Raw genomic sequence first — 56801 nt, 5'->3', positions numbered from 1 at the left:
GGCGCCCCCGGCGGCGCCCCCCGTCGGGGCCGGGGCCGCGGTGGTGCGGCCCGGCCCCTCCGGCGTCTCGGACTGGTACCCCGGACGGCTTCCGCCGGGGGCACGCCGTGCTGTCTCGTGAGCCATGGCAACCGACGACAACGCGGCGAGGTGCGGTGCCAGGCCCCGCGAGCCCGGCATGATCCAAACGAGAGGCCCTAGGCCTGGACCGTTCTGCCGTCGTGCAGGGCGATGGCACGCTGCATCGCCTTGCGGGCGCGCGGGGTGTCGCGGGCGTCGTGGTAGGCGACGGCGAGCCGGAACCAGCAGCGCCAGTCGTCGGGGGACGCCTCGGTCTCGGCCTTGCGCTTGGCGAAGACCTCGTCGGCCGAGTCGCGGTCGACTCGGCCGCTCGCGGTGCGCTTCAGCTCGTCGACGGGCAGGCCGCCCTCCGCGTCGAGTTCGGCGGCGAGCTGGTTGGCCCTGCGGACGAACTGGGTGTTCTTCCAGAGGAACCACAGCCCGATGACCGGCAGAATCAGCACCGCCACGCCGAAGGTGACGGTGAGGACCGTGCCGGACTGGATGAGCATGACGCCGCGGCTGCCGGCCAGGACGAAGTAGAAGACCAGGACGGCGGCCGTGACGAGGTAGGTGATCTTCGCGCGCATGATGTCTTCGGGCTCAGCTCAGGTCCAGGAAGTGCTCCAGGCCGAAGGTCAGGCCCGGAGTGGTCACCACGCGGCGGGCGCCGAGCAGGATGCCCGGCATGAAGCTGCTGTGATGCAGGGAGTCATGGCGGATGGTCAGGGTCTCGCCCTCGCCGCCGAGCAGCACCTCCTGGTGGGCCAGGAGCCCGCGCAGCCGGACGGCGTGCACCGGAACCCCGTCGACACTGGCGCCCCGCGCGCCGTCAAGGGCCGTGACCGTGGCGTCCGGCGCCGGAGCGGTGCCGGCTGCCCGGCGGGCCTCGGCGATGAGCTGGGCCGTGCGGGTGGCGGTACCGCTCGGGGCGTCCACCTTGTTCGGGTGGTGCAGCTCGACGACCTCCACCGACTCGAAGTAGGGCCCGGCGAGCTGGGCGAACCTCATCGTGAGGACGGCGCCGATGGAGAAGTTCGGCGCGATGAGCACGCCGGTCTCCGGGGACTGGCCGAGCCAGCCGGTCAGCTGCGCGAGGCGCTCCTCGGTCCAGCCCGTCGTACCGACGACCGCGTGGATGCCGTGGCGCACGCAGAAGTCGAGGTTGCCCATGACGGAGGCCGGGGTGGTCAGTTCGACGGCGACCTGGGCGCCGGTCTCCGCCAGCGTCTCCAGCTTGTCGCCCCGGCCGAGGGCGGCGACCAGTTCCATGTCCTCGGCGGCCTCGACCGCCTTGACCGCCGCGGACCCGATCCGGCCCTTGGCGCCGAGGACCGCCACGCGCAGCTTGCTCATCTTTGCTTCCTTACCGACTTGGCGATTCAGACGACGGAGGGGTTCAGGCGGACGGGTTCAGGCGACGGACGGGTTCAGGCGACGGCGTCGTGCAGCCGCGCGGCCTGTTTGTCCTTCAGCGGGCCGATGACCGACAGCGACGGGCGCTGTCCCAGGATGTCCCGGGCGACCGAGCGGACCTCGTCCGGGGTGACCGCCGCTATCCGGGCCAGCATGTCGTCCACGGACATCTGCTCGCCCCAGCACAGCTCACTCTTGCCGATGCGGTTCATGAGCGCGCCGGTGTCCTCCAGGCCGAGGACGGTGGAGCCCTGGAGCTGGCCGATGGCGCGGCTTATCTCGTCGTCGGACAGACCGTTGACGGCGACGTGGTCGAGTTCGTCCCGGCAGATCCTCAGTACGTCGTGCACCTGGCTCGGGCGGCAGCCGGCGTACACGCCGAACAGGCCGCAGTCGGCGAAGCCGGAGGTGTACGAGTACACGCTGTAGGCGAGGCCGCGCTTCTCCCGGACCTCCTGGAAGAGACGGGAGGACATGCCACCGCCGAGGGCGGTGTTGAGCACGCCCATGGCCCAGCGGCGGTCGTCGGTGCGGGCGAGGCCCGGCATGCCGAGGACGACGTGCGCCTGCTCGGTCTTGCGGCCGAGCAGCTCGACCTGGCCGGCCGTGCGGATCGTACGGCGGCCGTCGCGCGGGGCGACGGGCCGCGCGTCCGGGTCGTTGCCGGCGCCCGCCTTCTCGAAGGCCGCGCGGACCTGTCGGACGACCTTGGTGTGGTCGATGTTGCCGGCGCAGGCGACCACGAGGTGGGTGGGGTCGTAGTGCTTCTTGTAGAACCGGCGGATGCGGTCGGCGGTGAGGGCGTTGACGGTGTCGACGGTGCCGAGGACCGGGCGGCCGAGGGCGTTGTCGCCGAACATGGTGTGCGCGAACAGGTCGTGCACGCAGTCGCCCGGGTCGTCCTCGGTCATGGCGATCTCTTCGAGGATCGCGCCGCGCTCGACGTCGACGTCCTCTTCGAGGATCAGCGAGCCGGTCAGCATGTCGCAGACGACGTCGATGGCGAGCGGCAGGTCGGTGTCGAGCACGCGCGCGTAGTAGCACGTGTACTCCTTCGCCGTGAACGCGTTCATCTCGCCGCCGACCGCGTCGAGGGCGGAGGAGATGTCCAGCGCGCTGCGCCGGGAGGTGCCCTTGAAGAGCAGGTGCTCCAGGTAGTGCGTGGCGCCGTTCAGGGCCGGGGTCTCGTCGCGGGAGCCGACGTGCGCCCAGATGCCGAAGGTCGCCGAGCGCACCGAGGGCAGGGTCTCGGTGACGATGCGCAGGCCGCCCGGGAGGGTGGTCTTGCGGACCGTGCCGATGCCGTTGGTCCCCTGGATGAGGGTTTGGGTACGGGCAACGGCCCGCGCCTCCGAAGAGGTGCGGGCCGTCGCCTTGGAGCTACGGGACGTCACTGGTCGGCGTCGTCCTTCGTCTCGTCGGAGGAACCTTCCTCGCCCTCGATCACGGGAACGAGGGAGAGCTTGCCGCGGGAGTCGATCTCGGCGATCTCGACCTGGACCTTCTGGCCCACGCCGAGGACGTCCTCGACGTTCTCCACGCGCTTGCCGCCGGCGAGCTTGCGGATCTGCGAGATGTGCAGCAGACCGTCCTTGCCGGGCAGCAGGGAGACGAACGCACCGAAGGTGGTCGTCTTGACGACCGTACCGAGGTAGCGCTCACCGACCTCGGGCATCGTCGGGTTGGCGATGCCGTTGATCGTGGCGCGGGCGGCCTCGGCGGACGGTCCGTCGACCGCGCCGATGTAGATCGTGCCGTCGTCCTCGATCGTGATGTCGGCGCCGGTGTCCTCCTGGATCTGGTTGATCATCTTGCCCTTGGGGCCGATGACCTCGCCGATCTTGTCGACCGGGATCTTCACGGTGATGATCCGCGGCGCGTTCGGGGACATCTCGTCCGGACGGTCGATGGCCTCCATCATCACGTCGAGGATGTGCAGGCGGGCGTCGCGGGCCTGCTTGAGGGCCGCGGCCAGGACGGAGGCGGGGATGCCGTCCAGCTTGGTGTCGAGCTGGAGGGCGGTCACGAACTCCTTGGTGCCGGCGACCTTGAAGTCCATGTCACCGAAGGCGTCCTCCGCACCGAGGATGTCGGTGAGGGTGACGTAGTGGGTCTCGCCCTCGACCTCCTGGGAGATCAGGCCCATGGCGATACCGGCGACCGGTGCCTTCAGGGGCACACCCGCGTTCAGCAGCGACATGGTGGAGGCGCAGACCGAGCCCATGGACGTCGAGCCGTTGGAGCTCAGCGCCTCGGAGACCTGGCGGATCGCGTAGGGGAACTCCTCGCGCGTCGGCAGGACCGGCACGAGGGCGCGCTCGGCGAGGGCGCCGTGGCCGATCTCGCGGCGCTTCGGGGAGCCGACGCGGCCGGTCTCGCCGGTGGAGTACGGCGGGAAGTTGTAGTTGTGCATGTAGCGCTTGCGGGTCACCGGGGAGAGGGTGTCCAGCTGCTGCTCCATGCGGAGCATGTTGAGGGTGGTGACGCCCAGGATCTGGGTCTCGCCACGCTCGAACACCGCGGAACCGTGCACGCGCGGGATGGCCTCGACCTCGGCGGCCAGGGTGCGGATGTCGGTGACACCGCGGCCGTCGATGCGCTTCTTCTCCTTGATCACGCGCTCGCGGACCAGCTGCTTGGTGAGCGAGCGGTACGCGGCGGAGATCTCCTTCTCGCGGCCCTCGAACTCCGGCAGGAGCTTCTCGGCGGCGAGCGCCTTGACGCGGTCCAGCTCGGCCTCGCGCTCCTGCTTGCCGGCGATGGTGAGCGCCTGGGCCAGCTCGGGGCGGACGGCGGCGCTGAGCGCCTCCAGGATGTCGTCCTGGTAGTCCAGGAAGACCGGGAACTCGGCGGTCGGCTTGGCGGCCTTCGCGGCGAGGTCGGCCTGGGCGCGGCAGAGGACCTTGATGAAAGGCTTCGCGGCGTCCAGACCGGCGGCGACGACCTCCTCGGTCGGCGCCTCGGCGCCGCCCTCGACCAGCTTGATGGTCTTGTCGGTGGCCTCGGCCTCGACCATCATGATCGCGACGTCGCCGTCCTCCAGGACGCGGCCGGCGACGACCATGTCGAAGACGGCGTCCTCGAGCTCGGTGTGCGTCGGGAAGGCGACCCACTGGCCGTTGATCAGCGCGACGCGGACGCCGCCGATCGGGCCGGAGAAGGGCAGACCGGCCAGCTGCGTGGACGCGGACGCGGCGTTGATCGCGACGACGTCGTACAGGTGGTCGGGGTTGAGCGCCATGATCGTGGCGACGACCTGGATCTCGTTGCGCAGGCCCTTCTTGAAGGACGGGCGCAGCGGGCGGTCGATCAGGCGGCAGGTGAGGATCGCGTCCTCGGAGGGGCGGCCCTCACGGCGGAAGAAGCTGCCGGGGATCTTGCCGGCGGCGTACATCCGCTCCTCGACGTCCACCGTGAGGGGGAAGAAGTCGAGCTGGTCCTTGGGGTTCTTGGAGGCGGTGGTGGCCGACAGCACCATGGTGTCGTCGTCCAGGTACGCCACGGCGGAACCGGCGGCCTGCTTGGCCAGGCGGCCCGTCTCGAAACGGATGGTGCGGGTGCCGAAGGCGCCATTGTCGATGACGGCCTCGGCGTAGTGGGTCTCGTTCTCCACTAGCGTTTTCTCCTCGTCTTCGTCCCTCGGCTGCCCGTGTGGCAGGGGGACGGTTGCGGAAAGCGCTCCGTCTGGTGCGGGCCGGTCTTCGATCGAAGCACCCGGGGCTCGCTTCCCCCCGGGGGCCACTACCGAGGACCGGCGGCGGCGAGGTGCGCTTCTCCTCGTTCTCAGTCGTACGTGTCGTTCAGGGTCGTACGTGTTCTGTGTCCTGCGTATTGCGTTGTGCTACCACACTACAAAGCCTGTGTGACACTCCGCACGTTTCCGCACGTACGGCAAAGGGAGCGGTCCCCGATCTTCCCGGGAACCGCTCCCTCCACGGCGTTCTACTTGGCGCCCGCCGCACCGCGGCGGATGCCCAGGCGGTCGACCAGCGTACGGAAGCGCTGGATGTCCTTCTTCGCCAGGTACTGCAGCAGGCGACGGCGCTGACCGACCAGGATCAGCAGACCACGGCGGGAGTGGTGGTCGTGCTTGTGGGTCTTGAGGTGCTCCGTCAGGTCGGAGATCCGACGGGAGAGCATGGCGACCTGGACCTCGGGGGAGCCGGTGTCGCCCTCCTTCTGGCCGAACTCGGAGATGATCTGCTTCTTCGTAGCGGCGTCGAGCGACACGCGTACTCCTCATGGTCTGTGAGTGGCCACCGAGTGCCCCCGGTCTGTGTCTCGGGGGAGCTTCCGTTACTCGGGAGGCGGGGATCCGCTGGGCGCGGCCTCCAGATCCTGGACGGTTCCGGGGGTGCGTACACAAACGGCCGTCGACCAGAGTACCAGCCAGTGACGGGTGCTCTCGCCGGCGTTCCGGAACCGCGTGGTCCCGGGGGAGGCGGCCACTAGGGTGACCCTGCTGATCGTACGCACGTCGGGAAGGGGTCGCTGCGGCATGGCGGAGACGGAAGAGGAACTCAAGGCGCGCAAGGAACGAGAGCGGGACGAGCTGTACGCGCTCGACATCTCCGGCGTCGAGTGGCAGTGCGCGCCGGGTACGGAGGAGCACGAGGAGCGGGTCGAGATCGCGTACCTGCCCGGTGGTGCCGTGGCGATGCGTTCCTCCCTCGACCCCGGGACCGTGCTGCGCTACACCGAGGCGGAGTGGCGGGCGTTCGTCCTGGGCGCGCGGGACGGGGAGTTCGACCTGCGGCCGATGCCGCACAACGGGGGGCTCGGCGCGCAGTGAGCGGCGCCGGACAGCGGTGACCGGGCCCCGGCTCATCGAGCCGGGGCTCCGTGCCGTCACTTGCTCGTCATCGCCCGCGCGGTCGCGTACACGTCGAAGACCGCCAGGGTGAGCGGGATCAGCGTCAGCAGGACGAAACCCTCGCAGATCTCCAGGAAGCGGCCCCAGAACGGGGTCAGCCCACCGCGCGGCAGGATCAGGCCCAGCGCCGTCACCAGGGCGGTGGCCACGGCGATGACCGCGATCAGCCAGATGGTGCGGATTTCCAGGTCGGTGCGGTCGCCGGCCAGCGCGGCGAGCATCACGTGCCGCGGCGGGTTGAGGGCGAGGCCGAGGCCCAGCAGGACCAGGGAGCCGAGACCGGCGGCCAGGACGGGCGCGACCTGGGCGGTGTAGCGGAAGAGCCCGGCGCGCATCAGCATCGCCACGCCGGTGGCCAGGGCGAGCAGCAGGGCCCAGATGTCGTCGGAGAAGCCCAGTACGGCACAGGCGCCGACGGCGAGGAGCGCGCAGCCGCCGACCAGGCCGACCAGGAGTTCGTGGCCGCGCCGGGCCTGTGCCTCGATGCGCTCGGTGTCCACCGGCTCCGGCGCGGCGGACTCGATGCCGTAGGCGGAGCGGGGGGCGCCGCTGCTGGGGTTCTCGAAGCCGATCGGCAGCCGGGCGAAACGCATCGACATGCCGGGCAGGAAGGCGAGGGCGCCCACGGCGACGGGCGCGCACAGGCCGGCCATCTCGGTCGGGGCCCAGTCGGTGAGGGTGGCGACGAAGACGACGACCAGGGCGATCGCCGAGGCGAGGACGAAGGCCACGAAGGGGCCGTCGCCGTGCGGCGAGCACAGGGTGAGGATCAGCGCGGCGACGAGGACGGCCGCGCACGCCAGCAGGAACTGCAGTCTGCCGATGCCCTCACCGCCGGTCAGGGGCAGCAGCCCGCTGCCACCGACGCCGATGTTGGGCAGCGCGCCGAGGCCGAGGGCGACGGCCGAGCCGCGGTCGTCGTAGACGCGGGCGCGGACCGCGGAGAGCACGACCAGGAGGACGCCGGTGACGGCGGCGAGGATGCCGGCCAGGCCGTGCATGTCGTGGCGCGGGTCGGCGGTCCAGGCGACGAACGCGAGCAGTGCCGGCAGCACTCCGCCGCCGACGAGGCCGGCGGCCCGGGTCAGGTCGCCGCTCCACAGCTTGTGCTGCCTGGTGACGGCGGAGGCGACGGCCTCGGCGACATCGTCGAAGACGGCCGGCGGCAGGGACTCGGCGAACGGCCGCAGGGTGAGGAGTTCGCCGTCGAGAATGCGCTGGGCGGCGAAGGACCGGGCGCTGTCCAGCACGGTCCCGTCGGTGCGGACGAGGTGGTAGCCGACCGGGGCGCCCGCCTCCGAACTCTGCTGGGACAGCCGGAGGATCTCCGGGTAGAGGTCGGCGACCGGGACGTCGTCGGGCAGTGCCACGTCGATACGGCTGTCCGGCGCGACGATGGTGACCCGGCAGAAGCCGAGTCCGGTGCCGGACCCGGAAGGGGCTCCGGTCCCGGTTCCGCCGGTGGCGGCGGCCGTCATGCTCACCTGCTGCTCCCCCTCAGTGGTGGTGGTGCGTCTATGTCGTGAAGGTCTCGTGCCGGTTCGCGCCGCGCACGGCGGCGCGGGTGCCGCAGGGCGGGATTCCCGGGCTCTCCCGCTCCGGCATCGGGCGGGTTGACCAGGTATGTCCAGCCTGCTCGGCATGTGCTCACGCGAACATCCGGCACCCTACCGCTCACCCGTGTCCCGTGAACTCAGTAGGATCACGCGGCGGCCTGCGCCCGCCGGACACGGGGCGGTGGGCGGAAAGCCTGGGTCGGGCAAGGGAATTGGTGAGCGGTGAGCCAGATTGTCGTCAAGCGCCCTGCTAGGGCGCTGCCGTCCGAAGTGCCCACGGAAGAGGTCGTTGTCCAGCCACCGCCCGAACTGCCGCGGGGGCCACAGGAGAGCGTGCTGATGCAGCTCCTGCCCACGTTGGGCATGGGCGGTTCGGTGGTCTTCTTCTTCACGAACGGTCAGCCGTTCATGAAGATCATGGGCATGATCATGATCGCCTCGACGGTGGCGATGTCCATCGCGATGGTGGTCCGCTTCCGCCGCGGCTCCCAGGGCCAGTTGGCCGACATGCGGCGCGACTACCTCAGCTATCTGTCGCAGACCCGCAAGTCCGCCGCGGAGACGGCGCGGACCCAACGGGACGCGCAGTACTACCTGCACCCCTCCCCCGAGCAGCTGTGGGCGCTGGTCGCCGAGGGCAGCCGGGTGTGGGAGCGGCGGCCGGGCGACGAGGACTTCGCGCATGTGCGCATCGGCCTGGGCCCACAGCCGCTGGCCACCCCGCTCGTCGCCCCGGAGACCGGGCCGGTCGAGCAGCTGGAGCCGCTGACCGCGGGCGCGATGCAGCGGTTCCTCGCCGCGCACAGCACCGTCGGCGACCTGCCGATGGCGGTGTCGCTGCGCGCCTTTTACCACGTCACGGTCAGCGGCGAACCGCAGTCCGTACGGGCCTCGGCGCGCGCCCTGGTCGGCGCGCTGGTCTCGCTGCACTCCCCCGAGGACCTGGTCATCGCGGTGGCCGCGGGCCGGGAGGCGCTGCCGCACTGGGACTGGGCCAAGTGGCTGCCGCACGTGCAGACGTCCGCCGAGGTGGACGGCGCGGGCTCCCGCCGCCTGATCAGCCCCGACCCGCGCGAGCTGGAGGACCTGCTCGCCACCCGGCTGACCGGCCGCCCCCGGTTCCACCCCGGCGGGGCGCCGCTGCTGGACGAGCCGCACATCGTGCTCGTCCTGGACAACCTGTCGCTGCTGCCGGACTCGGTGCTCGCCAACCCGGAGGGACTGCAGGGCGTCACGGTGGTCGAGGTGGTGGCGGGCGAACTCACCACGGGGGGCGGCGACCTGTCCGTCGTCGTACAGCCCGGCGCCCTGCGCCTGGACTCCGGGCACGGCATGGTCTACGAGGGCGTCCCGGACGCCCTGTCGTACGAGTCCGCCGAGGCGCTGGCCCGGCAACTGGCGCCGCTGCGCATGGCCTCCGGTGGCGACGACGACCAACCGCTGCTCGCCAACCTGGAGTTCACCGACCTCCTCGGCCTCGGCGACGCGCAGTCCGTCGACACCAAGCGGACCTGGCGGCCGCGCGCGCTCGCGGAACGGCTGCGGGTGCCGATCGGTCTCGGCGAGGACGGCCGGCCCGTGATGCTGGACCTGAAGGAGGCCGCCCAGGAGGGCATGGGCCCGCACGGCCTCTGCGTCGGCGCGACCGGCTCCGGCAAGTCGGAGCTGCTGCGCACCCTGGTGCTGGGCCTCGCCGTCACGCACTCCTCGGAGACCCTGAACTTCGTCCTCGCGGACTTCAAGGGCGGTGCGACCTTCGCCGGCATGGCCCAGATGCCGCACGTGGCGGCGGTCATCACCAACCTCGCCGACGACCTCACCCTGGTCGACCGCATGGGTGACTCGATCCGCGGTGAGCTGAACCGCCGCCAGGAGATGCTCCGCGACGCGGGCAACTACGCCAACATCCACGACTACGAGAAGGCGCGCGCGGCCGGTGCCCCGTTGCAGCCGATCCCCTCGCTGGTCCTGGTGATCGACGAGTTCAGCGAGCTGCTGACCGCCAAGCCGGACTTCATCGAGATGTTCGTGCAGATCGGCCGTATCGGCCGTTCGCTGGGCGTGCACCTGCTGCTGGCCTCGCAGCGCCTGGAGGAGGGCCGTCTGAGGGGCCTGGAGACCTATCTGTCGTACCGGATCGGTCTGCGCACCTTCTCCGCGGCGGAGTCACGCGCGGCGCTCGGTGTCCCCGACGCCTACGAACTCCCGAACGTCCCCGGGTCCGGCTTCCTGAAGTACGGCACGGGCGAGATGGTCCGCTTCAAGGCGGCGTACGTCTCCGGGGTCTACCGCTCGGGCTCGCAGCGCGCGGCACTGGGTGGCGGACCGCTGCCGGTGGACCGGCGGCCCGTGCTGTTCACGGCCACCGAGGTGCCGGTGCACTACACGGCCATCCCGCAACAGCGCCAGGAGTCCCGGCCCGAGGTGGACGAGGCGCTGGCCGACACCGTGCTCGACGTCATCGTGCGCCGGCTCGAGGCGCAGGGCCCGGCGGCGCACCAGGTGTGGCTGCCGCCGCTGGAGAGCCCGCCGTCGCTGGACGCCCTGCTGCCCGGCCTGGCCGCAGTGCAGGGACGCGGCCTGACCCAGCCCGGCTACGAGAGCGCGGGCCGCCTGATCGTGCCGGCCGGCCTGGTTGACAAGCCGTACGAGCAGCGCCGCGACCGCCTGATGCTCGACTTCTCGGGCGCGGCGGGCCACATGCAGATCATCGGCGGCCCGCAGTCCGGCAAGTCCACCCTCCTGCGGACGCTGATCTGCTCCTTCGCGCTCACGCACACGCCGTACGAGGTGCAGATCTACGGCCTGGACTTCGGTGGCGGCGGTATGGCCGCTCTGGACGGCCTGCCGCACGTCGGCGGCATCGCCTCCCGGCTGGACCCGGAACGCGTCCGGCGCACGGTCTCCGAGGTGTACGGCGTCCTCACCCGCCGCGAGGAGTACTTCCGCTCGGCCGGCATCGCCTCGATCGCCGACTACCGTGCCCGCCGCGCCCGGGGCGAGATCTCGGTCACCGACCAGCCGTGGGGCGACGTCTTCCTGGTCATCGACGGCTGGGGCAACTTCCGCACGGACTACGAGGCGCTGGAGTCGGCGGTCCTGGACATCGCCGCCCGCGGTCTCGGCTACGGCATCCACGTCATCATCACGGCGTCGCGCTCGATGGAGGTCCGCGCGAATCTCAAGGACCACCTGATGAACCGCCTGGAGCTGCGCCTGGGTGACGTCATGGACTCGGAGATCGACCGCAAGGTGGCGGTGAACGTCCCCGCGGGCGTCCCGGGCCGCGGTTTGTCCCCCCAGAAGCTGCACTTCATGGCAGCGGTCCCGCGCATCGACGGCCTCACCTCCGACACCGACCTGGCCGAGGCCACCGCGGCGCTGACCACCGAGGTCGGCCGCCACTGGCAGGCGCCTGGCGCCCCCAAGGTACGGCTGCTGCCGCGCCAGCTGGAGGCGGTCCAACTGCCGCCGGGCGACCGCTTCCCGAAGCGGGGCATCGCCTTCGCGCTGGACGAGGAGAACCTGGAGCCGGTGTTCCTGGACTTCGAACAGGACCCGTTCTTCCTGGTCTTCGGCGAGAGCGAGTCCGGCAAGTCCAACCTGCTGCGACTGCTGCTCAAGCAGCTGACGCTGCGGTACGGGGGCGACGAGGCGAAGTTCTTCGTCGTCGACAACCGGCGCTCACTGCTGGACGTCACCCCGTCCACGCACCTGGCGGAGTACATCCCCATGTCCAGCCAGATGGACCACCACATGGCGGCACTGGCCGACCTCATGCAGCGCCGCACCCCGACCGCCGACGTCACCCCGCAGCAGTTGCGGGACCGGAGCTGGTGGCGGGGCCCGCAGGTGTTCGTGGTCATCGACGACTACGACCTCGTCTCCACGTCCAGCGGCAACCCGCTCAGCGGCCTGACCGAGATGCTGCCCTTCGCCCGCGACGTCGGCGTCCGCTTCGTCATCGCCCGCTCCTCGGCGGGCGCGGGCCGCGCCTCCTACGAGCCGTTCATGCAGCGCATGAAGGAACTCGGCGCCCAGGGCATCGTCCTGGCGGGCGACCCGGCGGAGGGCGACATCCTCAACGGCGTCCGGCCCCGGCCGATGCCCGCGGGACGGGGCGTCTTCGTCTCCCGGAAGCGGGGGAAGCCGTTGGTCCAGACGGGGTTGGTGGACGTGGAGTACTGAGAGGCCTGCTCCGCTGGTGACTTGACGACGCTCCCGGTGTGAGGCGGGGGCGTCGTCGATCAGCGCGCTGCCGGCGAGGCGGGCAGCGGGCGGACCAGGGGGCGCGGAGGCGCCCCGGAGCACCGCTCAGAACACCGGGAGCGCGCAGAGGGAACCGGCGCTCGCCGCGAAGACGCGATTGCCGTCGGCTGCGAAGGCCACCTCATCGTTGCCGCCCTCGAGTTCATAGGACCAGACTTCACGCGCCGCGTCCTTGCTCATGGTCCTCACAGTGGAGTCGTCCAGCAGCCACACGCCGTTGCCCTGCACGAGAACGGGCTGGTCATTGCTGCTCAGTGCCACCCCACCGTCCCACTGCCGCTTTCCGTCGCGGACGTCGAAGCCGTACGGGTGGCCGTAATCGTCGCTGGCGCAGGCATAGAGCAGGTCGTCGTGGACGCTGGGGCGGGACCACTCGTAGTTCTCGCTGTCGTAGTAGTGCTTCATCGTCTGTGACCACAGCTGCTTGCCGTCCGAGATCCTGCGCCCGGAAAGCGCCTTGCCGTTGAGATAGACGACGCCGTCCCGGACCGCCGGGAAGAGGTACCGCTCCTTCGCCAGGTCGCGGGCAGTCCACTCAGTGCGTCCGGTCCGCGTGTTCACGGCCATGGCATGCCCTGTGGTCGTGGTGACGACCAGCCTTCCTCGGTGCGCGGCGGACCTGGGCAGGACCTTGTTCCGGAAATCCTCCGGTAGCGGGGCGGTCCAGCGGATTCCGGCGTCGGAGCGGCCCACAGCCCGCAGTCTCTGGCCCTTCGTCAGCAGGTAGACCGCATCCGCGTCCGCGGTCAGCAGCATCTTGGCGTCGGCCTTCGCGGTCCACTTGGGCTCTCCGGTCGACGGGACGAAGGTGTGCAGTGTGCCGTGGTCGTCGGCGGCTACGAGCAGCCGGTCGGAGAGCGAGAGGTAGCGGCACGTCATCTGCATCGCCGAAGCGTTCCAGCGGCGCTTGCCGTCCACGACGTCGAGAGCCACCACACCGGTGATGGGGCTGCCCACGATGACGACGTCCCGTATCGGCAACGGCGCCGGCGACATGCGGCTCGACACGGCGGCCGCTTGCCACAGGGGTTTGGGTGAGCCCCCGATGATGTAGTCGCCCTCGTCGGCAGAGAGCAGGCGTGCCGTCGGTGTCTTCACGGCGGGCGGGTAGCTGAACAGGTCGCTGCGGTGCCGGTCGCTCCCGCTGCCGCGAAGCAGCCACCAGCCTGTCCCGGTACCGGCGGCCGCGAGTACGGCTCCACCGGCCGCGATACCGGTGAGCAGGAGCCGCCTGCTCGGTCCCGTCCCCGTCTCCGCCGTGGGCAGCATCGGGGCGGTGAGATTCCGTACCTCACGCTCACGCTCCCTGACCGCGTCCGCCACGGGCCCGCGCTGCCATACCGCGTCCGCTTTCCTCGGCCCGGCGAAGACGGTGGCGATCTGTTCCGGAGTGGGCCGGACCGCCGGGTCCTTGGCCAGGCAGGGCGCGATCAACGCGTGTTGCTCGGGGGTGATGCCGTGCCAGTCGGGCTCGCCGTGCACGACCTCGTACTGGACCGCCGCGACATGCGCGCCCGAGAACGCGCGGTGGCCGGTGGCCGCGTAGACGAGGACGGCGCCGAGCGAGAAGACGTCGGCCGCGGGGGTCACTCGCCGGCCGAGGACCTGCTCCGGGGCGCCGTACCCCGGAGTGACCGGGATCTGGCCGGTGGTGGTGAGGGTGAGGCCGTGTTCGGGGCGCGCGATGCCGAAGTCGATGATCCTCGGACCGGCCGCGGTGAGCACGATGTTCGGTGGCTTGAGGTCACGGTGCACAAAGCCGGCGGCATGGATGTCGCGCAGGGTGCGCGCGACCGACGCGCCCAGGGCACGCAGCTTCGGGGCGTCGAGCGGCCCGTGCCAGTCCACGATCTGGTCGAGGGTGGGTCCGGCGAGGAACTCGGTGGCGATCCACGGCCGTCCGCCCTCGGTCCGGGCGCCCAGCACCGCCGCCACACCGGGGCTGCGGACGGCCTGCGCCGCCAGCGCCTCGCGTACGAACCGCTGGGCGAGGCCGGCGTCGTGGGCGAGTTCCGGGCGGAGCACCTTCACGGCGGCGACGGTGCCGGCGTGGTCCTGGCCGACGTACACCTTGCCCATGCCGCCCTCACCCAGCACGCCGAGCAGCCGGTACGGACCGAGACGGATCGGGTCACCGGTCTCCAGGGGTCTCATCGCTGATCGCTCTCTCTTCTCACCGGACGGCTCACTGCAGCGGGAAGGCCGCCAGGAAGCCGCCGCCCTGCGCGATGACCGCCTTGGCGTTCTCATGGGCGATGAAGCGGTTGCCGGTGGTCCTGAATGAATGCGCCGGGCTGCGGGACGAGAGGTCTACGGCCCACAGCCTGGACTCGCGTCTGCTGTATGCGTACTCGGCGCCGATGACGGGGGCGGCGTTCAGATCGGCTTTCGCCCCCTGCCCGCCCTTCTCCTCCCACTTCACCCGGCCGCTTGCCGGGTCGAACGCGACCAGCCCGAGCCCCTTCTCGACCGCGTACAGCGTCCCGTCCTTCAGCGCAGGCAGCCCATAGGTGCGCCCTGGCCTGGTGGACCCGGTGTCCCAGGCCACTGCTCCGTCACTGAGCCGCAGGGCGCGGAGCCTGCCGGCACCCACATAAAGACGGTGATCATCGGCTGTCAGAGGCTGCTGCACACGGCTCGCCCTGATCCCGTCGAGCGGACGGTCCCAGCGGACGGTGCCCTTCCCGGTGTCGCGCACGACAGCGTGCACGGTGCCGTCGTTGGCTTCCTGAAGAGCCACGAGGTGACGCCCCACGACGGAGCCGGACAGAAAGTAGAGCCGGACGGAACCCGGCCGCCGGGCCGGTAGCGGTCTCGTCCACAGCAGCTTGCCCGCGACGATGTCGAAGGCGAACAGATACCAGGTCTGGGCGGCCGAGAAGGTGGTGTCGACGTACTTTCCGCGGCCTGCCGCCACATAGGCGACGCCGTTCGCCGTGCACACCAGTTGGTCCGCCACCAGCTCCCCGTTGAACTCGTTCAGGGACACCCTGGGATCGGCCGGCTCGCCGGTGAGAAGGTCGATCGAGGTGAGGAGCAACGGATCCCCGCCGGCCTTGCCGCTCGCGCGGTCGTCCGATGGGCCCAGACCGAGCAGACGCTTACCGTCGCTCGCGACCTCCCAGTCGCTGTCCATCAGACTCAAGGACCACTGCCGGCGCCCCGTCTGCGCCACCACCCCGGTCAAGTCGGTCGCCACGGTCACCACCATGTTGTCCACTACGTGGAGCTGCCCCTGGGGCATGACCTCCGCGAAGAGGTCGTCCTGGCGGAGCTGGATCTGCCAGATGGAATCCAGCTGCTTCTTGGGCAGCAGGCTGTTGCTCGGTCCGGGGGTGGGCTCCGGCTTCGCCCCTCCGGCTCCCCGGGTCAGGGCCCACGCCCCGGCACCGGCCGCCGTCAGCCCCGTTGCCGCGCCCGCCCCCGTGAGCAGCAACCGCCGACGGGGCCACCGGGCGGTTGCCGCCGCCGGTACCGTCTCCGGCGCGTCGACCGGAGCCGGCAGCCGCTGCGGAGTGAACTGCCAGACCTCGGCCGCCCGCCGCCCGATGTCGGCCAGCAGGGCGTCCGGCAGGTGATCGGCGAACTCCCCCGCGCCGTCGTGCAGTTGGTCGGCGAGCCGGCCTGTCGTCGGCCGGCGGAAGGGGTTCTTGTCCAGGCACTGCGCGAGGACGGGCACCAGGCTCTCGGGCACGCCGGTCAGGTCGGGTTCGGTGTACTGCACCCGGTACAGCAGGTCGGCCGCCTGGCCATGGCCGAAGGGCGGGCGCCCCGTGGCGGCGAAGACGAGCAGCCCGGCGAGTGCGAACACGTCACCCGCCGCCGAGTGCTCCTGCCCGCTCGCCTGCTCGGGCGACATGAAGGCGGGGGTGCCGACCGCGACCCCGACCCGTGTGAGGTGCTCGTCCCCGGCCGCGCGGGCGATGCCGAAGTCGATGACCTTCGGGCCGTAGGCGGTGACGAGGACGTTCGACGGCTTCAGGTCACGATGGACGACGTCGGACGCGTGCAGCTGTCCCAGTGCCCCGCACAGCGCGGCTCCGAGCGCCCGTGCGGTCCGCTCGGGCAGCGGACCGCACAGCTCGACGGCGTCGTCCAGCGGCGGCCCGAGCACGTACTCGGTGGCCAGCCAGGGCGTCTCGGCCCGGGCGTCCGCGTCCACGACCCCCGCGCCGAACCGCTCCCCCACGACCCGTGCCGCGTCGGTCTCCAGCCGGAACCGGGTGCGGGAGGCGGGGTCGGAGGCGATGCGGGCGTGCATCGTCTTCAGCGCGACGGTACGGCCGCCCGCGGTGCGGGCCAGGTAGACGGTGCCCATACCGCCGCTGCCGAGGCGGGCGACGGGCCGGTAGGGGCCGATCGCGTGAGGGTCGTCGTGGGTGAGAGGGGAAGGCATGCCGTCGTCAGTTCGGATAGGAGGTGGATACGGCCTCGACGGCGATCTCCGCCGTGAGGACGGCCGCCGACTGGTGCGCGAGAGCGGCGATCACACGGCCGGGGAGCCAGCCGGGGGTGAGGAGGGTGGTGGGGCCCGCCACGGTCTCGTCGGCCAACGACTCGATCAACTCGGTCAGTTGGGGACGAGCGCCGGGATCGCGGGTGAGGCACCTGCCGATGACGTTACGGAAGGCGGCCGGGAGTTCGTCCCGCTCCGGAGTCGTATGACCCGTGGCGGCGTACGCGAGCGTCGCTCCGAGGGCGTACACGTCGCCCAAGGGGCGCGGGCGTCCACCGGATGCCTGTTCCGGCGGCAGGCTGCCCGCTTCGAGGCCGGGCAGCCCGGAGCGGGGCGTACCGTCCGGGGCGGCGGCGCGGACGGCGCCGAAGCAGGAGAGCCGGGGGCCGTCGGCGGCGAGCAGGACGGCCGCGGGAGACACACCCGCGAAGGCCAGGCCCTGGCCGTGCAGGATGGCCAGGGTCTCGGCGAGGGCCACGCCGAGCGCGCGCACCGTCCGCTCGGGCAGCGTCCCGCCGTGTACGGCGAGGGCCGTCGGCAACGGGAGGACGGGCAGATAGGGGCGGGCGCACCACGCGGCCTCGCCGGGGGCGGCGAGGGCCGTGGCGGGCGCGGCGCAGGGGCCGAGGAGGTAGCGGGAGCCTTCGGCTTCCGCGAGGAAGCGCTGAGGATCACCGCCGGAGAGCGGTAGGGAGAGCAGGACGGTGTGCTGACCGTCGGCGCTGCGGGCGATGTACCGGCGCTCGGGAACGGGCACCTTGGTACGGGGATCGTCCAGTGCGGTGATCAGGGTGTACGGGCCCACTCTCCGCCTCGGCGCGACGGCTCTGCCCGGTCCCGGCCCGCCGGCGGCCACGCCCGTGGCGCCCTCTGTGGCATGCATTCCCTGTCCCGCGTCTTGTTCGCTCCGCTGTGGCCGTCGGCACGGCGGTGTCCGTCCGGGGCTCCGCTGTGGCAGTTCGGCACGGCGGCGCCCGTCCGGCAAGGCAGTGGCCGTCCGGCACGACAGTGGCCGTGCACGACAGCGTCCCGTCCGGCACGACAGTGGCCGTGCACGAGAGCGTCCCGTCCGGCACGACAGTGGCCGTCCGGCACGACAGTGGCCGTCCGGCACGACAGAGGGTGGGCACCTCCCGTGCGTGCCCACCCCGCTGCCGTGCTGTGCCGGTCGGTCCGGCCGGCTTGTGAAGCCGACTTACATGAAGTAGCTGGCGGCCTTCCGGTCGCCGCCCTGGTAGTCACCGCCGGCCGCGTGCACGACCTTGCCGATCTGGACCAGGGCCTCGTGGATGCCCTTGGCCTCGCGGTCCCAGGCGGCCTGCTGCTCGGTGTACGCGTTGTGGGCCTCGCCCTCCCACATGCTGGCGACGCCGGCGACCTTCTGCTTGATGGCCTCGAGGCCCTCTTCGAGCCGCCGCGCGTGGTTGGCCAGCTGGGTGGCGGTCTCGTCGAGGCTGCCGTAGGAGACCTCGAGCTCGCCGCTGTTGTTCACGCCCATGATTACTCCGTTGCTGAGAAGTGGTGGCCTGGTGGGGATCAGTAGCTGGACAGCGCCGAGTGGGCGCCACCGAGGTCGACGTCGATGCTCGCCACCTGCGAACGGACCTCGTCTTCCGTGCCGTCCTTGATCTTCCGGGTGGTGCTCATGGCCTCGATGAACTTGGCGAGGATGTTGCCGATCTTGACCATGCGCTCGTTGATCTCGGTCTGCTTGGTGTTGAAGGCACCGGCGCCGATGCCCTTCCAGTTGCCCTCGAGGCTGTCGATGAGGGCCTGGAGTTCCTTCAGCTGACCCTTGATGCCCTCGAAACGGTGCAGAAGCTCCTTTTCGAGGACGACAATGTCCTTGTCACTTACCTTCTGACGCCCTGTCGCCATTGCGATGCCTTTCTTTGTGAACTGACCTTGCCCTGTGCTGAGTCATGAGTCAGGCATCAGCACTGATGGCAAGCGGACCTCTGCTCGCTCGGCGAGGGAGCAGGTATGCGGGAGACCGCTCAGGCGTTACGACGTGCGCGCAGCACGGCGAAACCGGCGCCTCCGATGATGAGTACGGCTGCTGCGGCGCCGATGATCACCCAGGTCTGGGTGCTGCCGCCGGAGTCGGTGTCCTTGGCGGCGGCGGAAGTGGGGCCGCTGGCGGAGCCGGCCTCCTTCGTCGGCTTGCCGGACGGGGACTTGGCCGAGGGGCTCGGAGTCGTCGACACGCCGCCGTTCTCCTTGGCGAGGGGGTCGACGTCGGCCGGGCCCGGGTCGATGTCCTTGTTGATGAGCACGCGCCGGGGGCGGACGCCGCCGTAACCGAGGTACTTGCTGGGCTCGCTCTTCGGCCACGAGCGGCCGGCCGTGTTGATGAGCGTCCGCAGGACCTGGTTGCCCGTCCAGTCCGGGTGTACGGACCAGACGAGGGCGGCGGAGGCGGAGGCAATAGCTGCGGCGGGGCTGGTGCCCTGGCTGTCGCAGTACTCGGTGAACTTGCCGTCACACCACGAAGGGACGCTCAACCCCGGAGCTGCCAGATCCACATAGTTCCCGTATGTGGAGAACTTGCCCACCGTGCCGGACTTGTCAATCGCGGCCACACCGATCGCGTAAGGGTAAATGGCCGGGTAATCCGGCGTGTTCCCCTTGTTTCCCTCGTTACCGATGGAGACGAACATCAGCTTGCCTTTGGACGCCGCGTACTTCATAGCGGACTTGACGTCGTCATCGGGAGCCGGTCCACCATAGGACATGTTGATGATCTTTGCATCGCTGTCGGCGGCTGCCCGTACCGCCTCAGCCTCGTCAGGCGTCTTACTGATCTCAGCGCCCTGCAAGTCCCCCAGATCAACACGGAAGGGAATAATCTTGGCACCGGGGGCAAGCCCCTTGATGCCACCGCCAGCTCCCGTCCCCGCGATGATCTCAGCCATAGAGGTGCCGTGCCCGTCATTGTCATGGGTGACGTGGTACGCCACGGACTTGGGGACATCACCGACCAGCACTTGGCCTTTGAGGGAGGAGGTTGCCGGATTGACCCCGCTGTCGATGACGGCGACTTTCACCCCCTTGCCCGTGCTGATCTTCCAGATGTCATCAACGCCCATCGCGTCCAGGTACCACTCCTTGGACTGAACGTCGACCGCAGCGGCTTCCGGTGCAAGCGTCGCCGACGTGATGACGAGAGCACCGAGTGCCGAACACACGGCAGACAGGCGCCGTGCATTGCGCCTCCTCAGGAGGGCCACCCTCGTGCCGTGCCGGCCGATCCCTGGCTTCATGCCTGTCTACGTCCTCGCTAGTGTTCAGTCGCTCTTCTGTGGCACATCGCGCCGCTTCTGCGACGGGTGGCGCTGTTCCTTCTCGGCAGTCCCACCGGTACGGCCGGCCTCAGCACCAGGGGCCTGACGGCCGCCCACCGCACCGCGACCGAGCCCCACGCCGCTGGACTCAGGGCCCTTCGCGGAGTTATGGGGCGCACCGATGACACCCTCGGGATTGCTCGCCGAGCGCAGCGCCGCCTGGCCCGCGCCGGGTTCGGCCTTCGCCGTAGGAGCGCCGACGACGCCTCGCTGACCGATGGCGCCCTTCTGCGGCCTGGAGGAGGCCGGTTCCTCGGCGCCGACGACCATACCGCGCGGGACACGGGGGTTGGTGGTCACTCCGGACGTACGGCCCGTGACGGGCTTACCGCCCACGACACCGTTGCGCGCCGGAGCGGTGGGACCAGTCGTTCCGGCACGTCCGCCAGGCGTGTTGGTGGGCCTAGGCGTTCCGCCGGTGACGGCGCGCCCCATGGGCGAACGTCCGGCCTGAACAGGCCCCCGCGCGCCCGGCTGACCCGCCGGGGTCGCGCGTCCCACAGCACGAGCGGCCTGTCCCGTCGGGCCTTGCGGCGCTCGACCACCGGGCACGGAACGCCCTGCCTGACCCATCGGGCTCTGCGGAACGCGACCGCTCGAGACGGTACGCCCCGTCTGACCCCCGGGCCCCTGAGACACTCGACCGCCCCCGGTGCGCCCCTGTGCGGTCACGGGGGGCCGACCCGTCGGCCCGTAGCCGGGAGTGCGACCCGAGGTCGGCGCGACAGGAGGCGCCATCGGCCCCGTGGGGAGCGGAGGCATCGGCCCACCCCCACCACTGGTGGTCGGCGAAGTGGGCACTGGGGCGCTGGGCGGTGTGGTGGGCGCCTGGGGAGGCAAAGTGGTCGTGGTGTTGATTTCCGTACCGACATCGTGGCCGGAAGGCGCGCTGGGCTGGTGAACTTCCTGCGGGGGTGAAACGTGTCCGCTTGTAGGCGGAACGTGCCCGTTGCCCCCTGACCCGTTCGACGTAACCGTACTGGCGTGACCCATCCCAAGATCGTCTCGAGCCGCAGCAGTGGGTGCCGACGACGCCCCAGAACCGTACTGGCTCCTTTGGTCGTCAGAGCCGGAGCGGGCCTTCGGTACTCCGACGTCCGTGATGGGCTTGAGCGGCGTCGGCTCCTTCTGCGTACTCAGGTCCGTCGCCGCGACCTTGTAGTACGAGGCCAACCGGTTCATCTGGTTGATGGCCTCTTGCCGGTTCTTCTCTGCCTTCACCGCGGCCGCGTAGTCCGGGTTGCCGTCGACCTGCTTGGCCTTGGGCAGCTCGGTGGGCAGCTTCCGCTCGTGTGCCGGCCGGTTGTCCCTGGGCGGCATGGAGACGCGTGCGGAGGCGAGGCCGGTGGCCGCTACGGAAATGTGCGTGCCGGCTTCATCGGCGTAGCCCGCCAGGCCATGGGTGTAGTCGATGAGCGACTGTGTCCAGTCATGGAAGGCATCGGCACCCGTGCCCTCCCAGTCGACCTTGAGGTGCTGCTCCAGGTCCGTCGCCGCCTTGCGGATGGCCTTGCCGGCGTCGAACAGGGACTTGCTGGTCAGTTCGAGATGCTCGGGATTGGCATGCTCGACCAGGTCGATCATGTCGTTGAGGTCGTGGTCCTCGAAGTTCGTCGATCCGACGAGGTTGACCCGGACGCCATTGCCGAAGAACGGCATGTGTGCCAGTACGTTCTGTGCTGTCGTGATGGGCGCGACCTGCTGGCCGACCTCTTTGTCGACGGCCTGCACATTGGACTTGTACTCGGGTTTCTGCTTCCAGTCGTCGCTCACGAGAGCCCCGTCCCCATCGACTTGCCGTTGCCGCCGTGCTTCGGGTCCGGTGTCACGGTCTTGCCGCCGTGTTCGGACCCGTGCTTGTCAGCGGCACCGGCCTTCTTCACTTCCTCCTGGTACTGCGCGTCGAGCTGCATCCGAATCTGCCAGAACCGGCGCCGAACCTCGTCCTCGGTCCCGTCGTAGGTGGCATCCGCCGCATGCGAGGCGAGCTTCAGAGCCTCGATGTGCAGTCCCAGAGTCTTCGAAAGGTGAGTGAGGCGCGCGTGGACGGTCTCGTACGCCGTGTGCAGGTCACCGGCCTCGTCGAACGGAGCGTTCGTGCCACCGAAGGACGACCGGCTGAGCGACTGCTGCGCGATCTTCGACGGGCCGCCGTGCCCGCCCTCGAAGTCGGACAGAGCGTCGTCCAGTTTGCCCTTGAACTCCTGCAGCGCATCGACGCCACGCCTCATGCCCGAGCCGCCACCGTTGGCCACCGCGACCCCTTCCCCGTTTCCCCGTTGGTACAGCTGGACAGACCGAGCGGCACAGAGCCGCACGCCCGATCTATCGCAGACCACTGTAGTCACTGTGTAAATCGAGGCCAACTGAACTCTGCGACGGTTCAGTTGCGATGGTGTCCCGAAGCGACCGACTCACGACCACCGGAGACCGGTAAGGCGGTCAATAAGGACAGAAGGACCCCGGCACCTGCGCAGAAGCTTCACATGCGCGCGGAGGGCAGGGCGCCAGAGACTCTCCAGGGGAAAACTTTGCAACTACAAAACCTTACCCGGGAAGGGCGAGACCGACGTTGCCGAACAGTTCGGGCCGGACGCACCTCCCCCGGATTTCCACGCTCGGCACGTCACACACTGCGGACATGGCACGGATTTTCCTCAGCACGGGTTGCTAGCTTGGCGCTGCACCGGTGTATCCACGGGGGAGGAGCCCTTCCATGGCATGGGACGAGTGGGAGCAACTCAAGGCTCAAGCAGCCGGGCAGCAACCGACCCACATGCGGCTCAACCAGGTTCCAGTCGACGGCGGGAGCGGAGGCTCCGGAGACCTCGTGGTCCACCAGGACGACCTGGGCGCTGTCGGACACGAGGCCAACATCCTTTACGACGACGGGAAGAGCCAGGCCAACGTCGCGGCCGCCGGGGCCGGCAGCGGCAGTACCGGCTCCACCATGCAGGCCGCTGCCACGCTGAAGTCACACGGGTTCCAGACCGGCGGCGCCCTGGAGACCACCGTCGAGATGTGGACCTCCCAAGTGAAGTCCGTGCTGCAAGCGTGTGCCCACATCTCCGACCACCTGGACCACACCCAGAAGCTCCACTCACAGGACGACGCCACGATCGGTGCCGTGCTCCGCGGCCGTGACGGCTCAGCAGTGTCGGTGTCGCGGCTCAACGAGTACTTCAAGTAGGAGAACCTCCGATGGCTCTTACGTTCACCGACCTCATCGAGGTCGACCTCGCCAAGCTCGCCACCGCAGTGTCGGACTGGAAGAAGACCGTAGACGGGCTTGAAGAAGTCTGCGGAGGACGCCCGCACGGGGATGCAGGCCAAGTCGGACTCCGCCCGGTGGGCCGGCGTCAATGCGACGGTGACGCGGGAGTTCGTCACCAAGACGGCCAAGGAGGTCTCGGACCTCCACACCGAGGCGAACAGCATCTACCAGGTCCTCGAGGACGGGCACACCGAACTCGCCTCACTGCAGCAGCAGATCAAGGCGGCCGTCCAGGACGACGCCCCGAAACAGGGTGTCCGTGTCGAGGACATCGGCGACGGTAAGGTCCGCTGCTTCTTCCCTCACATCCGCGGTGACAGTGACGAACGCACCCAGGACCAACTCGACCAGAAGCAGGAGTTGGAGGACCGGATCAACCGGATCGTCGCCCACGCCGCCGAGATCGACGCCTCGGTCGCCCGGGCGCTGGCCAAGAGCCACGGGAACGATCCCTACAACGCCGGCCACAGCAAGTACGAGTCCTTGAACGACGCCGAGGTCGAGCGTGCCGTAGAGCTGGCGCGCAAGGGACACAAGATGTCCGACGCAGAACTGCGCGAGCTCAACGAACTGCTGCGTTTCAACTCTGCTGAGAAGGACGGGGAGTTCGCCACCGAGTTCTACCAGGGGCTCGGTGGGCCTGAGAAGGCGCTGCAGTTCTACGCCGAGATGTCGATCGACGGCACCGGCGCGGACGCGACCAAGACCCGGCTCAACGGGGTACAGGACCTGCAGAAGGTCATGGGGTACACGCTCGCCACCGCCACAGACCCGGACCATGCGCACCACCTGTCCGACAACTGGGGCGCAGAGTTCCGGCGCCTCGGCACCCAGCAGATCGGCTGGGAGAAGGGACAGTGGAACAAGCCGTACGGCTACCAGGTGCTCGGTGGTCTGCTGCGTAACGGCAACTACGACTCCCGGTTCCTCAACCCCATCGCGGAGCACATCACCCAGCTCCACAAGAAGGATCCGTACTTCTTCCTGTCGAACAAACCGACAGGCACCCCGGACACCTACGGCTTCAACCCCTCCGGCAAGCTCGGCACCGGCAACGAACCGCTCAGCAGCGTCCTGGAGGCGCTGGGACACAGTCCCGAGGCCTCGGAGAAGTTCTTCAGCCAGCCACCGACCCCATACAACGAGGACGGTACGGTCAAGAAGGACGGCAAACTGGGCTTCGACTCGTATCTCGACCTACTCACCGACAAGGACTTCGAGTGGACGGCGGATACGAACAGCGCGAACGTTCTTGCCGACGAGGACAAGGCAAAGACGATCATGGGCTACGGCCCTGACGCCCTCGGTCACGCCTTGGAGGCGGCGACCACCGGCCTGCCCTATGGAAGCGACGCCGTGTCGCCGCCTCATTCCGGGGAGGCAGCGGAGATCTTCCACAAACTCGTCGAGCGCTACGGATCCGACCCCACGGACCTGGACGACTCCCCGCTGCGTGACAGCCTTGGAAACATCACCGCCGACTACATGCGGGACGTGCAGGGGGCTTTCATGGGCGACGGGGGCGCAGTGGTGGGAACCCATGGGGCCAGTGCTTACCTCGGGGACTTCGACGTGAAGGACAACCCGGAAGGTCTCACGCCCGGTGTGCTCAAGAACTTCTTGGGCGCTGTCGGGAAGGACCCCGATGCCTACGGGGCCATCATTACTTCTCAGGAGTCGGTGACCACCGATCTCGTCAATGATGCGTTCCATAATGCCGACAAATACAAGGAGCTGGCTCCGGAGATCGCCAACCGGGTGAACCCCGGTGGCGAGATCGCCGGCATCATGGCGGAATCCCGCACCCAGGCCGTCGTTGACGAAAAGATCGCCGAGGACGCTGAATTCAACGAAGGCGTCGCCACGGCCGACAAATGGGCCGGGCGCATCATCGGCATGGGCATCGGCAAGATTCCAGTGGGCGGCGAGGTGGCCGGCTGGGTGGTGGAGGACATCCAGGAATCGGTCGTGGAGAACTTTACGAGGGATTCCAGTCCCGACGCCTTGAAAGATCGGGATGCGTTCCTCGAGCAGCAGCAGGCCAGCTCGGCACAAGCAATCTACGATGCCACGTACACGGCCGCCAAGGAAGCCGGCTATGACGATGCGAATGCGCAGAGCCAGGCTACGGCCGCCAGGCGAGAGATCGCGGACTCCTACGGCCTGGGACGGCAGAGAGCAGGGAAGTAGAGCCCGTGAATGCGACTGGAAAGCCGAGCCGACCAGCCCTGCTGTGGGTTGTCCTGATCATCGTGGGGGCCCTCGCTGTGGTCGGCGTGGTGGTCTGGCAGATGTGGCCGTCCGAAGAGACCGCCGTCGCGGTACCGGCGCGTGTGTGCGATGACGCTCTTTCGGGGGCGGACGTAAAAGCACTCTTGCCCGAGAAGGGCAAGCCGTTCTCAGAATGGCATACCGGTGTCTTCAACCCGGAGAGCGGGTATGCCAAAAAGGAGCCCGGGACATGCAAAGTGTACGGCGGAGGTAAGTCGGTGGCGATCGAGCAAAGCCTCTATTACGGGTCGGACTACACCATGAAGGATGTGGTTCGCGACGCCAGTGCCGCAGGCGCCACTCGGATCACCCTCGGTGAGGCCAAGGGGTTCCACGAGGGAGACACCACTTCCCTCTTTCTAAACTGCTCTTCCAAGCAGGATGATACGAAGGCGTTGGTGGAGGTCGACATCACGTACCAGAAGACGACAGACCGGGCGGCGATCCAGAAGATGGCCTCGCTCGCAGCGGACACTCTTCGACTCGAAGCCCGGAAGCTGTGGACTTGCGACGGCGCGGACAACCTGCCCAACGGCACTCCGCTGGTCGGCTGAGCCGGCTGCGAGGCCCACACGTTGATCACCCGGTTCAGACTGTCGCACATCGGCGGCGCGGCGCTCGCATTGATTCTGCTCGCGGGGCTGGCCTACGCCTTCGGGGTTCCGCCGTTCAAGGGAGAGGCAAAAGGTGAGATCAAGACCGGTGACGTGTGCAGGACTCTGGGGAACTCGTCCAGCTCGGCTGCCGCGCTGAGGCGGATCCTGCCCGACAAGTCCTCCTACTCGTTCGACGACGCCATTACCGACGCGCGTACTGACGACATGGACGACAGCTACGCGACGTCCTGTTTCGTTGAGGCGACGGAAAGCAACTCGTCGCGGCCACGGCTGAGATGCTGCAATACGACCATGCCGATGAATGGGTGAAGGACGTGGTCGAGGAGTCCGTGCCGGCCTCCTCGGTGAAGCCGTTCAGCGCCGGCGACAAGGCGGTCGCTTCGGACAAGGTTGCCGCCATCTACGTTCCCTGCGTCGCTCGCGGCTCCGGCCAGCATCTCAGCGTCGTCGTACAGCTGAAACAGCCCGGAAGCGCCGGTGAGGAGCAACTGCGAGAAGGGCTGATCTCCCTCGCCCGGAACGCCGCGCTTTTCGTACACCAGAAGGCGAAGTGCGACGCGCCGTCCAAGGTGATGCAATGAGCGCGGCTCGGCGAGTTGCGACAGCCATCGCGGTTTGCATCCTCGATGCGAAGCCGAGACGCAGTCAGACGGCGCCCATGGAAATCGGAGAGTAGCAAGCATTGCGATACTCATCGTATGGCCTTCCGTGGGGTGTCGCGCGCGTTGCCGCACTGACAGCAGTCGGCTGCTCCACCGAAAAGCCGAAGCAGGAGTTCACCGTTCCGGAGGCGCTGTGTGGCGTGTCTGTCCCCGACGGAGGCTCTCTCTCGGCTGCTACCGGCATCGGGAAAGCGTCTCGCGGTCGAACGTACCGGGGATTTGAGTGAGGGTTCCGCACTGTGCGCTGTCAAGGTGGACGCGGAGAAGGTCCGCAGGAATCAGCCATGCCGCCGGCGCTCAGTGGAACTCGGAGAGTAACGGAAATTGAGACAGAGGACTCTGGCCTCGTTGCTGGCCACGGTTGTCCTGGCTGCTTCAGCCGGGTGCTCATCGGACGGCCAGAAAAGGGAGTTCGCGATTCCCAAGGATCTGTGTGGTGTCGCCGTTCAGGCCGGCCCGCTCACTCGTCTCCTGCCCCCCACGGGCAAGAGCCTGGAGCTCAAGGAAGCGACTCCCTCGGCTCAGTCCGTCACCACATGCGAAGTGACGGTCGACGGTGATGTGGTGCTCACCGTCGAGAGAGAGCGCATCAAGGCCGGCCGCTCCGCGTGGATCATCGCCTCGTACGATCACGGCATTGGTCACGTGAAGTCCGGTGACGGCGGTTCCATCGCGTACGTGGGCAGAGCGGCAGTCTCGGTTGTTCCGTGTCCCCGCAAGGGGGACCGGCAGGAGGCCGTCAGCACGTACATCAGAACGCTGAAGCCCGGGCGTCAGGGCGAGTCGGCCATGCGGCAGTTGATTCGGGGATACACCGCGTCGCTGAAGTCGCTTCAGCCCTGCCGGACAGGGTCCTGAGGGCGGGAAGCCGAAGGTCGTTTTCTCGACGCGCCCTATGCCTGGGGCCAGGGGGTCATCCCCGGCCCCCCAGAGCCCGCCGCCGTCGCCGTGCGTCCCGTAGGGCCACCGCTCCTCCGCCGAGGCCCGCGACCAGGACCGCTACGGCGACGGCCACGTACGTGGCGATGCGGGCCGTGCGTTCCTGGGGGGTTTCGCCGAGGGTGAGTTTGGCGGGGGTGGGGGCCTCCGCATGGGTGAGGCCCGCGTCGGAGTGGGGGGACTCGATCGGGTGATCGTCCTCCGTCAGCGCGCGGACCGGGTCCACCACGCCCCAGCCGACCAGGCGGTCGTGGCCGTCGATGGAGCGTTCCGCCGTCTGCTCGATCTGGGCCACGACCTCCCGGGCCGTCCACTTGGGGTGCTTGGCCTTGATCAGCGCGGCCACGCCCGCCACGTACGGGGCGGAGAAGCTGGTGCCGTTGTCGGTGCAGTGGCCGCCCTTGGGGACGGTCGAGATCATGTCGACTCCGGGGGCGGCGACACCGACGAAGTCGCCCGACTGGGAGAAGGCCGCGCGTTCGTTGTTGCGGTCGGAGGCGGCTACGGCGAGGACTCCGGCGAAGGAGGCGGGGTACGTCTTCTTGACGTTGCCGCCGAGACCGCCGTTGCCCGCCGAGGCGACCACGACGATCCCGTTGTTCAAGGCCTCGTCGATCGCGTTCTGCAGCTTGTCGTCCGGTGGTACGGCGTTCGCCGTGTCCTGGGAGATGTTGATGACCTGGGCCTTGGCCCTGATCGCGTGCTTGACCGCGTCGGTGAGGGTGTCCGCCGTGCCGTGGCCTTCGGCGTCGTTCTGCTTGATCGGGATGATGGTGGCCTCGGGGGCGAGGCCGACGAAGCCCGTTCCGTTCATGGGGCGGGCGGCGATGATGCCTGCCACCCGGGTGCCGTGGCCGACCGTGTCGGTCGTACCGGACTTGTTGCCGCGCTCGATCGGCTGGCCCTTCTTGTCCTTGGAGGGCAGGAGGTTCGTGCCGAGGGACGCGTCGACGGCCTTGGTGAGTTGCGGGTTGGCCGTGTCGACGCCCGTGTCGATCACCGCCACCCGCACGTTCTTGCCCTTGGACTGGCTCCACAACTCGTCCAGGTTGACGCGTTGCAGGGCCCAGGGGGTGCCGGTGTACTTGTGGTTCTTCTTGGAGAACGTGCACTGTTCGGAGGTGGAGTCCGCCGCGGCCGGCGGCGCCGACAGCAGGGTGGCCGCCAGCAGGGTGGCGGCGGTCGCCGCCAGGGTCGTACGGGTCCGGAGCACGGAGCGCATCGGCGTCCCCCTCACGAGCCCTGCGGCTGGCGTGCCGCCGAGGTCGACAGGCGGGGGCCCGTCGGCAGGAACTTCGACCACGCCGCCGGGATGGGCGCCGCGGTGACATCGGCGTAACCGAGCCGGGTCTGCGCCAGCTTGGCCTCCTGCTGCAGTTGCTTGCGCTGCTTGGCGGAGACACCGATGCCCTTGTCGTCGGTGGCGCTGTCGTCGTTGGACTGGAGGGCGTAGCGCAGGCCGGTGTCGGTGACCAGGAAGACCGGGCCCACCGTGGTCGCACTGCCCTGGAACTGGCGGTAGAGCTGGCCGGATCCCGCGGTGACGTAGCCGCTGGAGGAGCCGGTGGGCAGGACGGCCGGGAAGTCGGTGCCCGCCCAGGTGCTCAGGGTCGTCTCGCCGTGGTCGGGGTCGACGTGGAGCAGGACGTTGCAGACGGTGTTGCGGCTGCCGTCGGCGGTGGACGGGTCGTTGACCGCGCTGGGCTTCTCGGTCGGCCACGTGTACTCGGTGGCGAACGGCTTGCCCGGCTGGTCGATGGCGCCCGCGCTGACCTCCTGGGGGTGCCCGGCCTGGCCGAGCTTCACGAGGTCCTTGCTGGCCAGCAGCAGTTGGGCCACGAAGTCGGAGACGGGAGCGATCCGGCCGGGCAGCACCACGTAGTACTGCTCGTCGCCGTTGACCGGCGCCCTGAGGACCATGCCGACGCGGTTGGCCTGGCCGGCCAGCTGGCCGGGGGCGTTCGCCGCGGCGCCGGGGACGCCGGTGATGGACGGAAAGCGGATCTGGTCGCCCGTGTGCAGGGTCTCGATCCACTCCTTGGTCACCTGCTGGGGCTTGCGGTTCTGGCCCACGAGCGTCTGGAGCAGGAGGGTGTCGGTGGGGTCCACCTGGTAGGCGCGGCCGCTCGCGTCGACGACGTACTGCTTCTTGTCCCGCGTGGCGACGTAGAGGAGTTCGCCGCTGTGCAGTTTGTCCTTCGTGCTCTTGAGCTTGGGCTGGTCGCGGTCGGCCAGGACGAACGTGGCCTTCTGGATGGAGCTGCCGGAGCCGCTGGGACGTTCGCAGACGGCCCACTGCTTGGCCGCGCCTGCCTCCTTGCCGGAGGGCAACCGGTCGGGGGCGTAGGGGATCCCGATGGTGACGCCGTGCGGGATCTTGCCGTTGTCGAGGATCGACTCGTCGACGGTGACGACGTCGACGTCGCTCTGGGTGTCGAGGACCAGCTTGGCGGACGCCATGTTGAGGACCGGGTGGAGCTGGGTCTTGTGGTCCGTCTTCAGCACCACGTACCGGGTGGTGGACTTGCTGGCGATGATCACCTTCTGTCCCGGAGTGTCCCACCCTTGTGGGGCCGTCGGTTTGAACATGCCCCAGGCGCCGAAGGCCGCGAGGACGACCACGCCGACGATCGCGCCGGGCATGATGGCGCGCAGCGGCCGGGGTGCCCCCTCGTCCGAGGCATCCGGTGACGACTGCACGAACGACGCGAGCATGCGCCGCTTCGCGAAGGTGTAGGCGTTGAGTTGGTCCCGCCGAGATGCCATCTGTGCCCGTTTCTCCCCGTGTCTCACGCGGAGCGCGCTCGGGGACCATGCTCCCCCGCCCTCCGTTGTCGGACCCGGCCCCTACTATGCCTGGTACGGAGCGGGTCTCGTGGAGCGGGTAGGGTACCTGGGCCCTCAAGGGCCTTGTTCAGTGGCCTGGTTCCAGCGAGTTGTGAGCAAAACGGGGGGATGGAGTGATGGCTTCCGGAACGCGGACGCGAGCGCGCGGCCGGTCGGCGGCACGAGGTCGCGCGGCCGGGGCCGGGCCGGCCCCGCGCGGGGGGTCCGCTCAGCGCGGCGCCGCGCAGCAGCCGGTCACGTTCGGCCTCAGGCCCCGGCCGGGGCAGGCCGGTTCGTTCCGTTTGCAACGGCTCGTGCTGGTGGAGCTGGCGGCCGCCGTGCTGCTCGTCGGCTGGGCCGTCGGGATGATGGCGCTGGTGCCGGCCGCGGTCGTCGCCGTGACGCTGATACTGCTGGCCTTCGTGCGGCGGCGCGGCCGCACCCTGCCGGAGTGGCTCGCCACCGCGCGGGAGTTGCGGGCACGCCAGAAGCGGGCCGCGAGCACCCCGATACCTCCGGGCACGGAGCCCGGGCTGGTCCCGGCGGTGGAGTGCGAGCCCGCCCTGCGTACCCACTCCTACGGCCCGCGCGACCGACGGCCGGTCGGCATCGTCGGGGACGGCACGTTCGTCACCGCCGTGCTCCAGGTGGAGGCCGACGCGACCGCGCTGCGGGCCGAGCGGACCCGGCAGCCGCTGCCGCTGGGGCTGGTGCGGGACGCCCTGGAGGTGGACGGGATCCGGCTGGAGTCGGCCCAGATCGTGCTGCACACACAGCCCGCGCCCGCCCTGCACCTGCCGCAGCAGTCCGTGGCCGTCGCCAACTACCTGCCGTTGCAGGAGCAGACGGGGGCCCCGGCCGTGCGCATCACCTGGATCGCGCTCAAGCTCGATCCCGAGCTGTGCGCGGAGGCCGTGGCCGCGCGCGGGGGCGGGCTGCTCGGAGCGCAGAAGTGCGTCGCGCGGGTCGCGGACCATCTGGCGAGCCGGCTGACCGGCGCCGGATTCCGGGCCCGGGTGCTCGACGAGGAGGAGCTGATCGCCGCGCTCGCCACCTCGGCCTGCGCCAATCCGCTGGTCACCGCCGAGGCGGGGCGCAGCGAGGCGCGGGAGCGACGGACGGAGGAGTCGGGGCGCAGCTGGCGCTGTGACAACCGGCGGCACACGACGTACTGGGTCAGGCGGTGGCCGCAACTGGGCGGGGACCGGGGGGAGTCGCTGCCCCAGTTCGTCGCCCGGGTCACGGCGATACCGGCCCTGGCCACCACCTTCAGCCTCACTCTCGCGCGTGGGGAGCGGCAGGACGTCTCGCTCTGCGGGCACCTGCGGGTGACCGGACGCGGCGACGACGAACTGGTGGCGGCGCGGCGGGCGTTGGAGGGCGCGGCACGGCAGGCCGGTGCCGGTCTCGCCCGCCTCGACCGTGAGCAGCTGCCCGGCATGCTGGCCACACTGCCCCTCGGAGGTGCGCGGTGACGACGATTCCGACGGCTTCCGTGGCAGTGGGTGCGCCCGGCGCGCCGGAGCCGACCGGGGTGCGGCGTATGGGCGAGCGGTTGCGGCACGGCCTCGGGCTGATCGGGCCCCGGCACGGACGGCATGGGCTGTCCGGGCAGCAGCTGGACGCGCTGGCCCTGCCCCTCGGGGACGACGGCGTGGTGGCCGGGGTCGACGCCGAGGGGCAGCCGGCCGTGCTGGGCATCAACCGGCCCACGCCGTACGACGTCGTGCTGATCGGCGGTCTGTGGACCGCGCAGGTGCTGGCGCTGCGCTCGGCGGCCACGGGCGCCCGGGTCGCCGTGGAGACCGGCCGGCCGCAGGCCTGGATGCAGATGGTGCACGCCATGGGCGGCGGGCAGAACGGGCTGTCCGTGTACGACGTCGGGCGGGTGCCTCCGCAGGGCGCCTCCGCCGGTACGCCTGTGCTGGTGGTGCGGGACTGCGGCATGCGGCCCCCGCGGGGCAGAGTGGTGTCCGGGCCGTGGCAGTCGGTGCTGACGCTGCTGCCGTACCTGAGCCCAGTGGCGCCCCGGCTGCTGCGGCAGGCACGGCTCGCCGGTATCCAGCGGGTCTCGCCGGACGAGGCGGCCGAACTGGGGCGCACCATGGGGCTGTCGCGAACCGAGGTGGAGTCGCTGCCGGCGCTGCCCGACGGCGTCACGCTGTGGTGTACCGATCGTGACCGGCAGTATGTGCTGACACAACCGACCGATGCCGAGATCGGATTGTTGGGTACACCGCGCCGAATGGACTGAACTGCCCCTGAGTGACCGCTTTTTTCACATCCACCGGGTTTCCGTTCCGTCGCAAATCCGCCGTTTGGTCCCTGGTTCCTCTGGCAACGCGCGATGCGGGCAGGGCGGTTCCGGGCGCGCTGTGACCCGGTGGACGCCTGCTGAGAGGTGGGCGGGCCTGCCGAGGTGCGGCTCGTGGTGATTAGGCTGGGAGCGGGCGCGATGACAGGACCCGTGGAACGGGTGTCGGTGTCCCAGGGGGAGGACCGCTGAACCGGCCTGCCCCGAACGACCACGGACGACTACGGCCGACTCGGAACGACACGACATGGTTGCCCCGGCTCGGCATGAGGGTGCTCGACCACACCAGGAGGAACTGTGAGCAGCGATCGGGACGGGATGCGCGGGGGCTGGGCCACACCCGGCGATGACCAGCCCGACGCGGAGGCCGTCGAGACGACCGGCGAGTTCACCATCGACTACGCTCCCCCGGCCTGGTACACGCAGAACGCGTCCGGGACGTCGGCCTCCGCCGGGACGTCGGGCTCCGCCGGTACGTCGGCGGGCTCGGGGGGCACGGGCGGTTTCGCCGGACCGAACGCCTCCGGCACTCCGGGTGAGTCAGGCGCTTCCGCTGCTTCCGGGGTTCCTCCGTTCCCGTCGAACACACCGGTTCCCGGGCCGACTCCACCGCCGCCCGCCGCTCAGCCGTCGGGCACCCCGCCGCAGGGGACGCCGTTCACGCCGCCGCAGGGCACCGCGTTCACTCCGGCCCAGGGAACGTCGTTCACTCCCTCGCAGGAGACTCCGTTCACCCCGCCCCAGGGAACGTCGTTCAGCCCCTCCCAGGAGACTCCCTTCACCCCGCCCCAGGGGACGTCGTTCGCCCCGCCGCCTCCACCCGCGTCGGCGCAGGGCGCGCCCTTCGGCCCGCCGGCCGCGCAGCCCGCGCCGCCGGTCGGCGATCCCGTCCCGATGCCGAAGCTGCCCGAGGGCTTCGAACCGCAGCAGTCGCAGCAGTCACAGTCGCAGTTGCAGCCGGCCCAGCAGGCAGAGCCGGAGGGTACGGCGGCTTCCGCCGCGTTCGAGCCGGAGACGAGCAACGGGGACCTGGAGAGCGGGGCGACCATGCGGTTCTCCGCCGTCGCCCTGAAGCGCGAGATGGCCGAGATCGCCGAGCGTGCCGCTGCCGCTGCCGCGGAGGAGTCGGGCGAGTCCGGTGCCGCCGGTGCCTCTGGTACCGGGAGTTCCGGGGACGCCGGGAGTTCCGGGGACGCCGGGGGTTCCGGGGACGGTGCGGGTCCGGCTCACGGGGATGCCGAGGACGTCTTCGGTGCCGGTGGTGGCAAGGCCGAGGAGGCCGGGTCCGAGAGCACCCCGGAGGTCGCCGCAACGCCGGACGGCCATGCCGAGGGTGCCGAGAACAACGCCGGAGAGTCCGACGGCGAGGTTTCCGGGCAGGACGGTTCCGCGGCGGACGCCGCCGATGCCCCCGAGCCCGGTGTGCACACGGATCAGGTCGAGGCCGAAGGCCACGGCGCGTCCACGGATGCGGCCACCGCGCAGGATGGTCCCGCCGAGGACGCGCAGTCCGGCTCGCCGGAGCCCACGGACTCCGGGGCGTCGTCGGATGCGGTGGCACAGGGCGCGGTGACGCAGGACGCGGTGACGCAGGACGCCGTGGCGCAGGACGCGGTGACGCAGGGCACGGTGCCTCAAGACGCCGCGCCTCAGGACAGCCCGCCTCAGGACAGCCCGCCCCAGCCGGGCACGTCCGCCGCACCGCAGACCAGTGCGCAGCAGGAAGGCGCCGCGCAGAACGGCGCCCCGCCCGCCCCCCAGGACGCCCAGCCGGGCTGGACTCCCCCGCCGGCCCCGCAGAACGGCGTGCCCCCGCTCCCGCCCTCGTACCAGCCCGCCGCCCCGGCACCCGCGGCCCAGTGGCCCGCGCAGCCCACGCCGCAGCAGCAGGTACCGCAGCAGCCCGGCCCGATGCCCGGTCAGACGCAGCCCGCGGCGGCGCAGGGCCCTGTCGGTGTGCCCGGTCAGCAGCCGCCGTTCCAGCCGCAGGCCCCGCAGCCCGCGCCCGCCGCCTGGAACCAGGCACACGCAGCGAACCAGCCGAACCAGCCCGGCGCACCCAGCCCGTCGGCGCCCGCGCAGCCCGGGCCCCAGCCGAACCCGGCGGGCGCCACCGCGCCCGGCGGCTACGGCTTCCCCCAGCCCGGCATCCCCAACCCGCAGGCCCAGCCGGGTGGGTACGGCTTCCCACAGCCCGGCACGCCCAACCCACAGGCGCAGCACGGGGCTTACGGCTTCCCCCAGCCCCCGGCACCGCAGCCGACCCCCACCCCCCAGCCGCAGCCCCAGCCACAGCCCGGTGGGTACGGCTTCCCCCAGCCGCCCGGGCCCCAGCCGACCCCCAACGGCCCCACTCCACCCGACGGCTACGGGTTCCCGCAGCCCGGCACGCCCAACCCACAGGCACAGCAAGGGGGTTACGGCTTCCCCCAGCCCCCGGCACCGCAGCCGACCCCCACCCCCCAGCCGCAGACCCAGCCACAGCCACAGCCACAGCCCGGTGGGTACGGCTTCCCGCAACCCCCTCAGAACCAGTACAACCCGCAGGACCCGCGGCGTCCGGAGCCGGCGCAGGCCGCCCAGCCGCAGCCGCCGCACGCTCCGGTCGACCCACGGTCCGGTGCCGCGTGGCCGCAGCCCATACAGCACGACCAGCGGCAGCCGACCAACCCCGGCGCGGCGCCGCTGGGTTACACGGCCGCCGTGGAGCTGTCCTCGGACCGGCTGCTGAACAACAAGAGGCAGAAGGCGAAGAGCGGCCGGCCCGCCGCGGCGGCATCCCGGTTCAAGCTGGGCGGCAAGAAGGAGGAGGCCGAGCGGCAGCGCAAGCTGGAGCTGATCCGCACGCCGGTGCTGTCCTGCTACCGGATCGCGGTCATCAGCCTCAAGGGCGGCGTCGGCAAGACGACCACGACCACCGCGCTCGGCTCCACCCTCGCCACCGAGCGGCAGGACAAGATCCTCGCCATCGACGCCAACCCGGACGCCGGTACGCTCGGGCGGCGGGTGCGCCGGGAGACGGGGGCCACCATCCGTGACCTCGTTCAGGCGATCCCGTACCTGAACTCGTACATGGACATCCGTCGGTTCACCTCCCAGGCGCCCTCCGGTCTGGAGATCATCGCCAACGACGTGGACCCGGCCGTCTCGACGACGTTCAACGACGAGGACTACCGGCGCGCGATCGACGTGCTCGGGCGGCAGTACCCGGTCATCCTGACCGACTCGGGCACGGGTCTGCTGTACAGCGCCATGCGCGGTGTGCTCGACCTCGCCGACCAGCTCATCATCATCTCCACGCCCTCCGTGGACGGCGCGAGCAGCGCCAGTACGACGCTGGACTGGCTGTCCGCGCACGGGTACGCGGACCTGGTCTCCCGGTCCCTCACCGTCATCTCCGGGGTCCGCGAGACCGGCAAGATGATCAAGGTCGAGGACATCGTCTCGCACTTCGAGACGCGGACCCGGGGAGTCGTCGTCGTACCCTTCGACGAGCACCTGGCCGCCGGTGCCGAGGTCGACCTCGACATGATGCGGCCGCGGACACGCGAGGCTTACTTCAACCTCGCCGCGCTGATCGCCGAGGACTTCGTACGGCACCAGCAGGCGCACGGACTGTGGACCAGCGACGGCAACCCGCCGCCGGTGGCCGCCCCGCCGATGCCGGGTGGGCCGATGCCGAATCAGCTGTACGGCCAGGGTCAGCAGCCGTATCCCGAGGCGCAGCAGCCCTATCCGCAGCAGCAGGGCCAGCCCTACCCGCAGGGTCAGCAGCCGTATCCCCAGGTACAGCAGCCGTATCCGCCGCAGCAGGGCCAGCCCTACCCGCCGGCCGCTCCCGGCCAGCCGTACCCGCCGCAGCAGGCACAGCAGGCACAGCAGGCACAGCAAGGCCAGCCGTATCCGCCCCAGCCCGGCTACCCGCAGCAGCCCGGGCAGCCCCAGGCCCAGGCCCAGCCTCCGCAGGCGCAGCAGCCGCCGCAGGCCCCGCCCCCGCAGCAGTAGGACGGGACGACGAAGGGCGGCCGGTGCTCAACCGCACCGGCCGCCCTTTCGCGTCACACATCAGAGCCGTACAGCAGTACCGCCGTAAAGTCGTACAGTCGTAGGCTTTGAGCGGTCTACGCCTCCGCCGCCACGATCTCCCGGCAGCGCTTCACGTCCGCGGCCATCTGCTCCAGCAGGCCGTCCAGGGACTCGAACTTCGCCTGGCCGCGCACGTACGCGAGGAAGTCGACGGCGACGTGCAGGCCGTAGAGGTCGAGGCCGACGCGGTCGATCGCGTACGCCTCCACCGTGCGCTCGGTGCCGTCGAACTGCGGGTTGGTGCCGACGGAGATCGCGGCCGGCATGGCCTCACCCTCGACGTGCAGGTAGCCGGCGTACACGCCGTCGGCGGGGATCGCGGTGTGCGGGAGCGTCTCGACGTTGGCCGTCGGGAAGCCCAGCTCGCGGCCGCGCTGGGCGCCGCGCACGACGACGCCCTCCACCCGGTGCGGGCGGCCCAGGATCTCGCGGGCGCCCTCGACGCCACCCTCGGCGACCAGTCGGCGGGTCAGGGTGGACGAGAACGGCTCGCCGCCGCCCGCCTCGCCGGTGACGTACAGGTCGACGATCTCGACCTCGAAGTCGTAGGTCCTGCCCTGCTCGACGAGGAACTCGACGTTGCCGGCCGCCTTGTGGCCGAAGCGGAAGTTCGGGCCCTCCACGACCGCCTTGGCGTGCAGCTTGTCCACCAGGACCTTCACGACGAAGTCGGCGGGCGAGAGCTTCGAGAACTCGGTGGTGAAGGGGAGGATGAGCACCGCGTCCACGCCCAGTTCGGCCATCAGCTCGGCGCGGCGGTGGTGCGGGGCGAGCAGGGGCGGGTGGCTGCCGGGACGGACGACCTCGCTGGGGTGCGGGTCGAAGGTGACGACGACGGCCGGGACGCCCAGCTCGCGGGCGCGGTCGACGGCGTGCCTGATGATCAGCTGGTGGCCGCGGTGGACGCCGTCGTAGGAACCGATGGTGACGACGCTGCGCCCCCAGTCCTGGGGGATGTCCTCCAAGCCACGCCAGCGCTGCACTGTGACCGCTCCTCGAACCCGTGTCCGTGTCTACCTTGACCTCTTGTGCAGGTCTAAGGGTGCCATGCCGGGTGCTCCGGTCCGGCATCGGCATGGGGGCTGTGACGGGGCGCACGTCCGCGGGCGCGGCTCGGCGCGGTCCCCCACCCGCCCGACCGGTGTTCACACCGCCCCGCCGACTCCACACCGCGCCGCGCCGCGCCGCGCCCCTACACCGATGTCACGCCGGTACGCCGATGACACGCCCCTGCACCGATGGCATGCCCGCACGCCGATGTCACGCCGGTACGCGGGCGCCTGCCAGGTTCTCGAGCATGCGGCGGGTGCTGGGGCCCACCACGGCGGCCCAGTCGTCCGGGGCGTCCTTCAGCCAGCGGCCCATGAGCGCGGCGAAGCCGGGCACGTGCCGGCCCAGGTCGACCAGGCCCCGGTCGAAGCGGGTGGCGCCCTCGGGGGTGCGGACGAGGAGCAGGCCGGTGCGGTGGACGAGTCCGCGGGCCTCCTCCTCCCGGCCGGACCCGTGCTCGGCCGCCGCGTGCAGGACGGCGTCCAGGACCGACGGCTCCCGCTCGTGCCTGAACAGGAACTCCAGGAGTTCCCGGCGCAGCGGCCGGGAGGCAGGAGTGCCCACGGCGGCGAGGACGGTGGCCAGGGCCGCCCGGACCTGTTCGGGGCCGCCGTCGAGCAGGCCGGTGACCAGGGGCAGCAGGACCGTGCGAGCGGTGGGGCCCTGTTCCAGGTGGCGGTCGACGTAAGCGGCGACGTGCCCGGCGCTCTCCGGGCATAGCCGCACGGCCTCGCGGACCAGGGCGGCGGTGCGGCGGGCCAGGGCCGGGGTGGTGACGTCCGCGAGGGTGCGCAGGGCCTCCCCGGCGTCCGGGCCACGCAGACGGGCGCGGAAGGCTTCCAGGACCGGTTCGGGGTGGGTGGTCAGGGCGGGGACCAGAGCGCTCGGCGGGAAGTGCGGGTCACTGTCGGCGAAGTGGCGCAGTGCCGCGGTGAGATGCTGGTCGCGGGTGTGCGGGTCGTGGACGAGGAGGGCGAGGGCGCCGCCGTGCAGGCTGCAGTCGGCGGGGCGGGCGAGCAGGGCGAGTGCGGCGTAGCGCAGCAGCTCGCGGTCGGCCGCCGAGCGGACGTGCGGGGCCGCGCGCAGCCCGAACGTCACCGCCGCGACCCGGCGGGCCGGGCGCTCGTCGTGCGCCCAGCGGTCCACGGCCCGGCAGAGCGCCGACGGCTCGTCCTCGGCGAGGGTGGCGAGCAGCTCGTCGGCACGCCGGTGCGCGCTCGCCACCAGCACCTCGGTCAGCTCGTCCAGGGCGCCGTGCCGGTGGGTGTGCAGCAGCGCCTGCGCGGCGGTGGCCACGGTGGCGTGCGGGGTGGCGGGCAGCGGCCGTTCGTCGTCGAACCAGTGCGTCAGCTGCCGCTGTACGACGGCGGGCTGGGCGGCGAGCAGCTGGGCGACGGCGTCGAGGTAGCGCTCGCCGGGCGCCGGCGGCGCCAGGTCCGCGAGTACGAGCCGGCGCAGCAGGTCGAGCCGCTCGGCGTCGCAGACGGGCACGGCGGTCCAGAAGGCGGGGCCGAACTCGGCCGGCACGGGCCGCTGTTCACGGCGCCAGGCGACGATGCGGTCGGCGAGCGGACGCAGCACCTCGGTGTACGGCGTCGCGTCCGGCACCTGGAGCAGGGTCCTGGCGAGCAGCCGGGCGGCCCACCAGGAGCCGGGGGCGCGGTCCAGGGCTTCGGTCAACTCGCTCAGTCGAAGGCCGAGTTCTCGCGGTCCTTGCTGGCGGGCGAGAAGGAGCAGGGCCTGGACGACCGGCCCGACGCGGTGATGCGGAACGGGAACGGGGTGGCCTTCGCCGGCGCCGCGGGACCGGTGGACCAGGGCACGCAGGGCCTCGTCCAGGTCGAGGTGTATGCCCTGGATCCAGTCGGCCAGTTCCTCGTGCGCGAAGCGGTAGCCGCTGCCGGCCGGCACGAGAAGGCCCTCGGCGAGGACGGCGGAGGCCCAGCCGGTACCGCCGCCGAGCCGGGCCGGGGCGGGCCCCCAGGGGAACACCGCCTCGAACGAACTGCGGTCCAGTTCGCCCTGCCCGGGCCCGAGGCTGCGTCGGGCGGCCTCGTGCACCTGTCCGGCCACCCGTGCCGCGAGCCGTCGTACGGCGGTGCCGCGCAGACCGTTCCCGGCGGCGAGGCGGACCGCGATGCGCAGGCACATCAGGTCGAGGTGGGCGGCGAACACGTCGTGCCGGTCGACGGGTCCGGCGGCGGCCGCGGCGTCCGGGACGGCGGCGCGAACCTCTGACAGCAGGCGCAGGGTGAGCGGGTGCCGGGCGTCGCGGTCGGTGAGGGCATCGTCGGGGATGCCGTAGCGGGCGCGGGCCCGGCGCGCCTCGTCGGCGGTGAGGTCGGCGAGCCGCACACAGGGAGGAAGCGACTCGACGCGACCGACGGCGGCGGCGGCGGCGGCGGCGGCGGCGGCCGAGACTGCCGGCGTAGCCGAGGTAGCGGAGGTGGCCGAGGTAGCGGAGGTGGCCGAGGTAGCGGAGGTAGCGGAGGTAGCGGAGGTGGCCGAGGTTGCGGAGGTGGCCGAGGTAGCGGAGGTGGCCGAGGTAGCGGAGGTGGCCGTGACGTGTGGCGGGTCGGCGTGCCCGGCCGGCGTGCGGAGCGGGCCCGTGTGACCGGCCGGGGCATGGGATGGACCCGGGTGACCCGCCGGCGCATGGCACGGGCCGGCGTGACCCGCCGAGACATGCGACGGGCCCACCTCGTCGGTCGGTTCGTCGGACGGGTCCGCGTGGTCGTGCGGGGTATGGGGTGGGCCCGCCTGGTCGTGCGGGGTGTGCAGCAGGTCGGCCGGGAACTGGGCGCCTGCCCGCTCCCAGTACTCCTCCCGGCAGGCCACCACCAGCCGCGCCCCGGTCTCCCGCAGCCATGCCGCGGTCCCGCTGGTCCACTCGGGCAACCGGTGGGCGAGGACGGGGGGCATCTCCTCGGGGCCGTCGAGGAGGAGCAGCAGCGGGCGGCCGGCGCGGACGGCGAGGCGGGCCAGGTGTTCGGGGGTGAGGTCGCCGAGGTCCTCGGGGTGAACGGAGCGGGATGCGGCGACGATCCGGGCCGCACGTTCCAGAGCACGGCGGGCCGCTTCGGCCACGGAGTCGTCGGCGTCCTCGAGGTCGGCGCCGCGCAGCCACAGTGTGGGGGCGGGGCGCTCGCACCGGGCCCGGCGGACGGCGAGGGCCGCGAGTTCCGTCGTACGGCCGCTGCCAGGAGCGCCGACGAGGCCGAGCACGGTCCGGTCGCCGTCGGCGAACGCGGTCAACTCCGTTGCGATGTCCGCTCGTTCGACGGGTTCCACCGTGCCGGCGTGGGTGCCGTGCGGGCTGTCCTGAGCCACCGAGGTGGCGGTCAGCTCCAGGATGCCGGCCAGGTTCAGGTCGGCGCCGTAGGCCGGGACGGTGGCGGCGTTGCGGGCGAGCAGGTCGGCGAGGGGGCCGTCGGCGGGCCGCAGGGGTACCGCGAAGCCCGCGTCGCGCTGGGCGGTGTGCAGGGCGGTGCCGAGCACGCCCACCACCGCGCCGGTACGGGCGTCGAGCACCGGTCCCCCGGCCGCCCCGCCGCCGAGCCGGAGCGCGTCCCGGCCGGCCGTGCCGATCGCCAGCTCCAGGGCGTCGTCGAGGAGGTGGAAGCGGTCGGTGGCGGTGTACGACACCTGGGTCGCGGCCAGCACCCGCGCCTCGCGCCAGCAGCCCGCGGCGATCCGTACGTAGGTGCCGGCGTCGATCCGCTCCCGCACGGTCAGCGGCAGCGGCTGCACGTCCAGGCCCTCGGTGCGCACCAGGGCCAGGCCGAGCTGGGGCAGCGGGACGACGGCGTCGGCGCCGACCACACAGGTGCGGTCCCCGGCCGCGTGCAGCACCAGCCGGGGCAGGCCGTCGACCGACTCGTGGCTGGTGAGAAGGGTGCCCTCATGGTCGGCGAGGAAGCCGAGGCCGCGGTGGCGACCGGCGAGGTCATGGATCCGGACGAGGGGGGAGTCGTCCGGGCAGGGGGCGCTGCCCGTGGGGGGCGGCACACTCCCTCCGCCCGGCCAGGCACCGTCGGCCGTCTGCCGGGTACCGTCAGGCACGCTCCACGCGCCGTCGGCTGTCCCCCGCACCCCGTCCGGCACGCTCCGAGCACCGCCCACCGCATCCCGCACCGCGCCCGGCACACTCCCCGAACCGCCCGGCACGCTCCACGCAACCTCGGCCGTCCCGCCGCCCCCATCCGGCACGCTCCGAGCACCGCCCACCGCATCCCGCACCGCGCCCGGCACACACCCCGAACCGCCCGGCACGCTCCACGCAACCTCGGCCGTCCCGCCGCCCCCGTCCGGCACGCTCCGAGCACCGCCCACCGCATCCCGCACCGCGCCCGGCACACTCCCCGAACCGCCCGGCACGCTCCACACCCCGTCGGCAGCCCTACACGCCCCGTCCGGCACCTCGGGCACCCCGCCCGGCACGCCCCACGAACCGTCGCCCGCCGTACACGCCCCGTCCGGCATCTCGGGTGCGCCGTCCGCCGTCGTCCGGCGCCCGCCTCCGGTGCGCGGGCCCCGTCCTGTCATGGCCGTACCTCCCGCCCGTGCCGCGTGCCCTGTCTTCCGACGGTAGGCGCGCGGTGATCGGCGGGACAGATCTCGCGGGGAACGCGCCCCCTTCCGCTCCCCTGGTTCACTCCGAGCGCCTGCCCGGACGGGTGAATAGGCGCGGGCCGTTGGACAACCCTAGGGGTGGGGGAACCGAGGGGGGACCGTGGAGCGGCGGCAGGGGCCACCCCGTGGCCGGTCGCCGCTCCACGGGCACGCCGACGGGTGTGCCCGTGGAGGGATGTCTCAGCCGAAGACGGCCAGGCTCTTCGCCTTGCCCTTGTGTTCCTCCACGAGGGCGAGGAAGCGGTCCTCGGGGTCGAACACGGCGACGGGACCGGCGCCCGCGTACTCGCCGGGCATCTCCAGCCGGACGCCGTTCAGCAGCAGCCGGGACCGCTTGGCGTCGACCTTCCAGCGCGGGAAGGCGGCCGAGGCGGCGTCAGCGATCGGCATCACGGTCAGCTCCTCCTGGAGCTGGTCCAGCGTCTTCGCCGCGTCGATCTTGTACGGCCCGACGCGCGTTCGGCGCAGCGCGGTGAGGTGGCCGCCGACGCCCAGGTCGGCGCCCAGGTCACGGGCGAGGGCGCGGATGTAGGTGCCGGAGGAGCAGACCACGGACACGATCAGGTCGAGGGCCTGCGTGCCGTCCTCGGCGACGGCATCCCGGACGTCGTACACCTTGAAGGAGGAGACGGTCACCGGCCGGGCGGGGATCTCGAAGTCCTCGCCGTCACGAGCCCGCTTGTACGACCGTACGCCGTCGATCTTGATGGCGCTGACCTTGGACGGCACCTGCATGATGTCGCCGGTCAGCTTGGCGATGCCGGCGTCGATGGCGTCCCGGGTCACCTTGGACGCGTCGGTGGAGGAGGTGATCTCCCCCTCGGCGTCGTCGGTGACCGTGTTCTGGCCCAGGCGGATGGTGCCCAGGTACTCCTTCTCGGTGAGCGCGAGGTGTCCGAGGAGCTTGGTGGCGCGCTCGACCCCGAGGACCAGGACGCCGGTCGCCATCGGGTCGAGGGTGCCGGCATGGCCGACGCGGCGGGTCCTCGCGATCCCGCGCATCTTGGCGACCACGTCGTGCGAAGTGAAGCCCGACGGCTTGTCGACGATGACGAGGCCGTCGGGCGGGGTGGGCTTGCTGGTCATTCGGCGGCGTCGTCCGTCTCGTCGTCTTCCTCGCCCGGCTTCCGGTACGGGTCCGCGTCACCGGCGTACGTGGCGCCCGCGGACACCTCGCGCACCTTCTCGTCGGACTGGCGCGCCTTGTCGAGGAGGTCCTCGATGGTCTTGGCGGTGTCCGGAAGGGCGTCCGCCACGAAGGTCAGGGTCGGCGTGAACTTCACACCGGCGGCAGCCCCGACGGCCGAGCGGAGCACGCCCTTGGCACTCTCCAGTCCGGCGGCCGCGGCCTGCCGCTCCTCCTCGTCCCCGTAGACCGTGTAGAAGACGGTCGCCTCCCGCAGGTCACCCGTGACCCGGGTGTCCGTGATGGTGACGTGCGAGCCGAGCCGCGGGTCCTTGATCCCGCGCTGCAGCTTCTGGGCCACCACCTCTCGGATGAGGTCCGCCAGCCTTTTCGCCCGCGCGTTGTCGGCCACTGGTCCGTCTCCCGTTCTTTCTTCTTCTTGCGTTCTTGGTCCGGTCGATCCGGTCGATCCGGTCGATCCGGTCGATCCGGCCGGTCCGGCCGGTCCGGCCGGTCCGGTCGTCAGTCGTCGTCGCCGTGAAAGCGCCGCCGGACGGACAGCAACTCCACTTCGGGGCGGCCGGCGACGAGCCGTTCGCACCGGTCCAGTACGTCGGTGATGTGCGCCGTGTCGCCGGAGACCACGGCGAGGCCGATGATCGCTCGCCGGTGGAGGTTCATGTGGTCCACCTCGGCCGCGCTCACGGCGTACTTCCGCTGGAGCTCGGCGACGATCGGGCGGACGACGGAGCGCTTCTCCTTCAGCGAGTGGACGTCGCCGAGGAGGAGGTCGAAGGACAGAGTCCCCACGTACATGTGTGTAACCGGTTCACCCGCCGGTACGGGATCGATGGCCCCGGGTCCGTGTGGCCGGGGACATCAGAACCGTACCTCGAAGGGCGGGTGCCGATCGACGGATATCAGGCTCCGCGGGCCTGCTCCGGGGTACGACAGCCCCTGGAACGGCGCGCTGGCCGACAGGACCGGAGTCCTGTCGGCCAGCACGAACCGTCGGCTGTTACACCCGCGGCTTCTCGCGCATCTCGTACGTCGCGATGACGTCGTCGACCTTGATGTCGTTGAAGTTGCCGAGGTTGATACCGCCCTCGAACCCTTCGCGGATCTCGGTGACGTCGTCCTTGAAGCGGCGCAGACCGGAGATGGTGAGGCTCTCAGCGACCACCTTGCCGTCGCGGAGGAGGCGCGCCTTGGTGTTGCGCTTGACCTCGCCCGAGCGGACCAGGACACCGGCGATGTTGCCCAGCTTGGACGACTTGAAGACCTCGCGGATCTCCGCCGTGCCGAGCTCGACCTCTTCGTACTCCGGCTTGAGCATGCCCTTGAGGGCCGCCTCGATCTCCTCGATCGCCTGGTAGATGACCGAGTAGTACCGGACGTCCACACCCTCGCGCTCGGCCATCTGCGCCGCGCGGCCGGCCGCGCGGACGTTGAAGCCGATCACGATGGCGTCGGAGCCCATCGCCAGGTCGATGTCGGACTCCGTGACCGCACCGACACCACGGTGCAGGACGCGGATGTCGACCTCTTCGCCGACGTCCAGCTGGAGCAGGGAGGACTCGAGCGCCTCGACGGAACCGGAAGCGTCACCCTTGATGATCAGGTTCAGCTGCTGGACCTCGCCGGCCTTGAGCACCTTGTCCAGGTCCTCCAGCGACACGCGGCGCGTGCGCTTGGCGAACGCGGCGTTGCGCTCACGGGCGGCACGCTTCTCGGCGATCTGACGGGCCGTACGGTCCTCGTCGACCACCAGGAAGTTGTCACCCGCACCCGGGACGTTGGTCAGGCCCAGGACCTGGACCGGCGTCGACGGGCCGGCCTCGGCGACGTTGTTGCCGTTGTCGTCGAGCATGGCGCGGACCCGGCCGTAGGCGTCGCCCACGACCATCGTGTCGCCGACCCGCAGCGTGCCTCGCTGGACGAGGACCGTCGCCACGGCACCACGGCCGCGGTCGAGACGGGACTCGATCGAGATGCCCTGCGCGTCCTGGTGCGGGTTGGCCCGCAGGTCGAGCGAGGCGTCGGCCGTGAGGATCACGGCCTCCAGCAGCGAGTCGATGTGCAGACCCTGCTTGGCGGAGATGTCGACGAACATGGTGTCGCCGCCGTACTCCTCGGCCACCAGGCCGTACTCGGTCAGCTGACCGCGCACCTTGGTCGGGTCGGCACCCTCGACGTCGATCTTGTTGACCGCGACCACGATCGGCACGTCGGCCGCCTTGGCGTGGTTGAGCGCCTCGACCGTCTGCGGCATGACGCCGTCGTTGGCCGCGACGACCAGGATCGCGATGTCGGTCGACTTCGCACCGCGGGCACGCATGGCGGTGAACGCCTCGTGACCCGGGGTGTCGATGAAGGTGATCTTGCGCTCTTCGGCGTTGACCTCGGTCGCGACCTGGTAGGCACCGATGTGCTGGGTGATGCCGCCGGCCTCGCCCGCGATGACGTTCGTCTTGCGGATGGCGTCGAGCAGTCGGGTCTTACCGTGGTCGACGTGACCCATGACGGTGACGACCGGCGGACGGACCACCAGGTCCTCCTCGTCGCCCTCGTCCTCGCCGAACTCGATGTCGAAGGACTCGAGCAGCTCGCGGTCCTCCTCCTCGGGGCTGACGATCTGAACCGTGTAGTTCATCTCGCCGGCGAGGAGCTGCAGGGTCTCGTCGGAGACGGACTGCGTGGCCGTGACCATCTCGCCGAGGTTCATCATGACCGCGACGAGGGACGCCGGGTTGGCGTTGATCTTCTCCGCGAAGTCGGTGAGCGACGCGCCGCGGGAGAGGCGGATGGCCTCGCCGTTGCCGCGCGGCAGCATCACGCCGCCGACGCTCGGGGCCTGCATGGCCTCGTACTCCTGGCGCCTCTGCCGCTTCGACTTGCGGCCACGACGCGCGGGACCGCCGGGACGACCGAAGGCGCCCTGCGTGCCACCACGGCCACCCGGACCACCGGGACGACCACCGAAGCCGGGACGGCCACCGCCGCCACCGCCACCGGGACCACCCGGACGACCGGCGAAGCCGCCACCGCCACCGCCACCGGGACCACCGGGACGACCGGCGAAGCCGCCACCGCCACCGCCACCGGGACGACCGGCGAAGCCGCCGCCACCCGGACGACCGCCGCCACCGGCACCGGGACGACCGCCGCCACCGGGACCGCGGCCACCGGGGCCACCACCGCCGGGACGCGGGCCGGCAGCGGGACGCTGCGGCATCATGCCAGGGTTCGGGCGCGGACCGGCCGGGCCGGGACGCGGACCGCCCTGCGGACGGGGCATGCCCGCCGGCGACGGACGGGAACCGCCCGCAGCCTGCGGACGCGGACCGCCGCCCTGGGCGCCGGGCGCCTGCGGACGGGGACCGGCGCCGGGGGCACCGGGGCCGCCGGGACGCGGGCCGCCCTGCGGACGGGGCGCCTGGGGGCGCGCCATGCCGGCGTTGCCACCAGAGGTGAAGGGGTTGTTACCCGGCCGGGGACCGGCCGGACGGGCACCCGAACGCTGGCCCTGGCCACCGGGGCGCTGAGCACCCTGGCCCGGACGGGACGCCTGGCCCTGGCCGGCAGCCGGACGGCCGCCGCCGGGCTTCGGGGCACCGGGACGAGCGCCGCCGGGACGCGGACCCTGGGCGGCCGGAGCCTGCGGGGTCTGCGCTGCCGGAGCCTGCGGGGTCTGCGCTGCCGGAGCCTGCGGGGTCTGCGCTGCCGGGGCGGCCGGCGGAGCGGTGAACTCCGGGGCGGCCGGGGCCGGGCGGGGTGCGGGCTTGGGACCCGGGACCGGACGCGGACCGGTAGCCGGCGCCGAGGGGGCCGACGCGGCGGCCGGCTGCTCGGCGGCCGGAGCCGTCTGGGGCTTGGGGGCCGGCGGCCTCGGGGCAGCCGGACGTGCCGCCTGCACCGGAGAGGGCGCGGCGGGCTTGGGGGAAGCCTTGCGCGGGGCGGGCTTACCGGCGGACTTGCCGTTGCCACCGCCCTGGAAGGCGTCGGTCAGCTTACGTACAACCGGCGCTTCGATGGTCGAAGACGCCGAACGGACGAATTCACCGAGTTCCTGGAGCTTGGCCATGACGACCTTGCTCTCGACACCGAACTCCTTGGCGAGTTCGTAGACCCGGACCTTAGCCACTTCGCTCCTTTGAGGTCCGGGTGAAGCCGGACCGTCGCTAGTTCATGGGCGTACTCATCGCGTACTCATCGAGTGCTCATCGCAATCTCGACCTGCTTTCGACTCGCGAGGTACCAGGGCCGCGCAGGGTTCTGCACGGCTCGTCTTACGGTGTTGCCTGCTCGGCAACTGTCGTCTGCTCGACGTATCGGCGCAACGCCTTTGTGTCGAGCGTTCCCGGGACGCGCAGTGCCCGCGAGAACGCCCGGCGGCGTACCGCCTGGTCGAAACAGACCAGGGCGGGGTGCACGTACGCACCCCGGCCGGGCAGCGTACCGCGAGGATCGGGGACGCATGCATCCTCGATCTTCACGATCCGCAGGAGATCGTTCTTGGCCGCCCGCTCCCGGCACCCCACACAGGTGCGTTCAGGGCATGCTCCGGTGTGCGTCCGGCCAGACACAGCTAAGTCTACCTCCCCGTACCGACCTCACCCCTTTGGGGCAAAGATCGAACGGTTGTTGTCGTAATCGAAGCGATCTGCGGCTGGGATCTATTCCCTGACCTCAGGCCTGCTCCCCCGGCTGCTCGGTGTCGGGCCGGATGTCGATCCGCCATCCGGTGAGCCGGGCCGCGAGGCGGGCGTTCTGCCCCTCCTTGCCGATCGCCAGCGACAGCTGGTAGTCCGGCACGGTCACCCGGGCGGAGCGGGTGGCCAGGTCCACGACCTCCACCTTGCTCACCCGAGCGGGTGACAGCGCGTTCGCGACCATCTCGGCCGGATCGTCCGACCAGTCGACGATGTCGATCTTCTCGCCGTTCAGCTCGCCCATCACATTGCGCACCCGACCGCCCATGGGGCCGATGCAGGCGCCCTTGGCGTTCAGGCCCGAACGGGTGGACCGTACGGCGATCTTGGTGCGGTGACCGGCCTCACGGGCGATCGCGGCGATCTCGACCGAGCCGTCGGCGATCTCCGGCACCTCCAGGGCGAAGAGCTTCTTCACCAGGTTGGGGTGCGTACGCGAGAGGGTCACGGAGGGACCGCGGACGCCCTTGGCGACCCGGACGACGTAACTGCGCAGCCGCAGGCCGTGCTGGTAGGTCTCACCGGGGACCTGTTCCTGCACCGGCAGGATGGCCTCGAGCTTGCCGATGTCCACGAGCACGTTCTTCGGGTCGCGGCCCTGCTGGACCACACCGGTGACGATGTCGCCCTCGCGGCCGGCGTACTCGCCGAGCGTCGCGTCGTCCTCGGCGTCGCGCAGCCGCTGCAGGATCACCTGCTTGGCGGTGGTGGCGGCGATACGGCCGAAGCCGGACGGGGTGTCGTCGAACTCGCGGGCCTCCTGGCCCTCCTCGAGGTCGTCCGGGTCCTCCTTCGCCCACACGGTCACATGCCCGGTCTCCCGGTTGAGCTCCACGCGCGCGTGCCGGCGGCTTCCCTCGGTGCGGTGGTAGGCGATGAGGAGGGCCGACTCGATCGCCTCGACCAGCAGGTCGAAGGAGATCTCCTTCTCTCGAACCAAGCCCCGCAGGGCGCTCATGTCGATGTCCACGGCTACGCCTCCTCCTCTTCCTTCATGTCCTTCTTGTCCTTGCGGTTGAACTCGACCTGCACGCGCGCCCTGGCGATCTCCGGGAAGCCGAGCCTGCGGGTGGCGGCCTTGCGGCCCTTCACTCCGGGCACCTCGACGTCGAGGCCCTCGTCGTCGGCCTTCAGGATGCGCGCGACCAGCTCGCCGCCCTCGGTCAGCTGGAACCTCACGAGCCGGTCGGTGGCGCGCACGAAGTGGCGGTGCTCGGTGAGCAGGCGCTCCGCGCCGGGGGTTCCGACCTCCAGGTCGTACGCGCCGTCGCCCATCGCGTTGGTCTCGTCGAGCTTCGCCGAGAGCGCGCGGCTCACATCGGCGATCTGATCCAGATCGGCTCCGGTGTCGGAGTCGACGACCACGCGCAGCACCCGCTTGCGTCCGACGGAGTCCACAGCGATCTCTTCGAGATCCAGCCCCTGGGAGGTGACGAGCGGTTCCAGCAGCTCTCGCAGCCTCTCGCTCTGGGTGGTGCTCATCCGGGTGACTCCTCGGCCGCGTGTGCTGTTGTGGGTTGGGTCGCGTGTCTGGTCAAAGGGTATCCGGTCGTGGGGAGTGTTGCCGTCCACCTGTGTACGGGCGGTGCCGGTGAGTGGTGCTCGGGGGGTGCGCGGGTACGGTGATCACGGGCGTGCCGCCCGCCTCCGGTCTTCCCTCCGTACGAGTTCCCCGAGGACGTCAGCAGTGCCGTACCCCTCCTCGCCCCGCACCCTCTCGGGGCCGCGCAGAAGAACCCTGCTCGCCTCGGCCGCCGGCGCCGCCCTGCTGGCGGGCTGCTCGGCCGATCCGGACTCCGGCGGCGACGGTCCGTCGGCCACGGCCCGGGCACGCGCGCGTGCGGCCCGGGACAGCGTGGAGCTGCTGGAGCGGTACGACGCCGTGCTCGCCGTCCATCCGACGCTGGCGCCGCGGCTGCGGCCGCTGCGCGCCGAGGTGGCGGCGCACGCGGAGGCCTTCGGCGGTGCCACGGCCACGACCTCCCCCTCTGCCACGGCCACGGCCACGGCCGCCACGGCGTCCCCGCCGGTCGTGCCCGCCGTCGAGAAGGACGCCGTCGCCGATCTCGCCGCCGCGGAGCGGACCCTCGCCGACCGGCGGGCGAAGGCCCTGCTGGACGTGCCGGGCGAGCTGGCCCGGCTGATGGCGTCGGTGGCGGCGGCCGGGGCGGCGCACGCGTACCTGCTGCGGGAGGGAGCCAGGTGAGCGGCGAGGGCAGGCACGGCGAGGGCACACCGGGAGCGGCGCACGCCGTGGCACCGACGGAGGGGCGGAAGTGAGCGAGAAGGCGAGCGAGGCCGAGCTGACCACGCTGCAGGCGGCGCTGGCGGCGGAGCACGCGGCGGTGTACGGGTACGGCGTCGTCGGCGGCCGGATCGGCGAACGGGGCCGCACCGAGGCACGGGCGGCGTACGACGCCCACCGGGCGCGCCGGGACGCACTGGTGCGGGAGGTGCGCGATCAGGGCGGCGAGCCGGTCGCCGCGAGCGCCGCCTACGCGCTGCCGTTCCCGGTGCCGGACGCGGCGGCCGCGGTGCGGCTGGCCGCACAGCTGGAGGAGCGGGTGGCCGGGGTGTACTCCGACCTGGTGCGGGCGGCGACCGGCGAGCGGCGCGCCGCCGCGGCGGCGGCGTTGCGGGAGGCAGCGGTGCGGGCGGTGCGCTGGAACGGGGAGAGCGTAGCCTTCCCTGGGCTCGCCGAGCGGTCCGCGGACGAGGGGACCGGCGCCGCCGGTACGACCCCGTCGGCCTCCGCCCCGGTGTCCCGTTAGGCACCCGTACGACAGGAGCCAGACCCCGGCAGGGGCGGGGACACGGTCCCGGACAGGCCCCACCGACCAGGGCAACGGCTCAGCAGGGATTCGGCCCGGACGACGTCTGCGGCCACGACCCCGGTGACAGCCCGGCGGGGGCCCGGACAGGCTCCGCGCCAGGATCCGCGAAGGAAGGGAACGACTCGCGCATGGCTTTCGAACCGCCGCAGCGCCTGGTGCGGGCGCTCGGTGAGACCGCACCGGCCGGGGACGACTGGCTGGCGCGGCTGCCCGAGGCGGCCGAGCGGGCCGTCGCCCGGCGCGAGTTGACCGTCGAGCGGGTCCAGGTGCCGGGTGGCCGCAGCAGCCTGGTGGTGCTGGTCCGGCGGGCCGACGGCACCCCGGCGGTGCTGAAGCTGGCACCGCCGCGGGCCCGGCCCGAGAGCGAGCGGGCGGCGCTGGCGCACTGGGCCGGCCTGGGCGCCGTACAGCTGCTGGCGGCGGTCCCCCGGATCGGGGAAGACACGGAGGACGCGGAGGAGGGTGTGCTGCTGCTGGAGCGGCTGCATCCGGATGTGTCGGTGCGGTCGCTGCCGGAGGCGAAGGCCCTGCTGGAGGCGGCGGGGACGCTGCGCAGGCTGTGGGTGGAGCCGCCGGCCGGCCATGTCTTCGAGACGGTCGCGGAGCGCACCGGCCGGCAGGCGGCGGTCATGCGGGCGGGCGCCGAGGCCGACCCTGAGACGGCGCCGTTGGTCGACGCGGCACTCGCGGCCCGCGAGGAACTGCTGGCCGCACCGCCCGAGCACCGGTTGCTGCACGGGACGTTCCGGCAGAGCAAGGTCCTCGCCGGGGAGCGGATGCCGTGGCTCGCGGTGGGCCCGGACCCGGTGGTCGGCGAGTCCGCCTTCGACCTGGCGCGGCTGGTGCGGGACCGGGTGGAGGACCTGATCGCCACGCCGTCCGGCCCGGCGACCACGCGGCGGCGCATCAAGCGGCTCGCGGAGTCGCTGGAGGTGGATCAGGAGCGGCTGCGGGGCTGGACGCTGTTCCGGGCGGTGGAGTCGGGGGTGCGGGCGCTGCGGGTGGGGCGGCCCAAGGACGGGGAACTGCTGCTGGAGTTCGCGGGCTGGCTCCAGTGACGTCCGGCAACGGGCTGGTGGTTCGTCCCCGCCGGCCGGTGGTGACCGGGCGCGCGGTTCCCCGCGCCCCCTTTTCCGCCGGGCCCCCTGCCGAAGCGCGCGACGGGACGGCCCCGAGCCTCAGGACGCCCTACCAGGACAGACCCCGGACCGGGTCCGGGAGCGGCTGCCGCGACAGCCCGGCCGGCCGGGGTCCTCGGGGAACCGCCCCGAGGGTGCCGTCAGCCGGCCGGGCGGGGCCTGCGGACTTCCGCGCTACGCCGTCAGGCGCGCGATCGCGTCCTCGACCGTCAGCTCCTCGCGCTCACCGGTCCTGCGGTCCTTCAGCTCCAGGACGCCCTCGCCGGAGCGGCGGCCGGCCACCAGGATCTGCGGGACACCGATCAGCTCGGCGTCGGTGAACTTCACCCCCGGGGAGACGCCGGCCCGGTCGTCCACCAGGACGCGGACGCCCGCGGCGGCCAGCTTCCCGGCGACGTCGAGGGCCAGCTCGGTCTGCAGGGCCTTGCCGGCGGCGACCACGTGCACGTCGGCCGGGGCGACCTCCGCGGGCCAGCACAGGCCCTGCTCGTCGGCGGTCTGCTCGGCGAGCGCGGCGACGGCGCGGGAGACACCGATGCCGTAGGAGCCCATGGTGACGCGGACCGGCTTGCCGTTCTGGCCGAGGACGTCCAGCTTGAGGGCGTCGGCGTACTTGCGGCCCAGCTGGAAGATGTGGCCGATCTCGATGGCGCGGTCCAGCTTCAGGCCGGTGCCGCACTTGGGACAGGGGTCGCCCTCCTGGACCACGACGACGTCCACGTACTCGCCGACCTCGAAGTCGCGGCCCGCCACGACGTTCTTGGCGTGCGTGTGCTCCTTGTTGGCGCCGGTGATCCAGGCGGTGCCGGGGGCCACGCGCGGGTCGGCGATGTACTTCACCTTCTCGCCCAGGCCCTGCGGGCCGACGTAGCCGCGGACCAGATCGGGGCGGCCGGCGAAGTCCGTCTCGGTGACCATCTCGACGGCGGCCGGGGCGAAGTGCGCCTCGACCTTGCCCAGGTCCACCTCGCGGTCGCCCGGCACACCGACGGCGACGATCTCGCCGTCCACCTTGACCAGCAGGTTCTTCAGCGTGGCGGAGGCCGGGACGCCCAGGGAGGCGGCGAGGGTCTCGATGGTCGGGGTGTCGGGGGTGGGGATCTCCTCGAGCGCGGGCACGGCCGAGCCGTCGACCGGCTTCAACTCGTACGTGATCGCCTCGGTGTTCGCGGCGAAGTCGCAGTTCGGGCAGTCCGCGAAGGTGTCCTCGCCGGCCTCGGCCGGGGCGAGGAACTCCTCCGACTTCGAGCCGCCCATGGCGCCGGCTGTGGCCGCGCAGATGCGGTAGTCGAGGCCGAGGCGCTCGAAGACGCGCTGGTAGGCCTGACGGTGCAGGGCGTAGGACTTCGCGAGGCCCTCGTCCTCCGTGTCGAAGGAGTACGAGTCCTTCATGAGGAACTCGCGGCCGCGCAGGATGCCGGCCCGGGGGCGGGCCTCGTCGCGGAACTTCGTCTGGATCTGGTAGAGGATCACCGGCAGGTCCTTGTAGGACGTGCACTGGTCCTTGACCAGAAGGGTGAAGATCTCCTCGTGGGTGGGGCCGAGGAGGTAGTCACCGCCCTTCCGGTCCTTCAGCCGGAACAGCTCCTGGCCGTACTCGTCCCAGCGGCCGGTCGCCTCGTAGGGCTCGCGCGGCAGCAGGGCGGGGAGCGACACCTCCTGGGCGCCGATGGCGTCCATCTCCTCGCGGACGATCCGCTCCACGTTGGCGAGGACCTTCTTGCCGAGGGGCAGCCAGGACCAGATGCCGGCCGCGGTGCGGCGGACGTAGCCGGCGCGGACGAGGAGTTTGTGGCTGAGGACCTCGGCGTCCGCCGGGTCGTCGCGCAGCGTCTTCGCCATCAACTGGGACATGCGCTGGACCGGTGCGTTCGCCATGGTTCTCGTACTCCTGCCGGATGGGGGTCCCCCGCTCGAGCAAGCCGAGAGCGGGGGAGGGTGATGGCATAGGAGGTTAGCCGGGCCGACTGTGCCGGTGGAAATCGGATTTGGGTGAGCGTGCCGTCCGTGGCCGCGGGGGCCGCTACTTGCGGCGCAGGGGCAGGGGGGCGCCCATCACGGCGTACGGCCTGGGCGCGCTCGGGAAGTGGACCTGGCGGGCGAGGTCGACATAGCCGAGCGAGTGGTAGAGGCCGCGGGCCGGGCTGTCGGTGTCGATCGCGGAGAGGATCGAGCGGGGTTCGGCGGCGGTGTCGGTGATGGTGGTGATCAGGCGCCGGCCGATGCCGCGGTTCTGGTGACCGGGGTGGACGTGCAGCTCGGTGATGACGAAGGAGTCGTCGAGCCAGAAGTCGTTGCCGACCGCGCGGAGGTACGGCTCCACGACCGTGGACCACCAGTGGGTGCGGCTGTTCGGCATGCCGTAGACGAAGCCGACCAGATGCCCCTGGCTGGTGGCGCCGAGGGCCCGTGCGCCCTGGTACTGCATGTGACGCTGGACGATCTGGCGGCGTACGGCGACTTCATCGGGGCCGAGCCCGAAGGCGACGGCCTGGACTGCCAGGGCCTCGTCGACGCGGGCTGCGAGGTCCAAGGGGCCGATCACGAGGTCCATGCGGGGAGCGTACAGGGCCGTTTCGGTTGCCGGCCGGGTGCCGGTTCGTTGTGGCTGGTCGCGCGGTTCCCCGCGCCCGTTCCGGTCGGCCGCCCCCCAGCCCCCTCTAGAAGAGGACGCTCATGAAGGCGCCCACCTCCTGGAAGCCCACCCTGAGGTACGTCCTCCTCGCCGCCGTGTTGAAGTCGTTCACGTACAGGCTCGCCACCGGCGCCACGTCAGTCAGGGCATAGCGCAGGACCGCCGCCATACCGGGGGCCGCAAGGCCCCTGCCCCGGTACTCGGGAGCCACCCACACGCCCTGGATCTGGCAGGCCCGGGAGGTCGCCGCGCCGATCTCCGCCTTGAAGACGACCTTGCCGTGGTCGTCGAGGCGGGCGAACGAGCGGCCGGTGCCGACGAGTTCGGCGACGCGGGCCTGGTACAGCAGGCCGCCGTCACCGGCCAGCGGGGAGACGCCGACCTCCTCGGTGAACATCGCCACGCAGGCCGGCATGATCGTCTCCATCTCGTCCTTGCGGACGCGGCGGACGTACGGGTCCGGGGCGATGTCGACGGGCATGCGGTCGGTGACCATGAGCGGTTGGTGCGCGCGGATCTCGCGGGCCCGGCCCCAGTGGGGTTCCAGCAGGCGCCACAACTCGGCGGTGGATTCGGCGGGGCCGACGATGGAGGAGCAGCGGCGGCCGGCCCGGCGGGCGCGGTCGGCGAAGGCGCGGACGGCGCGGGGGGTGGCGCAGATCGGGACCAGGTTCGCGCCCGCGTAGCACAGCGACGTGAGCATGCCGTCCTCGTACCAGCCCCACATCTCGCCGCCGAGACGCCACGGGTCGAGGCCGGCGACCTGTACCCGGGAGGTCACGAACGCGTTCGTCACCGGGTCGCGGTCGAGGACGGCGAGGGCCGCGTCCAGGTCACTCGGTTCGAGGACCCGGGATGTGGTCTGGGTCAGCACGGGTGGGGCCTCACGGTCGGATTTGCCTGATCCCCGCACTGTACCTGCCGGGATTCCGCCGTGCCGCCCCCCGTGGGGCGGCACGGGATCAGTCCGGGCTCCGGCCGTCGAGCCGGGCCCGTAGGCCGCGGACCTCGGACTGGAGGTCACGCACCATGCGATGCAGGACCTGGACGGCGACGACGGCGGCACCGTTGACGTCCACGAGCCGGATGGTGCCGTCGTCCTGGCCCAGACCGACTGCCGTGTGCCAGTCCTGGGCGATGGGACCGAGATGGCGGGCGTCCTCCTCGTCCAGGTAGCTCCAGGTGCTGACCGGCAGGGAGGCGACGGCCCGCAGGATCTCGAAGCCGTCCATCGGCGCCGCCGGGGTCCGGGCCGCCGTGCGGGTCGTCCTGCGGTGCCCGGGCCGGTTCCTCGGCGTCCGACGGGGACGCCCAGCCGACCGGGGTGATCCGGAACTTGAGGTCACGATCACTGCCGGCGCCGCTCCATCCGTCGGAGTGGATCTGATACGTCGGCATCCGCCTCGGCGGGGCGGTGGTCTCGTTCTGGATCCGGGTCTCGACTCCACAGGAGATCGGTGGCCGTGACGGTGTCGGGGTGGTCCTCCCCGAGCGTCTTCCGGAACGACTAGACGAGGACGGACGCGGATCCGCCCGGCCCGGACGAGCTCACCCCGCGACCGACACCGACGGCTCGCCGGAGGTGACGCCGTCCTTCTCCATCTGCTCGGCGAGCTTCATGGCCTCCTCGATGAGGGTCTCCACGATCTTGGACTCGGGTACGGTCTTGATGACCTCGCCCTTGACGAAGATCTGGCCCTTGCCGTTGCC

The 56801-nt window shown here is 71.2% G+C and carries 43 protein-coding genes and 1 pseudogene; 14 read left to right on the top strand and 30 right to left on the bottom strand.

The window, feature by feature from the left end:
* Window positions 1-197 precede the first annotated feature (197 nt).
* The 5 genes from AC07C1_RS36635 to rpsO all read right to left on the bottom strand — a co-directional run bounded on the left by AC07C1_RS36635 (window position 198) and on the right by rpsO (window position 5706).
* The gene (locus AC07C1_RS36635) at window positions 198-650 is read right to left on the bottom strand and encodes a hypothetical protein (protein ID WP_478946289.1); all 453 of its coding nucleotides are present in this window, start codon (window positions 648-650) and stop codon (window positions 198-200) included.
* 13 nt (window positions 651-663) lie between these two features.
* Window positions 664-1416: a 4-hydroxy-tetrahydrodipicolinate reductase gene (gene dapB / locus AC07C1_RS36630; RefSeq protein ID WP_478946287.1), complete on the bottom strand. Its 753-nt coding sequence runs from the start codon at window positions 1414-1416 to the stop codon at window positions 664-666.
* Window positions 1417-1490: 74 nt separating this feature from the next.
* Window positions 1491-2870, bottom strand: a complete 1380-nt coding sequence (locus tag AC07C1_RS36625) for a M16 family metallopeptidase (RefSeq protein WP_478946285.1) — start codon at window positions 2868-2870, stop codon at window positions 1491-1493.
* Window positions 2867-5089 carry a polyribonucleotide nucleotidyltransferase gene (locus AC07C1_RS36620; RefSeq protein WP_478946283.1) on the bottom strand — a complete coding sequence of 741 codons (2223 nt, stop codon included), beginning with the start codon at window positions 5087-5089 and terminating at the stop codon, window positions 2867-2869. Before AC07C1_RS36620 ends, AC07C1_RS36625 begins: the two co-directional genes overlap by 4 nt.
* Window positions 5090-5418: 329 nt before the next feature.
* Window positions 5419-5706: a 30S ribosomal protein S15 gene (rpsO, locus tag AC07C1_RS36615; RefSeq protein WP_028802543.1), complete on the bottom strand. Its 288-nt coding sequence runs from the start codon at window positions 5704-5706 to the stop codon at window positions 5419-5421.
* A 268-nt stretch (window positions 5707-5974) separates the two neighbouring features.
* On the opposite strand from rpsO, the gene AC07C1_RS36610 reads away from it, so the two are divergent.
* Window positions 5975-6268 carry a DUF397 domain-containing protein gene (locus AC07C1_RS36610; protein ID WP_478946281.1) on the top strand — a complete coding sequence of 98 codons (294 nt, stop codon included), beginning with the start codon at window positions 5975-5977 and terminating at the stop codon, window positions 6266-6268.
* 56 nt (window positions 6269-6324) lie between these two features.
* Here the strand turns inward: AC07C1_RS36610 and eccD are convergent, their stop codons facing one another.
* On the bottom strand, window positions 6325-7827 hold the full coding sequence (gene eccD / locus AC07C1_RS36605; RefSeq protein WP_478946303.1) for a type VII secretion integral membrane protein EccD: 1503 nt from the start codon (window positions 7825-7827) through the stop codon (window positions 6325-6327).
* Between the two features lie 300 nt (window positions 7828-8127).
* Between eccD and eccCa the strand changes: the two genes are divergently transcribed.
* On the top strand, window positions 8128-12093 hold the full coding sequence (gene eccCa, locus AC07C1_RS36600) for a type VII secretion protein EccCa (protein ID WP_478946279.1): 3966 nt from the start codon (window positions 8128-8130) through the stop codon (window positions 12091-12093).
* A gap of 126 nt (window positions 12094-12219) precedes the next feature.
* On the opposite strand, the gene AC07C1_RS36595 is transcribed toward eccCa, so the two are convergent.
* The 8 genes from AC07C1_RS36595 to AC07C1_RS36560 form a co-directional block, all read right to left on the bottom strand.
* Window positions 12220-14328 carry a protein kinase domain-containing protein gene (locus AC07C1_RS36595; protein WP_478946277.1) on the bottom strand — a complete coding sequence of 703 codons (2109 nt, stop codon included), beginning with the start codon at window positions 14326-14328 and terminating at the stop codon, window positions 12220-12222.
* A gap of 31 nt (window positions 14329-14359) precedes the next feature.
* Window positions 14360-16570, bottom strand: a complete 2211-nt coding sequence (locus AC07C1_RS36590) for a protein kinase domain-containing protein (protein WP_478946275.1) — start codon at window positions 16568-16570, stop codon at window positions 14360-14362.
* A gap of 7 nt (window positions 16571-16577) precedes the next feature.
* The gene (locus AC07C1_RS36585) at window positions 16578-17513 is read right to left on the bottom strand and encodes a protein kinase family protein (protein WP_478946273.1); all 936 of its coding nucleotides are present in this window, start codon (window positions 17511-17513) and stop codon (window positions 16578-16580) included.
* 312 nt (window positions 17514-17825) lie between these two features.
* Window positions 17826-18128 carry a WXG100 family type VII secretion target gene (locus AC07C1_RS36580; protein WP_344346442.1) on the bottom strand — a complete coding sequence of 101 codons (303 nt, stop codon included), beginning with the start codon at window positions 18126-18128 and terminating at the stop codon, window positions 17826-17828.
* Window positions 18129-18166: 38 nt separating this feature from the next.
* A complete protein-coding gene (locus tag AC07C1_RS36575) occupies window positions 18167-18508 on the bottom strand; it encodes a WXG100 family type VII secretion target (RefSeq protein WP_478946271.1) in 342 nt (113 codons plus the stop codon).
* 119 nt (window positions 18509-18627) lie between these two features.
* Entirely contained in the window at window positions 18628-19893 is a 1266-nt protein-coding gene (locus AC07C1_RS36570) for a S8 family serine peptidase (protein ID WP_478946269.1), read from the bottom strand.
* A 24-nt stretch (window positions 19894-19917) separates the two neighbouring features.
* Window positions 19918-21747 (bottom strand): hypothetical protein, encoded by a 1830-nt coding sequence (locus AC07C1_RS36565; protein WP_478946267.1) that lies wholly within the window; start codon window positions 21745-21747, stop codon window positions 19918-19920.
* Window positions 21744-22205 carry a hypothetical protein gene (locus AC07C1_RS36560; RefSeq protein ID WP_478946265.1) on the bottom strand — a complete coding sequence of 154 codons (462 nt, stop codon included), beginning with the start codon at window positions 22203-22205 and terminating at the stop codon, window positions 21744-21746. The genes AC07C1_RS36565 and AC07C1_RS36560 overlap by 4 nt, the downstream gene beginning before the upstream one ends.
* A gap of 485 nt (window positions 22206-22690) precedes the next feature.
* On the opposite strand from AC07C1_RS36560, the gene AC07C1_RS36555 reads away from it, so the two are divergent.
* The 6 genes from AC07C1_RS36555 (at window position 22691) to AC07C1_RS36530 (ending at window position 27656) form a co-directional block, all read left to right on the top strand.
* On the top strand, window positions 22691-23164 hold the full coding sequence (locus tag AC07C1_RS36555; RefSeq protein WP_478946263.1) for a hypothetical protein: 474 nt from the start codon (window positions 22691-22693) through the stop codon (window positions 23162-23164).
* 132 nt (window positions 23165-23296) lie between these two features.
* Window positions 23297-25438 carry a hypothetical protein gene (locus AC07C1_RS36550; RefSeq protein WP_478946261.1) on the top strand — a complete coding sequence of 714 codons (2142 nt, stop codon included), beginning with the start codon at window positions 23297-23299 and terminating at the stop codon, window positions 25436-25438.
* A 5-nt stretch (window positions 25439-25443) separates the two neighbouring features.
* A complete protein-coding gene (locus AC07C1_RS36545) occupies window positions 25444-26073 on the top strand; it encodes a hypothetical protein (protein ID WP_478946259.1) in 630 nt (209 codons plus the stop codon).
* A 21-nt stretch (window positions 26074-26094) separates the two neighbouring features.
* Entirely contained in the window at window positions 26095-26445 is a 351-nt protein-coding gene (locus AC07C1_RS36540; protein ID WP_478946257.1) for a hypothetical protein, read from the top strand.
* On the top strand, window positions 26442-26717 hold the full coding sequence (locus tag AC07C1_RS36535; RefSeq protein WP_478946255.1) for a hypothetical protein: 276 nt from the start codon (window positions 26442-26444) through the stop codon (window positions 26715-26717). The genes AC07C1_RS36540 and AC07C1_RS36535 overlap by 4 nt, the downstream gene beginning before the upstream one ends.
* Before the next feature lie 429 nt (window positions 26718-27146).
* A complete protein-coding gene (locus AC07C1_RS36530; protein ID WP_478946253.1) occupies window positions 27147-27656 on the top strand; it encodes a hypothetical protein in 510 nt (169 codons plus the stop codon).
* Between the two features lie 55 nt (window positions 27657-27711).
* Here AC07C1_RS36530 and mycP read toward each other — a convergent pair whose 3' ends face one another.
* Window positions 27712-28959, bottom strand: a complete 1248-nt coding sequence (gene mycP, locus AC07C1_RS36525) for a type VII secretion-associated serine protease mycosin (protein WP_478946251.1) — start codon at window positions 28957-28959, stop codon at window positions 27712-27714.
* A gap of 11 nt (window positions 28960-28970) precedes the next feature.
* Window positions 28971-30503, bottom strand: coding sequence for a type VII secretion protein EccB (eccB, locus tag AC07C1_RS36520; protein WP_478946248.1), 1533 nt, complete (start codon window positions 30501-30503; stop codon window positions 28971-28973).
* 197 nt (window positions 30504-30700) lie between these two features.
* Between eccB and eccE the strand changes: the two genes are divergently transcribed.
* From eccE to AC07C1_RS36505, 3 genes are all read left to right on the top strand, one after another.
* A complete protein-coding gene (gene eccE, locus AC07C1_RS36515; protein ID WP_478946246.1) occupies window positions 30701-32038 on the top strand; it encodes a type VII secretion protein EccE in 1338 nt (445 codons plus the stop codon).
* Between the two features lie 68 nt (window positions 32039-32106).
* Entirely contained in the window at window positions 32107-32817 is a 711-nt protein-coding gene (locus AC07C1_RS36510) for a hypothetical protein (RefSeq protein ID WP_478946301.1), read from the top strand.
* Window positions 32818-33174: 357 nt separating this feature from the next.
* Window positions 33175-36882 carry an SCO5717 family growth-regulating ATPase gene (locus tag AC07C1_RS36505; RefSeq protein WP_478946244.1) on the top strand — a complete coding sequence of 1236 codons (3708 nt, stop codon included), beginning with the start codon at window positions 33175-33177 and terminating at the stop codon, window positions 36880-36882.
* A gap of 116 nt (window positions 36883-36998) precedes the next feature.
* Here the strand turns inward: AC07C1_RS36505 and AC07C1_RS36500 are convergent, their stop codons facing one another.
* The 9 genes from AC07C1_RS36500 to rimP form a co-directional block, all read right to left on the bottom strand.
* Window positions 36999-37946 (bottom strand): bifunctional riboflavin kinase/FAD synthetase, encoded by a 948-nt coding sequence (locus AC07C1_RS36500; protein ID WP_478946242.1) that lies wholly within the window; start codon window positions 37944-37946, stop codon window positions 36999-37001.
* Window positions 37947-38223: 277 nt separating this feature from the next.
* Complete coding sequence (locus tag AC07C1_RS36495) at window positions 38224-42021, bottom strand: hypothetical protein (RefSeq protein ID WP_478946240.1); 3798 nt, start codon at window positions 42019-42021, stop codon at window positions 38224-38226.
* 804 nt (window positions 42022-42825) lie between these two features.
* Window positions 42826-43731 (bottom strand): tRNA pseudouridine(55) synthase TruB, encoded by a 906-nt coding sequence (truB, locus tag AC07C1_RS36490; protein ID WP_478946239.1) that lies wholly within the window; start codon window positions 43729-43731, stop codon window positions 42826-42828.
* Complete coding sequence (gene rbfA / locus AC07C1_RS36485; RefSeq protein WP_478946237.1) at window positions 43728-44183, bottom strand: 30S ribosome-binding factor RbfA; 456 nt, start codon at window positions 44181-44183, stop codon at window positions 43728-43730. The genes truB and rbfA overlap by 4 nt, the downstream gene beginning before the upstream one ends.
* Window positions 44184-44293: 110 nt before the next feature.
* Window positions 44294-44587, bottom strand: coding sequence for a DUF503 domain-containing protein (locus tag AC07C1_RS36480; RefSeq protein ID WP_478946235.1), 294 nt, complete (start codon window positions 44585-44587; stop codon window positions 44294-44296).
* 202 nt (window positions 44588-44789) lie between these two features.
* On the bottom strand, window positions 44790-47915 hold the full coding sequence (gene infB, locus AC07C1_RS36475; protein WP_478946233.1) for a translation initiation factor IF-2: 3126 nt from the start codon (window positions 47913-47915) through the stop codon (window positions 44790-44792).
* A gap of 145 nt (window positions 47916-48060) precedes the next feature.
* Complete coding sequence (locus AC07C1_RS36470; RefSeq protein ID WP_478946231.1) at window positions 48061-48357, bottom strand: YlxR family protein; 297 nt, start codon at window positions 48355-48357, stop codon at window positions 48061-48063.
* 103 nt (window positions 48358-48460) lie between these two features.
* Window positions 48461-49453: a transcription termination factor NusA gene (gene nusA / locus AC07C1_RS36465; protein ID WP_478946229.1), complete on the bottom strand. Its 993-nt coding sequence runs from the start codon at window positions 49451-49453 to the stop codon at window positions 48461-48463.
* A 2-nt stretch (window positions 49454-49455) separates the two neighbouring features.
* Window positions 49456-49965: a ribosome maturation factor RimP gene (gene rimP / locus AC07C1_RS36460; protein ID WP_478946228.1), complete on the bottom strand. Its 510-nt coding sequence runs from the start codon at window positions 49963-49965 to the stop codon at window positions 49456-49458.
* Window positions 49966-50170: 205 nt separating this feature from the next.
* Between rimP and AC07C1_RS36455 the strand changes: the two genes are divergently transcribed.
* The 3 genes from AC07C1_RS36455 to AC07C1_RS36445 all read left to right on the top strand — a co-directional run bounded on the left by AC07C1_RS36455 (window position 50171) and on the right by AC07C1_RS36445 (window position 52375).
* Entirely contained in the window at window positions 50171-50689 is a 519-nt protein-coding gene (locus tag AC07C1_RS36455) for a hypothetical protein (protein ID WP_478946226.1), read from the top strand.
* 70 nt (window positions 50690-50759) lie between these two features.
* Complete coding sequence (locus tag AC07C1_RS36450) at window positions 50760-51254, top strand: ferritin-like domain-containing protein (protein ID WP_478946224.1); 495 nt, start codon at window positions 50760-50762, stop codon at window positions 51252-51254.
* Between the two features lie 191 nt (window positions 51255-51445).
* Complete coding sequence (locus AC07C1_RS36445) at window positions 51446-52375, top strand: aminoglycoside phosphotransferase family protein (protein ID WP_478946222.1); 930 nt, start codon at window positions 51446-51448, stop codon at window positions 52373-52375.
* A 255-nt stretch (window positions 52376-52630) separates the two neighbouring features.
* Here AC07C1_RS36445 and AC07C1_RS36440 read toward each other — a convergent pair whose 3' ends face one another.
* The 5 genes and pseudogenes from AC07C1_RS36440 to AC07C1_RS36420 all read right to left on the bottom strand — a co-directional run.
* Window positions 52631-54334 carry a proline--tRNA ligase gene (locus AC07C1_RS36440; protein ID WP_478946220.1) on the bottom strand — a complete coding sequence of 568 codons (1704 nt, stop codon included), beginning with the start codon at window positions 54332-54334 and terminating at the stop codon, window positions 52631-52633.
* A 145-nt stretch (window positions 54335-54479) separates the two neighbouring features.
* Window positions 54480-55010 carry a GNAT family N-acetyltransferase gene (locus AC07C1_RS36435; RefSeq protein ID WP_478946218.1) on the bottom strand — a complete coding sequence of 177 codons (531 nt, stop codon included), beginning with the start codon at window positions 55008-55010 and terminating at the stop codon, window positions 54480-54482.
* A 106-nt stretch (window positions 55011-55116) separates the two neighbouring features.
* Window positions 55117-55965 (bottom strand): GNAT family N-acetyltransferase, encoded by an 849-nt coding sequence (locus AC07C1_RS36430; protein ID WP_478946216.1) that lies wholly within the window; start codon window positions 55963-55965, stop codon window positions 55117-55119.
* An 88-nt stretch (window positions 55966-56053) separates the two neighbouring features.
* Window positions 56054-56323, bottom strand: coding sequence for a tail fiber domain-containing protein (locus AC07C1_RS36425; protein ID WP_478946214.1), 270 nt, complete (start codon window positions 56321-56323; stop codon window positions 56054-56056).
* 316 nt (window positions 56324-56639) lie between these two features.
* Window positions 56640-56801, bottom strand: a pseudogene (locus tag AC07C1_RS36420) (flavodoxin-dependent (E)-4-hydroxy-3-methylbut-2-enyl-diphosphate synthase); the annotation flags it as partial.

The sequence above is a fragment of the Streptomyces sp. NPDC045022 genome, from assembly GCF_056432605.1.
Note: the sequence above shows the minus strand (reverse complement) of the source record. Positions and strands in the feature narration are given on the sequence as shown.

Coding starts and splice junctions, on each gene's coding strand:
- AC07C1_RS36580 (WP_344346442.1), bottom strand. CDS start 18,128: ATGGGCGTGAACAACAGCGGCGAGCTCGAGGTCTCCTACGGCAGCCTC.
- AC07C1_RS36575 (WP_478946271.1), bottom strand. CDS start 18,508: ATGGCGACAGGGCGTCAGAAGGTAAGTGACAAGGACATTGTCGTCCTC.
- AC07C1_RS36555 (WP_478946263.1), top strand. CDS start 22,691: ATGGCATGGGACGAGTGGGAGCAACTCAAGGCTCAAGCAGCCGGGCAG.
- AC07C1_RS36560 (WP_478946265.1), bottom strand. CDS start 22,205: ATGAGGCGTGGCGTCGATGCGCTGCAGGAGTTCAAGGGCAAACTGGAC.
- eccE (WP_478946246.1), top strand. CDS start 30,701: ATGGCTTCCGGAACGCGGACGCGAGCGCGCGGCCGGTCGGCGGCACGA.
- AC07C1_RS36510 (WP_478946301.1), top strand. CDS start 32,107: ATGGGCGAGCGGTTGCGGCACGGCCTCGGGCTGATCGGGCCCCGGCAC.
- AC07C1_RS36445 (WP_478946222.1), top strand. CDS start 51,446: ATGGCTTTCGAACCGCCGCAGCGCCTGGTGCGGGCGCTCGGTGAGACC.
- AC07C1_RS36480 (WP_478946235.1), bottom strand. CDS start 44,587: ATGTACGTGGGGACTCTGTCCTTCGACCTCCTCCTCGGCGACGTCCAC.
- AC07C1_RS36435 (WP_478946218.1), bottom strand. CDS start 55,010: ATGGACCTCGTGATCGGCCCCTTGGACCTCGCAGCCCGCGTCGACGAG.
- rimP (WP_478946228.1), bottom strand. CDS start 49,965: ATGAGCACCACCCAGAGCGAGAGGCTGCGAGAGCTGCTGGAACCGCTC.
- AC07C1_RS36550 (WP_478946261.1), top strand. CDS start 23,297: ATGCAGGCCAAGTCGGACTCCGCCCGGTGGGCCGGCGTCAATGCGACG.
- AC07C1_RS36585 (WP_478946273.1), bottom strand. CDS start 17,513: ATGCATGCCACAGAGGGCGCCACGGGCGTGGCCGCCGGCGGGCCGGGA.
- AC07C1_RS36635 (WP_478946289.1), bottom strand. CDS start 650: ATGCGCGCGAAGATCACCTACCTCGTCACGGCCGCCGTCCTGGTCTTC.
- eccB (WP_478946248.1), bottom strand. CDS start 30,503: ATGGCATCTCGGCGGGACCAACTCAACGCCTACACCTTCGCGAAGCGG.
- truB (WP_478946239.1), bottom strand. CDS start 43,731: ATGACCAGCAAGCCCACCCCGCCCGACGGCCTCGTCATCGTCGACAAG.
- AC07C1_RS36440 (WP_478946220.1), bottom strand. CDS start 54,334: ATGGCGAACGCACCGGTCCAGCGCATGTCCCAGTTGATGGCGAAGACG.
- mycP (WP_478946251.1), bottom strand. CDS start 28,959: ATGCGCTCCGTGCTCCGGACCCGTACGACCCTGGCGGCGACCGCCGCC.
- AC07C1_RS36570 (WP_478946269.1), bottom strand. CDS start 19,893: ATGAAGCCAGGGATCGGCCGGCACGGCACGAGGGTGGCCCTCCTGAGG.
- dapB (WP_478946287.1), bottom strand. CDS start 1,416: ATGAGCAAGCTGCGCGTGGCGGTCCTCGGCGCCAAGGGCCGGATCGGG.
- AC07C1_RS36595 (WP_478946277.1), bottom strand. CDS start 14,328: ATGAGACCCCTGGAGACCGGTGACCCGATCCGTCTCGGTCCGTACCGG.
- eccD (WP_478946303.1), bottom strand. CDS start 7,827: ATGACGGCCGCCGCCACCGGCGGAACCGGGACCGGAGCCCCTTCCGGG.
- AC07C1_RS36610 (WP_478946281.1), top strand. CDS start 5,975: ATGGCGGAGACGGAAGAGGAACTCAAGGCGCGCAAGGAACGAGAGCGG.
- AC07C1_RS36590 (WP_478946275.1), bottom strand. CDS start 16,570: ATGCCTTCCCCTCTCACCCACGACGACCCTCACGCGATCGGCCCCTAC.
- AC07C1_RS36425 (WP_478946214.1), bottom strand. CDS start 56,323: ATGGACGGCTTCGAGATCCTGCGGGCCGTCGCCTCCCTGCCGGTCAGC.